The sequence below is a fragment of the Polyangium sp. 6x1 genome (assembly GCF_029946515.1).
Lineage (GTDB): Bacteria > Myxococcota_A > Polyangia > Polyangiales > Polyangiaceae > Polyangium.
In genome coordinates, this window is record NZ_JARZHH010000084.1 from 1 (window position 1) to 44,287 (window position 44,287).

The following is a 44,287-nucleotide window of genomic DNA, read 5'->3' on the forward strand; positions in this document are numbered from 1 at the left end:
CGACGCGCGCTCCACGAGCCCGCCGCCGGCCCCTCCCATCCCGCCGCCCGCGCCGCCCGTCCCGCCGGCGCCGCCCGCGCCGCCATTCCCGCCCGCGCCGGTCCCGCCGGCGCCGCCCGTATTCGACGACGACGGGTCATCCGAGCAGCCGGCCGCCGCGATCACGGCGGCCGCGCTTGCCAGAACGAGCGCAATCCACCGGCCCCTCCACCCGCGATGATTCATGAATTCCTCCAGGAAAAGCAAGCGACGTAGCGACTCGTACGAGTCCTATCGCCCAATGCCATTTCCTGTCAAGGAACACCGGCTCACCGGCGGGCAGAGCGGCCCGGCTCAGCTCCCGCCGAGGATGCCGTACAGCTCCTTCTTCGTCGCCTCGTCGTCCGCGCTCACGGCGACGAGCGTCGTCCCGACGAGCTGCGCCTCCTTCTCGGCGAGGGACTTTTCATAATGGATGGTCTCGATCACGAGCGTGCCTGCGTCCCCCGAGAGGAAACGGTGGTTGTACACGACGCCGCTCGGCGAGAGCCGGCCACCCGAGCGGCTGCCGAGCTCGGTCAGACCCCACTTCTTCACGGCATCGTCGAATTTGGAGTCATTGAAGAGGTCGTCGGTGGCCTTCTCCGGGGAGCAGATCGCGGCGACGTCCTTCGCGAACGGCGCGAGCGCCGGCGCGGGCTTCTTGTCCGACGTGGGCTCCCAGCCGAACCGGATCATCGCGCCTTTGCCCGTCGTGAGCTCGGGCTTCGGCGCGCCCTCCACGGCCTCGCCGAGCGCGTCGATCCAGACCTGGGCGGAGCGCTGGTCGTTCTCCTCGCCCTTCGTGATTTTGAGGTAATGCGAGGGCCAGTTCTGCTCCAGGTCCTCGTTCGACTCGATCTTCCAGCCCGCCTTCGTCAGGCGCTCTTCCAGGCCCTTCGACGAGACCGCCGTCCCCTTGCCGGCCGAGGCGCCGGCGTTCTTCGAATCAGCGGAAGCGCCCGCTGTCGAATCCGACTTGCTGCATCCGTAGCCAGCGGTGGTGAGAGCGAGCACGAGAAGAACGATGTTTTGCAGGCGCATGAATCCCTCGAAACAGGAATGACGAGAATCGGGTAAAATCGACGTGGCCGTCCCTACCAGGCACTTCGTCCCGATGTCAAGACGGACCTGCGAAAAACGTTTCGCAGCGAGCTACTTCTTTCGTTTCCGCTTCTCGCCGAGCACCGCGCGCTTCGTCGCGAGATAGGCCCCCGCGTCCGCCTTCTCGCCGTGGGCCCAGTTCTTCATGAGCGGGACGATCTCGTCGTCCCACGGATCCGCGAGACGCAGGCGCACGAAGTCCGCGTAGAGCGCCGAGAGCGAGGTCTCGAGGTCTTCGAGCAGCATCATGCGCTCGTAAAAGACCTCGTGTTTCTCGTCGTTCTTCTTGAGCTGCGTGGGCAACTTGAGGCCCGAGAGCGCCAGCGAATCGGCCTTGAGCGTCCAGGCATACTCGCGCTCCCCGTGCACGAGGCGCATCTTCGCCTCCTTCGGGAGCTTGCCCTGCCGGAGCGCCTCTTTCGCCTCCGGCGACGAGGCCGGAATCGCGCCCTTGAGACGGCTCTCTTCTTTCTCCAGGACGAGCGTGATCTGCGCCTCCAGCCACATCGAGACCGGATCGGCGCCCGTCGGGTGCAGGTTCGTCTCCTGCATTTCGCTCTCGAACCAGAGCCAGACCACGAATTCACGCCCCATGAAGCGGCGCCCTTCGATGAGATCCAGGAGCTCCATCAGCGCGCCTCCTCTTCCAATCGGGCAAGGATCGTCGGTTCGAGCCCGGCCATGGCCCGCGCCTCCTTGGCGTCGAGGCCAAGCCGATCGGCGGCCGTGCCCGGGCTCTCGGGCACGAGGTCGACCTTGAACGTGCGCTTGAAGAGGTCGTCGAGCAGGGCCGAGATGCGCTCGGATTGGCTGTACAGGTGGAGCACGTTCGTCCGCAGATTCCACACGACGTCGTAACTCTTGAGCGAGGGCACGAGCTGGCGCCGCAGCTTGCGCACGACCATCGTCTTCAACTCGGCCTTCGCCTGCCGGCCGAGGCGCTCGAGGCCCCTCTTCGCCAGGAGCGCCTGCTCGGCGTCGCGCAGGTGGGCCTTGAGCAGCGGACCGGGGATGACCCACCGATCGAGGCGCAAGCCGAGACAAACGTACTCGTTGTAGAAGACCTTTTCGTGATCGAGGTCCGTGACGAAGGGATCCTCGATGCTGGCCCAGCCCGCGCCCTCGTTCTTCTCGTCGTCGGGCGAGAGGGGCTGGAAAGCGTTGGCACGGATGCGCTTCAGCGTCGTTCCGGGAACATCGTCGGGAATGTCACCGGTGACGTAGAAGCGCGAGAACGTGAGGCTACCGCGGAGTGCACCCAAGGTCGGGCCCATCTACGAGCTTCGCCGCGCGGAGGCAAGAGGGTTCGACGAGAGGGCGCGAGGGCCCGGGAAAACGGGCCCTCCTCGGTGATCTCCTCCTCGAAGAACGATCGGCGCCTCGCGAAATGGATACCGAGAGCAAGCTCGATGGCCCGCACCAGCTAAGCCACGCCGAGCTGCTTGCACACCTCGACGAGCGCCACCTCCGCGCCCGCGGCGATGGACAGGATGCCCGGCTCGCTGATGCGCGGCGTGGGGTCGATGTTGAAGATGGGCACGCGGCGCCGGAGCGCGAGTTTCGTCACGAAATCGGTCACGCCAACCGAAAAGGACGTGCCCGCGAAGATCACGAGCCGCGCCTGCACCTGCGCGGCGACGCCCACGCGCCTCCACTGGTAATCGTGGTGGCCGGCGTACGCCTCGTCGAACCAGAGGACGTGCATCCGCAGAAACGAGCCACACGAGGGGCAACGAGGCACGTTCGCTTCCACGGGGTTTGCCCGGAACGCCGCGAGATCGACCTCGCTCGCCTTGATGGATCCCTCGGGCGCGCCGAGGTCGCAGCCGACCTGCGAACATCGATACCGATCACTCGTCCCGTGGACCTTGATCATGCGCTGCGACCCGGCCTGCTCATGCAGGGTGTCGACGTTCTGCGTGACGAGGAGGAACTCGCCGCCCCTCTCGAGCTGGAATCGCTCGAGCGCCGCGATGGCGTGATGCCCCGGGTTCGGCTTCGCCCCTTCGAGCTTGTCGAATCGCGAGAGATACCATTTCCAGGAGCCCGCCGGGTCCTCGCGGAAAAACTCGTGGGTGCCGAGCTCGGTGACGTCGCGCTTCCAGACGGCGTCGGGATCGCTGCCGCGGAATGTGGGGATCCCGCTGGCATGGCTGACGCCGGCCCCGGTGACGATCAAGATCTGTTCGGGGTGCGTGGACCGCACGGCGTCCGTGAGCGCGGCGAGAGCGTCCTGCATGAGACGCACGGTAGCACGAACGGCAGGCGTGATGAACGGCGAGAGAACGGAGCGACCCCCCCGGGGGCGGTTTCAGGCCTTGGCCGTGCCGCGCGCCGAGAGCTCCCGCCGGAGCTTCGGCAGCTCTTTCTTTCCGATCTTGGTGCGGATGATGTCGGCGATGCGACCGCGCTCGTCGTCCTCCGGGAACGTGAGCAGATCCATCGGCAATACGTCCAGCCCTTGCGCGATGCGCACGAGCGTCTCGACCGTGATCGCCGCGAGCCCGTGCTCGATGCTGGAGAGGTGCCCCTTCGACAGTTGCCCGACGTCGGCAACGTGCTGGAGGGACAGACCCCGTTCGAGGCGAAGCGCGCGGATGCGCGCGCCGACCTTGGCTGCGGCAGGAGAAGGTATGGTTCGTCTGGGCATGATGTTACGATGCCACAACCTTGCTCCTGCGACAAACGAAAGTTTGGCGGCGGGTAGAGAGGATCACGCGCGGCGCAGGCCCCCGCGCGCCCCGGTCCGCGCCCGCGCAGGTCAGCGCCTCGGCGTCTCTCGGGCCGACCCGGGGCCGACCAGGTGATGGGGACGTCGGTGATCGGAATGCGCCGAGCGCGATCTCGTGCACGGGGCGCTCGCGACGCGAGCACGTGACGAAAGACGAGGCCGCGCTCCTGGATGCACAGCCGATCGAGCAGGAGCTCCCGCGCGGACGCGACGTCGGGATCGTCCGGGGCGACGTGGAATGCGGCGTCGCAGACGGCCCGGGCCTTTTCGAGCCCCCCTTCCGTCTGCCCTGGCGCATGCACCACGTGCCGCGAGGAGATCCCCATGATGCACGCCGCACGAAAGCTCGATCCGCGTGACCTCGGCCGATTGCACGCCCGCCCCACGCCCGGCCCCCGCGACGACGCCCAGCGAGGCGACAGGCCGCTCGGGCTCGGCGACAAACGCGACGGGATCCTCTTCATTCCGTCGAGCTACGACCCTGCCCGCCCGGCCCCGCTGATGCTCTGCCTGCACGGCGCGGGCGGCGCGGCCCGTCATCGCATCGATCGCATTCGCCCGGAGGCCGAGCGCGACGGCGTCCTCCTCGTCGCGCCCGATTCGATGAGATCGACCTGGGATCTGCTCCGCGGCGGATACGGCGCCGACGTCGCCCGCATCGATCGCGCGCTCGATGCCGTCTTCCATTGCCTCGCCGTGGACCCGGCGCGCGTCGCGATCGAGGGGTTCTCCGACGGGGCCTCGTATGCCCTCTCCCTCGGCCTCATGAATGGCGATCTCTTCCGGTTCGTCTTCGCGTTCTCCCCGGGATTCATGCGGCCGCTCACGCGCGTGGGCGCGCCCGAGATCTTCATCAGCCACGGCGTCGCCGACCCGGTCCTGCCCATTCGATGCAGCCGGAACCTCGTCCCCTCCCTCGAATCCGCGGGTTATACCTTGACGTACCGCGAGTTCGACGGGGGCCACGACGTCCCGCAGGGCATGCTCCGGGAGGCGATGGATATCCTCCAAAGTGCGACGACGTGATCAGTGCCGCCGGCGGTTCGTCTCGAACCCGCCGACCATGATGGCGTGGTCGAGCGGCTCGGAGCGGCCGAACGTCTCCTCGCGCGCCTTGTCCGCGCAAGGGCCGCAAAGCAGCACCTTGCCCACGTCGACCGCTTCGTACAGACGAACCTCCGCGAGCGCCGCGCAGGCATAACAAGCGCCCACGCCGCGGACCGACCCGCTGCGCCGGGAGGCGAGCGCGGGGAGAGAATGGCGCGCGGCGGGCGCGCGAGGCCGCACGACGGGGGCGCGCTCGGGCATCGGCGCGACGCGAGCTTTCCCGTTCGGGCCGACCTTCACGATCTTCCGCGTCTTGCCTTCTCCGGCGGCGATCGGGGGCGCGTGCCGCTTCATCCGTTCCTCGAAACGGATATACAGAAGGCCCCGGGGCCTGTCCAGACCGGACGCCCCGGGGCCCTCGTGCACGGCATCAACGATTGGAGGAGGCCTCGGGCGACGCCTTCCGCCGCCGGACCACGCGCCTCCGCCGCGCGAACGTCGCCGCGGCGAGCACGAGCGATCCGAGGAGCAACGAAGACGACGCGCCGCCACTTCCAGCCGTGAGCGCACAGCCGTCGCCGCCGTCGCTCACGTCGCCGCCGCACTGCGACTCGCCCCAGACGGCGTCCTTCTTCGCGAGGGAATCCGAGCAGGCAGACCCCTCTCCGCTGGTGGTCGTCGTCGCGAGCATTGCGTTGATCGCGTCCTGCTTCGAGATCTTGGGCACGTCGAGCGAGCAGATGCTCTCGACCGTTCCATCCGCGCCGAGCCGCGCCGACCAGGTGCTATCACCCGTGTCGCTGAGCGTGACGAGCACCGCGGTACCGGTGGAACCTGCGTTGTAGACGTCGAGCGTGTCGCCCACCATCGCGACGGAGGCATCGCCGTGGAGGGCGTCGACCTTCACGGTGGTCTTTCCATCCGACGCGACCGCCGTCACAGTCCCCTCGGCCACGGCGACGGTCTTGTAGCCGCTATTCGGACAGAAGCATGCGTCGGCCTTCGTGATGAAGCAATACTCCGGCTGGATCCGGGCCGCCTCGGCCACGCTCAGCCCGGCGCGATCGAGCCAGGCGCGGAGGGTGATGTCCCCTTCGATCTCGCGGATGAACGCATTGTTTGCCGTCCTTGCCACGCGCGCGACGAGATCGACCTCGCCCGTCGACTCGATGAGGTGCGCCATCGCGCAGCGTGTGCCGAACGCGTCCACGAAATAGGGCATGCGGATGCCGGGGAAATCCAGGTTCCGCGGAAAACGCCCGGTGCGAGCGTACCGCTGGAGCTCGGCAATGAGGCCCGCGCGCGCCGCGCATTGTTCGGGGGACAAGTGGCTCGTGTCGCGCGCGCGGAGCTCGGCGAGGACCCCGCGGAAATGGGCGACGAGGCGCGCCTTCTCCCTGGCGAGCGGGGAGCGCCCGTGGCGCAGTGTGGCACGCCGGCGGGCCGCGGGGGACGAGCGACGAGACTTGGAGGTCAAAGCAAGGGTCATTCTAGGCTCCTTCGGGGCGCCCATCCGCGCCCCGGCGATCCCCGCCTATAGCAGGAGTCATGCCGTCGCAAAAAGCGCGTTCAACGCAATCGCGAGCCAGCCGGCGAGCAGCAAGAGGCCTCCGAGGGGCGTGACCGCGCCGAGCCCACGACGGCCGGTCAGCGTCATGGCGTAAAGGCTGCCCGAGAATAGAAAAATGCCGCCGAGGAAGAACCAGGGCGCGAGCGCGCTGCCTTCCTTCGTGGGTGTCGGGTGAAGCGCCGTGAGGCCTATCGCAATGGCGTGGAGGAGGTGATATTGGGATCCGGTTTGCCACCAGGTGAGGCGCTGCTCGGCGTCCGGGAACTGCGTGACCCATTTCTTGAGCCCGTGCGCCCCGAACGCGCCGAGCGCGACCCCGAGGAAGCCGAGGACGCCGGCGAGCAGGAGGGAGAAACGTTCCATGCGTGGAGCGTGACGCGTGCGCGGCCATCGCGCACGAACCGGACGCGACGAACATGCCTGGGACGGAGCGCGGTCGCGGTATGTTGCCCCGGCCGATGAAACGCCGCGCCGCCCTCCCCTTCGCCCTCGCCTTCGCGCTCTCCGCCTGCTCGTCCACGCTGTGGATGAGCGCTCCGCCGTGCCTCCGTGGGCCCGTCCCCGAGGTCGGCCGGCCCGTCCCCGACGAGATGTTCGCGTTGATGCGGCGCGAGCGGGATCGAGCCGAGCGCGCCTCGCCGCTCGTCCGAGCCCATATCCTCGAAACGATCCCCCGGCTTTTCCCCGACGTGAGTGATCTCCTGCTCGCGCCGCCTTGCGACGAAGAGCTCGAAGCGGAGAGCGCGGCGGCGTTCGACGAAAAACCCCTCCCCTTCTCACGCTTGCTCGTCGCGCGCATTCGCACCGTGCACGACGCGGAGATCCTCATGGCGCTCGCCAAGCGGGACGAGGCGAGCATCACCGAGTACCAGCTCAGCCCGGACGAACCCGGGCCGCGCCCGCCGAAATCCTTCGTTCGGTATCTCGCGCTCGCCAGCATTCCCGTGTACTGGGTGGTCACCAATGTCCCGGAGGGCCGGCGGCTCTTGCTCGATCGGGTGCGCACGAGCAAGGACGCGCGCGAGCAGCTCCTTTTGCATGGCGCTACCTCCTCCGTTTATTCCTGGATGTTCTGGGGACATCCCGAGCGCGCAGAGGGCGAGGAGGGGCCGGCGCTCCTCCGCGCCTCGCTGCCCGAAATCAAGCGGAGGCTCGAAGGCCCGGCGGACGCGGCTTCGCTGGAGCTCGTGCTCCTGCAAATCAACGATCTAGGCGCCTACGGTGTGCGGTTTGGCCTGGAGCGAGAGGCGCGGGCGCTCGTGAACGAGATCCTCGCGGCGAAAGGCGAGGTGCCGCTGACGCGAGGCATTCCGGGCGCGGCGCGGGACCTCGCGGAGGTGGCGCGCGCGGCGCTCTTCGATCTCGATACCCCCCAGAAATCGACGAGCGCGCCGGACCTCCCGCGGCCGCGCCGGGAACAAATCGATGTCCAGGCGGAATTGCGCTACGTCGAGCCCGCGGGCAGAAAGGTCCCGGAGGCCGCCGCGCTCGCCCGCGTGCGCGAGCTCGACGCGGAGCTCGAAAAGCTGCGCTTCAACGCGCCACGCTGCTACGTCCTCAACGAACTCGGCCATTGGATGCCGCCCGCCGAGGCGTCGCGGCGCTTCGACGCGTTCATCGCGCCGATCTTCGAGGGGGAGCGCATTCGCCTCGACACCGAGTCCGTTTGCCGCATGGATGTCGCACTGGGACTCAATGGCGTGGACGAGGCGCGGCGCGTAAAGCTCCTCGAAAAGCTTCTCACGGCGAAGCCCGAGCAAGTCGGCCCGCGTGATCGGAGCCGCGACGAACATCATCCGGCGATTGCCTACCCTGCGGACGAGCAGCCCTTGTGGTCGGTCGCGGCGAGCGCCCTCCTGGTTCATCCGGAGTGGATCGAGCGACACGCCGAGGTGCGCACCTGGCTCGAACAGCAGGCCCTCGCGCCGATTCCGAGCGATTCCGCGACGGCGCAGGTGTGGACGTATTTCCAGCCCTCGTTCGAGCGTGTGATCACGTTCCACGCCTCGGGCGCGCCCGGCGCGTCGATGGAAACGGCGCGCGCGATTTTGCGCGGCTACATGCAGCCCCTCGACCCGACGATGCAGAAGCTAATCGCGTACATCTACTTCGGCGAGGTGTCGAGGGCCCGAATGCGCGCGCTCGGCGACTACGGCAAGCTCGTCGGGCTCGTCCCGGAGGTCACGGCGTACCTCGAAGAACGAAAAACGGATCGCACCGCGACCGTCGCGCTCCACATGCTGAACCTCTAGCGGCGCGCGACGAACGACGGTAGCATCCCGTCGCATGACCGACCACGCCAAGTATAACATCGATCTCGACGTGAAATTCCAGCACCTCGAGCGCATCGACGTCCCATCCGTCGTCGCCGCGTGCACCGAGACATGGCAGAACCGGACGCTCACGCAGGTCAATGGCAGCGTGGTGCGGCTTGGCGTGATCGAGGGTGATTTCCACTGGCACAAGCACGAGGACGACGACGAGTTCTTTTTTGTTCTCGAAGGCAAGCTGCTCATCGATCTGGAAGATCGGACGATCGAGCTCGGGCCGCAGCAGGGCGTGACGATCACGAAGGGCGTGATGCATCGGCCGAGGGCCCCGGGCAGGACCGTGATGCTGATGGTCGAGACGTCGGCCATTCAGCCGACGGGCGATCCGTGAAGGCACCGTCGACGGCGGCGAGGGATCCGCGCCCGAGGCCTGCGCGTACGTGGGGCGTGATGCGACGTCTTTTGCTTCCTGCGCTCGTGCTCGTCCTCGGCTGCGGCGCTTCGCCCAAGGCGGCCGAGGTCGCCCCGCGTGGGCTCGTGCGCGCGGGGACACCGGACGCGGTGAACCTCGCGCTCGCGCGGGCGCAAGAAAAGAAGCAGCTCTTCCCCTGGCAGCCCTTTTCGCCGGAGACCTTCGCGCGCGCCCGCGCCGAGCGGAAATTCATTCTCCTCGACGGCGCCGCCTCGTGGTGCCACTGGTGCCACGTGATGGACGAGACGACGTACCACGACGAACGCGTGGGTCGGCTCCTGAAGGACAAATTCGTCGCCATTCGAGTCGACATCGACGAGCGCCCGGACATCGGCGAACGATATGCCGACTGGGGCTGGCCCGCGACGATCCTGCTCTCGCCCGACGCCGAGGAGCTCGGAAAATACCGCGGGTACCTGCCGGCGGACGAGCTCTTGCCCATCCTCGAAGCGATCGCCCAGACGGACACGTCGGGCGGCGAGAAAGCGCCGGATCCCGCGCGGATCGTCCCCGCGCCCGAGGCACTGCCGTGGATCGCCGCGCGAGCGTCGATCGACATGGACCGTTATTTCGACCGGGAAGAGGGGAGCTGGGGCGACTTCCAGAAATCTCCGCTCGGCGCGAATGTACTCTTCGAGCTCAGGCGCGCGGCGCACGGGGACGATCTCGCGCGCAGGCGCGCCGTGTTCACCTTGGAAAAACAGCGCGCGATCCTCGATCCGATCTGGGGCGGCATCTACCAGTATTCCGCGGGCTCGACCTGGACCGAGCCCCATTACGAGAAATTGATGCCCTACCAGGCGGCGAACCTCGAAGCCTACGCCGCCGCGCACAAGGCCACGGGCCGCAAGGATTTGCTTGAGGACGCCCGCGGGATCGCGCGGTACCTCTCGACGTTCCTGTCGAACGCGGAGGGCGCGTTCCTCGTGAGCCAGGACGCGGACGTGGGCGCGCACGAGGAGGGAAAACCGTTCATCGACGGGGACGTGTATTATCGTCTCGACGACGCGGGCCGGCGCAAGCTCGGGATTCCGCGCATCGACGACCATGTGTATGCCTACGAGAATGGGCTCGCCATCGCGGCGATGTGCACCCTGTTCGAGGCGTCGGGCGACAAGGACGCGCTCGCAAAGGCGGAGCGGGCCGCGGCCGTCTTGACGGCGAGCCACGTGGGGCGAGACGGCGCGGTCGAGCACGACGCGAAGACGCGTTCGCCCGTCCATTACCTCGCGGACGCCGCCGGGTTCGGCCGGGCGCTCGTGCGGCTCTTCGAGGTCACGCAAAACGCGGCCTACCGCGACGCGGCGCTCCGGATTGCGGAAGCCATGGAGAAGACGCTGCTCGACGAGGCGACGGGGGCGTATTTCGCGCACACGAACGATCCTTCCGCGGTGGGGGTGTTCGCGCGGCGCGAGCGGCCGTTCGCGAGCAATGCGCTCGCCGCGCGGTTCCTCGCAGGGCTCGGGCGGATCACGGGGGATCAAGCGGTTGTCGCGCGGGCGAAAAGGACCCTCGTGGCCATCGCGAGCCCCCGCGGCGTGGCGGAGCAGGGCCGGATGATTGGAGACTTTTTGCTCGCGCTCGACGAGGCGGGCGTGTTCCCGTGGCCGGGCGCGCGTTGAAGGAATCGCGGGGCGAGGCGGCGCCCCTCGTGGGTCTTGCAGGGAAGCGCGGGCTCGTGAAACACGGAGCCGCCGCTCTGTGGCAGGAGGACGCGTGAAACGCTCGATCCCATCCCTATCCGTCGTTCTGATGCTCGGCGCCCTTGGCTGCGCGAGCGCTCCTCCACCCCCGCAGGCCGCGTCCTCGCCGTCGCCCGCGAACGCGACGGATACGCAGAAGGACCCGCCCGCCGAAGCGAAGGCCGCCGAGTCGGCTTCTCCGCTGCCCGAGGCCAAGCCGAAGGTCTTCGGGTTTCGCGATTTCCTCTCCATTGCAGGCGTGCGCGCCGGGGCCACGCTGGACGACGTCGAGGCGGCCTGGGGCAAGGGAGAGCGCAGGGGCGACAAGCTCCGGTACGAGGACGGGCCCACGGTGTCGGTCATGCCCTCGGGAGGCTTGATGATCGACATCCACGTGGGCGCGGAGGGCTGGGTGAAGCGGCACGCAAACGGGCCGCTGTCCATCTGGGGAAAAACCTGCGAGGAAGCCGCCGCAGCGCTCGATTTCACCGACGTCGTGGGCGCGTACACGACCTGCAAGCATTACGAGAAAGACCTGTTCCTCGACGTGACCCTGATGTGCAGCCAGGGCCGCGTGGGCACGGTCGCCGTCGTGTGGTACCCGTTCGACCCGAACGACGCCGTCAATCCACTACCGCCGGATCATTGCAACTGACGCACGCGAAGGGGTCGTCGGCAGGACGATCCGGAATCGTGCAATCGATTCAGGGGACGAGCAGGAGCTTGCCGACGACCTTGCCGGCGCGCGAACGGACGTGCGCCTCTTCCGCCTCGGCGAGCGGGAATTTCGCCTCGATGATGGCCTCGATCTCGCCTTTCGCGAGGGCCGCGACGAGGGGCTCGAGGCTTCCGCGCGTGGGTTTGCCGAGGAGCGTCTTCGTCCGACGTGAGAACACGAGCGCAGGGTAATCGGCAGGACGAACGACCACGAGGCCGAGCAAGCCCGTCGAATGCAAGAGCTTGCGGCACGCGGACGACGGGTACACCGCCGAGCCCATGGCGTTGAGCACGAGATCGAAGGGGCCGAGGCGCGCGGCGGCCTCGATCGGGTCGCCCGCATTGTAATCGATGGCCGTCGCGCCGAGCCGCGTGACGAGCGGCACGTTCCGCGCCGAGCACACGGCGGTCACGGTCGCCCCGTACGAGCGGGCGAGCTGCAAAGCAAAGAGGCCGACCCCACCCGAGCCACCGAGCACGAGCACGCGCGCGCCGGGCTTCGACGGGATACCGGCCTCCTCGAGCCATCGCCACGCCGTCACGCCGGCGACCGGGAGGCACGCGGCGGCGTCGAAGGCGACCGACGCGGGCAGCTCGGCGCATTGATCGGCGCGCACGATGACCTCGTCGGCATAACTGCCGCGCTGGTTGCGGGAAAAGTCGGTGCCGCCGACGACGCGGTCGCCGAGCTTCGGCGTCTCGACGGCGCTCCCGACCTCGACGACCTCGCCGGCGAAATCAATCCCGACGACGAGCGGCCCGGAGGGGCCGATGATCCGCTGCGCCGTGCCGAGCGGGCCGCCCTCGCGCATCTTCCAATCGACAGGGTTGACGCCGATGGCGCGGACGCGGACGCGCAGCTCGTCCGGGCGGAGCGGGCGTGACGGCAGCTCGAGGAGGCGCAGGGGTTCGCGGGACGAACGGGACGTCGCGACGATCATGGGCAGGCCCCCGCTCAATCCTTGCTCGTCCCGAGGGACCCGCTCGCGCGGCCCGAGGCGTCGATCGAATAACAGAAGGTATTTTTCGAAGTGGAGAACGGCAAGCGGGTGACCGCGCCGCTGCAGGTCGAGGCGCCCTTTTTCCCCTCGAAGCTCCATTCGAACAGGCCGAGCGGCTTCACCTGGAGATCGGTGTAGCCCTCCTCCACGAGGGAGGCGCGCACGCTCGAAAAACCCATGCCCCAGTAGAGCGGGACGACCAAGATCGCGCCGACGACGATGAGGAGTGTCTTCCTGCGTTTGGCCGCGGCCGCTTGCTGGAGCGCGGCGATCTCGGGGTCATTCTGCAGCGAGGCGTCCATGGCCCCGCGTACCACATCGACTGCGCGCAAGCTAGCCCGGAGGATTTCGAGAGTTCATTTCGCCGGGCTCGGCGCTCCGGGTCGGGCGGGGCAACGCGGCGGCCCGGCGCGCGGCGCCGCCGTCCTCGGTGAGCTTTCGAATCGCGAAGCCGAGGCCGTCGCGCAAGGTCGCCAGCGTGCGCACGCGCGACAGGTCGAGGCCGAGGGAGACCATGGTCTGCGCGACGTTCGGGCGAATCCCCGTGATGATCCCCTCCGCCCCGAGGAGGCGAACGGCGGTGATGATATTGAGCATGTGGCCCGCCGTGGCCGTGTCGACGACGTCGACGCCCGTCAAATCGAGGATCGCGAAGCGCGCCTGCGTGCGCGAGACCTCGGCGAGGAGATCGTCCGTGACCCGCGCGGCGCGCCGGCTGTCGACGACGCCCACCATCGGGAGCGTGAGGACGTGGTCCCAGACCTGGATGATCGGCGTCTCCAGGTTGAAGATGACGTCCTGCTGCCGTTGAATGACGGCGAGCTTCGCCTCGAGCTCCACTTTGGCCTGATGCGCTTCGGTGATGTTCAGGCTCAGGCCGAGGGCCCCCGTGGTCTCCTTGCCGTCATCGCCGAACGGCATGACCCAGTTGTCCCAGAAGACACCATTCAGCTGCGAGCGCTCGTTCCCCGCGATGCCCTGGAGAGCGCGCTCGACGAGGCGATCCCCCGGGGATATCTCGAAGATGCTCGATCCGAGGAGCGAGCCGCGTTTGAACCCGGCCGCCGCGCAGCCGTGGCCGTCGTGAAACGTGAAGTTGCCTTTCGCGTCGGTCACCCAGACGACCACGTCGAGGTGGTCGAGCAAGCTCTCGAGGATCCGCGCCATGCGAAGCCTCTCCTTCTCGGCGGCGAGCCGCTCCTCCTCGGCGCGCAGCCTTTGCTCGCGCTCGGTCTCGTAGCGCCTTCGCTCCCCGAGGTCGCGGCAGACGACCACGCCGCCGCAGATGTCCCCGTCGGCGTCGCGGATGACGCGCGCCAGGCATTCGACGTGCCTGCCCGCCGGCAGCTTCTCGCTCCGCACGAAGATCTCGACGGGTTCGACGTCCTCGCCCTGCAATGCGCGAGCGAGCGGCAATTGCTTCGCCGGAAACGGGGTCACGCCGTCCAGCAGAAAGATGCCATATCGGGTGGACCACTCCTCGGGGACGGCTTCGCTCGACTTCTCCCCGAACATCACCGTCGCGGCGGCGTTGAAATGAAGAAGGCGGCCCTCATGGTCGCAAATCACGACGCCATCGGCCAGGCTATGCAGCGCCGCCCGGAGGAGCCTCATTTCGCCGTCCTGGTCGGAAGGGTTCGCCTCGTGGTGGTGTCCATTCGTCGCGGCAGGCCCCGAATCGGTCAACCGCGCTTCGAGCTCGGCGACCCGCGCGCGCAACTCGGCGCACTCCTGTTCATAGGAAATCAACGGCACGCTGTCCTCCCCCCGGCGGTCCCACACGAAATGCCGTGGAACCGAATGTCGTCCACGCTACCTAGAAATCCGTCGCGGCGTCAACGGATTGGCGCGTCGAATACGTGCCAGGCCCGACATTCATGCGTCGCCCGCAAGTCGGGAGGAGCCTGATTCGAGATACCTGCGGCGACGGGTGAGATTCGAGGAGAACGCGATTCAGACGGCCTTGGCGCTGCGGATCGGCCGGGGGAGCGACCCGGCTCGGTGCACGGCGCCGGAGGCTCCGGAGAGCTCTCGAATGGCGAGCGAGAGGCCGTCGCGCAGGGTCGCGAGCGTACGCACGCGCGACAGGTCGAGGCCGAGGGAAATCATGGTCTGCGCGATGTTCGGGCGAATCCCCGTGATGATCCCTTCCGCGCCGAGGAGGCGAACAGCGGAGATGATATTGAGCATGTGGCCCGCCGTGGCCGTGTCGACGACGTCGACGCCCGTCAAATCGAGGATCGCGAAGCGCGCCTGCGTGCGCGAGACCTCGGCGAGGAGGCTGTCCGTGACGCGCGCGGCGCGCCGGCTGTCGACGACGCCCACCATCGGGAGCGTGAGGACACGGTCCCAGACCTGGATGATCGGCGTCTCCAGATTGAAGATGACCTCCTGCTGACGTTGAATGAGGGCGAGCTTCGCCTCGAGCTCCATCTTGGCCTGGTGCGCCTCGGTGACGTTCAGGCTCAGCCCGATGACCCCTGCGGGCGCCCCGTCCTCGCTCACCGGAATGGCCCAATGCTCCCACGTGAGCCCGTGGAGGTCGTTGCGGTCATGCCCGGCGACGCCCGCCGACAGCGCGCGTTGGATGAGCAGGTCGTCGGGGTAGACGTCGTGGGCACTCTTGCCGACGAGCGCGCCGCGAAAAAGCCCTGCCGACTCGGCGCCGCGGCCGTCGTGGAACGTGAAGACGCCTTTGTCGTCGGTCGCCCAGACGACGATGTCGAGATGGTCGAGCAGGCACTTCAGGATCCGCGCCATGCGGAGCCGCTCCTTCTCGGCGGCGAGCCGCTCCTCCTCGGCGCGGAGCCGTCGCTCGCGCTCGGCCTCGTAACGCCTTCGTTCGCCGAGGTCGCGGCACACGACGACGGCGCCGCAGATGCTGCCGTCGGCGTCGCGAATGGCGCGCGCGGAGCATTCCACGTACGTGCCGGCCGGCAGGCTCTCCCTTCGCACGAAGAGCTCGATTCCGTCGACGACCTCCCCCCGAAGCGCGCGGTGCGAGGGCAGGTCGTCCGCGGGGACGAGCGTCACGCCATCGGGAAGAAAGAGGCCGTATCGCGTCGACAGATGCTCGGAGGGGACGTCGCTCGACCGCTCGCCGAAGATCGTCGTCGCGGCGGCGTTGAAGTGGATGGTCCGGCCGTCGCGGTTGCAAATCACGACCGCGTCGGCCAGGTTATGCAGCGCCGCCCGGAGAAGCCGCGCCTCGGCATCTTGCTCGGGGGGGGTCGTCTCACGACGATGCCCATTCGTCACGACCTGCGGTCGTGTAGCAAGGCGCGCCTCGAGCTCCGCGACCCGCGCGCGGAGCGCCGCGCACTCGTTCTCGATCGGAAGATACACGCGTCCCTCCCCCTCCTGTCCATGTGGACTCGGAGCGGCAATCCAATCACCTTACGCGACGATGCTTGCACGTCAATCGATTGGCGCGCCGAGCACAGAATCGTCGGAACGGCCCGCCGCGCGATTCCCGATCGAGCCGAAGTCACGGACCGGTCCCCCTGCCGGCTCGTCCCCCCGCCTGTCCGCCGACTTCGAGACGACGACGTGGGCCACGTTACACCAGTGTCCCTGCCTCCGGGTGTGAATCGTCACGTTCGGTATCGATGGGCTTGGACGCGGGCGACGGTTTCAGGCATGAGCACGCCATGTCCGTACCGGTTCTGCCGAAACGCGCGCGTGTCGTCGTCGTCGGTGGCGGCGTCATTGGCTGCTCCGTCGCCTACCACCTGGCCCACATGGGCTGGAAGGACGTGGTCCTGCTCGAACGGGACCGCCTCACCTCGGGCACGACCTGGCACGCCGCCGGGCTCATCGTCACGTTCGGCTCGACGTCGGAGACGTCGACCGAGATGCGCAAGTACACGCGTGATCTCTACACCCGCCTCGAAGCGGAGACGGGCCTCGGCACCGGGTTCAAGCCGGTCGGGTTCATCGAGGTCGCGGCGGATCCGGACCGGCTCGAGGAGTACCGGCGCGTCTCGGCGTTCAACCGCCACTGCGGCGTCGACGTGCACGAGATCTCGCCCTCGCAGGTGAAGGAGCTCTTCCCGCTCGCGCGAACCGACGACATCCTCGCCGGTTTCTACGTGAAGGAGGACGGCCAGGCGAACCCGGTCGACATCACGATGGCGCTCGCGAAGGGCGCCAAGATGCAAGGCGCGACGATCCTCGAAAACGTGCCCTGCACCGGCGTGCTCACGAAGCGCGGCGCGGTCGCGGGCGTGCAGACGCCGTTCGGCGACATCGAGGCGGAGTACGTGGTGAACTGCGCGGGCATGTGGGCCCGTCAGCTCGGCGCGAAATCGGGCGTCAACATCCCGCTGCAATCGGCCGAGCATTATTACCTCATCACGGCCAAGATCCCCGATCTGCCGAAATCGATGCCCGTGCTCGAAGATCCGGGCTCGTACGGGTATTACCGCGAGGAGGTCGGCGGCCTGATGGTGGGGCTCTTCGAGCCCGTCTGCGCGCCGTGGAAGATCGAGGGCGTGCCGGACGATTTCTCCTTCGGCGAGATCACGCCGGACTGGGACCGGATGGGCCCGTACGTCGAGAGGGCGATGCGGCGCGTGCCGGTCACGCTGGAGGTCGGCGTCCGCAAATTCTTCTGCGGCCCGGAGAGCTTCACGCCCGACCTCGCGCCCGTCGTCGGCGAGGCGCCGGAGGTCAAGAATTACTTCGTCGCCGCGGGCCTCAATTCGATCGGCATCCTCACGGGCGGCGGGCTCGGGCGCGTGCTCGCGCACTGGATCATCAACGGTCGGCCCGACGTGGATGTCACGGGGATGAACATCGACCGGCTGCACACGTACCAGGCGAACCCCGAATACCGCCGCACGCGCACGGTGGAGTCGCTCGGGATGGTCTATCAATGCCATTACCCGACGCGCTCGATGCAGACGGCGCGCGGCGCGAAGACGTCGGCCATTCACGAGAGGCTCGCGGCCCAGGGCGCCTATTTCAAGGACGTGAGCGGCTGGGAAGGCGCGGACTGGTATGCGCCGCCCGGCGTCGCGCCGAAGGTGGAGCGGCTCTCGTGGGGCCGGCAGAACTGGTTCCCGTATTGGGAAGCCGAGCACCGCGCCTGCCGCGAGGGCGTGATCCTCATGGACATGTCGTTCATGGCGAAGTTCCTGGTGCAGGGCCGGGACGCGGGGAAGCTGCTCGATTACATCTCCGCGAACAGCGTCAATGGCGCGCCGGGCGTCATCACGTACACGCAATGGCTGAACGCCGGCGGCACGATCGAGGCGGACCTCACGGTCACGAAGCTCGACGACGAACAATACTGGGTCGTCGCCTCGGATACGGCGCACAGGCACGCGCTCACCTGGATGCGGCGGCATACGACGCCGGACATGCACGCGTTCGTGACGGACGTGACCTCGGGGTATGCGCAGATCAACATCCAGGGGCCGCGGTCGCGCGAGCTCATGCAGCTCGTGACCTCGGCGGACATGTCCAATGAAGCGTTCCCGTTCCGCGCCGCGCGCGAAATCGACATCGGGTTCGCCCGCGCGCTCTGCGTGCGTATCACGTACCTGGGCGAGCTCGGCTATGAGCTCTACATCCCCACGGAGCAGGCCACGCACGTCTACGATCGCCTCGTCGAGGCAGGCAAACGCGTGGACTTGAAGCACGCCGGGCTCAAGGCGCTGGCGAGCCTCCGTATGGAAAAGGGCTACCGCGATTACGGTCACGACATCGACAACACCGATTCGGTGCTGGAGGCGGGGCTCGGCTTCGCGGTCGATCTGAAGAAGCCGGACTTCCTCGGGCGCGAGGCGGTGCTCGCGAAAAAGGCCGCCGGGCCGCTCAAGCGCCGGATCGTGCAGGTGCTCGTGAAGGATCCGGAGCCGCTCATGTTCCACGCGGAGGTCGTGCGTCGCAATGGCAAGCCCATCGGCTACGTGCGCGCGGCTTCGTACGGACACACCGTGGGCGGCGCCGTCGGCCTCGTCATGGTGGAGGCCGGTGAGCCCATCGACGCGAAATACCTCGAAATGGCCACGTGGGAGGTCGAGATCGCCGGCAAGCAGGTTCCGGCCGTCGCCTCGCTCAAGCCGCTCTACGATCCCGAGGCGAAGCGCGTAAAGATGTGAGCGCGCCAAGCATCGCGGTTGACAGCGCTCCGCCGTTTGTCTCTCCTAGGGCGCCATGGCCGCGATCGAAACACTCGCAGAGGGCATCAGCACGGTCGACGAGCTGCTCGCCGAGAGCATCCTGGAGCCGGATCCCGAGCGCGAAGACTGGGGCCGCGCGCGCCCACGCGTCACGTTCGTCCGCGACGCGGTGGAGCGCGACGTGCTCTCGCAGCTCGACGACGCGCTCTTCGCCGCCGACGAGCAGCTCGCCCCGCGCATCAAGGGCCGCGTGGCCGCCCTGCTCGGCGACGTCGCAGGGCTGAAAGCGGCGAGCGGCGATCTGGACGGGGCGCGGCGCCTGCTCGGCAAGGCCGCCCCTCTCGCGCAAGCGCCCGAGATGCGGGCCGAGCTCGAGGCGGCCGCGGAGGAGCTCCCGGTCTTCGCCAGGCTCACGCACGCGCGGTGGCTCCAGCGGGCCGGCCAGTTCAAGCGGGCCGATCGCGCTCTCGCGCAGGCCCGCCGCCAGGTGAAGAGCCGCGGGCTGCGTGATGCCCTCCGCGAGGCGGAGAACGCGCCGCGGCCGCTCGAACGCGCGCCGACGCTCTTCACGCTGAACGGCATCGGCTTTCGGCTCTACGGCGAGCGCGACGTCTGGCCCGACGGCTCGTACGTCGCGACGTATTTCTTCTGCTTCGTGTTCATCCCCGTCGTGCCGGTCGCGGCCTATCGCGTCCGCCAGGTGGACTCGACGAGTTATCAGTTCCTCGCGAAGCAACCGCTCGGGCCGATCGCGAAGGTTTGGCGCGGCCTCGCCCTGCTCGGGACGCTCGGCGCGGTGGCCTCGGTGGCCATTTCGAGTTACCTCGACTCGCCCGCGCGCAAGGCGTCCGTCGCGCTCGCGGACGCGCGCGCGGCCGAGGCGAAGGGGGATCCCGAGGGCGCGCTCTCGCAGTATCGGCTCGTGCTCGGGACCTATCCCGGCGAGGTCGACGTGGACGAGGTGGCCGCGTCGATCGTGCGCCTCGTGACCGCGGAAGGCGTGCACGAGCCGGCGACGGTGGCGTCGCTCGAAGCGATCAGCCGGGTGATGAACGCCTTTTACGAGTTGCCGGCCGACGCGCGGGACGGCAAGGCGGCGACCTTGCTGGCGGAGCGGCTCTCGGCGTTCGCCGATCAGATCGGCGAGGATACGCCGGAGAAAGCGGCCGCTGCGCTCACCGTGCTCGACATGGCCGCGCGCGTCGTCGAAGGTCGCGCGGAGGCGCAGGCGATCACGGCGCGGCGCGCGCGCCTCCGGAAAAACCTCGCCGACGGAATGGCGGAGAGCCGGCCGCTCGGCGCGCTGCGCCATTACGTGGCGCTCGGCGACGCGGCGTCGCTCGAGGCGGGGAAGAAGATCATGGACCGCTTCGGCCCTGCGCCGTCGCTCTGGATCGAGGCCGAGGCCGAGGCCGAGGCGTGGGCCGCGCAGGCCTCCAAGCAAGGCCAGGCGGACGCCGCGTCCGACGTGAGGAAGCGCCTCGAAGAAGCGCGGAAGAAGCTCGCGGAGGACCGGGCGATCCTCGAAGCGAACGACGAAGTGGCGCTCGTGGTGGCGATCGCGCAGCGGCGGGGGCACCAGGAGCTCGCCGTGGGGTTTGCCTCGGCGCAAAGGAGCCGCGGCGATACGAAGGCTGCATTGAAGCTGCTCGGCGGGCTCGGTTCGCCCGGCATGCTCACGGCGCTGGCGCAACAAGCGCTCGCCGATGTGCACGCCGAGGCGGGGGACCTCGACAAGGCCGACGCGATCCTCACGGCCCTCGTGAACGAGCGCCTGCCCGATTTCCAGGAGGCGCAGCGCGCGTTTCGCGCGGCGAGCTTGAAGGTCGAGAACCGCATCGAAGGCGAGCTCCGCACCGGAAAGGTGCCGAGCGCTCTGCTCTCCAAGCTCCAGGGCGCGACGGAGGCGCAGGAGAGAGAGCTCGTCCAGGCCTACATCTCCGAGCAATTCCGCAATGACCCCACGCTCGCCTCCTTGCAGGCCGAGTTCTTGCGGCACGAGGCGGTGATTCCGGCGTCGATCTCGCTCGGCATGGTCAAGCTCCGGCGGGCCTCGACGACGACGGGCGACGCGCAGCGGACGCTGCTCGTGGAGGCGGAGCGCGCGTTCCTCGCGCTCGGCGGCGAGGCGGCGGGGGATCCGACGTATCACCTCGGCCTCGGGCAGGTATACCATCGGCTCGGCAAGGCCAAGGAGGGCGACGCGGAGCTCGAAGGGGTCCTCCAGAAAAAGGTCCCCACGCTGTCGATGGGCGTGGCGAACGCCTACCGCGAGCTCGGCCTGGAGCCCAAAGCGCGGGAGGTCGTCGAGGCCGTGTACAACGACAGCAGCGTGGAGCAGGAGAAACGCTACCAGGCGGCCTCGCTCCGCGCGAACCTCTCGACGGGCCTCGAAGACCGCGAGAAATGGCTCGGCCTCGCCGATCCGAGCTCGCCGTACGTCAAGACGCAGCTCCTCCAGGTGAAGGGCGTGCGCGCGGTTTCGCAGGGCAACCTCGCGGAGGCGGATCGGGCCTTCGCCGAGGAGGCGGCGTTCCACGAGAAGGACGCCGCGCGGAACGCGTCCTCGGCGAACAACGCGGCCGTCGCGCATGGGGGGCGTTATCAGGCGACGGGCGACGTCGCCCACCTGCGCGCGTCGGTGAAGGGGTTCGAGACCGCGGCGCGGCTCGACGGCGACAGCGCGATCGTGCTCGGTCACCTGGCGGGCGCGCTGGATCACCTGGCGATCGTGACCGTGCTCGATCGATGGGTGGACACGCGGGCCTTGCGGCTCGAGCGCACCGAGGCGTGGAGGCTCGCGGGGGCGATGCTCGACGGGCCGCTCCGCGCGGAGCTGCTCGCGGCGCTGGAGAAGGAGCCGAACGAGCGGCGCGCGCTCGAGGTGTCGCGGAGAGAGCAGATCCTCGCGCCGCAGAAGGCCTCGGCCTATCGGCGCGAGGTCGAGTGGCTCACCCTGCGCGCGGATGGCAAGGGGCTCGGCGAGCTCTCGGCGCGGCTCCAGGCGATGCCGCCGTTCGACGCGCAAAACACCGCGGCGGCGCAGGCGCCGTGGCTCCAGGGAAAGCTCGACGCGGAGCTCGACAGCTCGACGAAGCGCGAGGCCGAGGTCTGGCGCGGCCGCATCGTGGAGCTCGAAAAGCAACAGAAGGCGCCCACGACGGCGGCCGCGTGGCTCACGCTCGCGGAGCTCTACCGCATGCGGATCATGGTCGACGACTCCACGGAGAACCTCGACGCGATGGCGAAGGCCTACCGGCGCGCGCACGAGCTCTGGCCGGAGGGCATCCCCGCGCGGCAGCTCAGCAATGGCCTCACCGCGGTGGTGTTCGGCAAGGCGCTCGGCCTCTCGCCGAGCCTCGCGAAGGCGTGGGCGGCCGACCGCCGGCAGGTCTCGCCGCTGCGGATCGCCTACCGCGCGAGCATCGGGCCCGACGGGGCGGAGGTGCTCGCGGCGCTGCGAAAGCAGCCCGAGCTCGCCGAGGTGGTGGCGCTGCGGCGGGGCAAGACCAACGGCCGGCCGGGGCTCACGGACTGGATCCTCGCGCGCCTCGCGGGGGACGCGGAGCTCGAGAAGGAGGCCGAGGCGGTCTTCGATTCGGACGTGATGCGCCACGCGGTGGACATCGACGCTCGCATGCGACCCGGGCAACCGGAGGAGCAGATCGAGCTGGATTTGATGCGGTCGCGCGGGAAGACGCCCTAGCGGCTCCACCGCGCCGGGCTCTACTTGACAGACCAGTCCAGAAAGCGTACAAGCAGAGGTGCGAGCATGGCGCGCCCCAAGGAGTTCGACCGCGACGAGGTGTTGAAGCGGGCCATGGCCGTCTTCTGGGAGAAGGGCTACGAGGCGACCTCGACGGAGGATCTGCTGCGCGCGATGGGCATCGGGCGCCAGAGCATGTACGACACGTTCGGCGACAAACGTCGGCTCTACCTCGAAGCGCTCCAGCATTATCAGGCGGAGCAAGGTGCGGGGCTCATCGAGCGCCTTCAGGCCGGGGAATCGCCGCTCCGGGCGATCGAACAGGTCTTGATGGCCGTCGCCGCCGAGACCCCCGCCGAACGGGCGCGGGGCTGCTTGTACGTGAGCTCCATCGTGGAGCTCGCGCAGAAGGATCCGGAGGTCGCGTCGCTGACGAAATCCGGCACGATCCTCTGCGAGACCGCATTCGAGCGGATCGTGCGGGAAGCGAAGCGCAAGGGCGAGATCGAGCCGTGCGTCGACGAGCGAAAAGCCGGTCGCTTCCTGCTCGCCACGGTGCAAGGCCTGCGCGTCATGGCGAAAGCCGGGTCCACGCCCGAGACCCTGCGCGACATCGCTGCCGTCGCCCTCACCTCGCTGAAGCCTCGTTAGCTCAGCTCGCGCGCGGGCGCGCGAAGGAGCGCCCCCGCGTGTTCGTTTGCTTGATTCTGGACCGATCAGTCAACCAAGGAGTCAACCCATGTCTCTCGATCGATACTATCTGCTGGGCCGCTCGGGGCTTCGCGTCAGCCGCCTTTCCCTCGGGACCATGACGTTCGGCACCGACGGGCCGTGGGGCGCGTGGGGCTCGACCGAAGAAGCCGCGCGCGCCGTCTTCGACCGGTACCTCGACGCAGGCGGTAACTTCCTCGATACCGCAGACCTCTACACGCGGGGGACCAGCGAGACCCTGCTCGGGAAATTCATCGCCGAGCGCGGCGCGCGGGATCGGGTCGTTTTGACCACCAAGTACACGTACGGCCTCGACCCGGGCAACCCCAACGCCGCCGGCAACGGCCGCAAGAACATGATACGCGCCGTGGAGGCGTCGCTCCGGCGGCTCGGGACCGATTACATTGATCTTTACCTCTTGCACACGTGGGACCGCATTACGCCCGCCGAGGAGGTGGTGCGCGCCTTCGACGACCTCGTGCGCGCCGGGAAGATCCGGTATGCGGGCCTGTCCGACGTGCCCGCCTGGTATGCCGCGCGCGCGCAGACGTTCGCCGAGGCACACGCGCTCTCGCCGTTCGTCAACCTGCAGCTCCAGTATTCGCTCGTGGAGCGGCACATCGAGCACGAATTCGTGCCGCTCGCGCAGACGCTCGGCATGGGCATCACCGCATGGAGCCCGCTCGGCGGGGGTCTGCTCTCCGGAAAATACCGGCCGAGCGAGGGCCACGGCGACGGCGAAGGGCGGCTCACGAAGGGCGACGCCGGCAGCCAGCTCGGGCTGTTCACGGAGCAAAACTTCCGCATCGTGGCGGCCGTCGAGAAGACGTCAAAGGAGCTCGGCCGCAGCATGGCGCAGGTGGCCTTGAACTGGGCGGCGACGCAGCCGGGCATCGGCTCCGTGATCCTCGGCGCGACCAAGCTCGCGCAGCTCGAGGACAACCTCGCCGCGCTCGACTTCGAGATCCCGGCCGAGCTGCGCCGAGAGCTCGATCAGGCGACCGCGCAGCCGCCGCCGTTCCCTTATAAAATGTTCGGAGACGCCTACCAGAAGCAGCTCCACGGCGGGGCCGCCGTGGGCGACAAACCGGTCGGGTATGCGCCGCCGGTGTGGACGGGAAATACCGCGCTCGGGGGCTGAGCGCGGCGAGGCGAGCCGCCCGTCAGTCGTCGTCCTTCGAAGGCGAGAACGGCATGACGGGCGCGGATTCCTCGATCTCGCGCCGAGGCGGGTTCTTGACGGAGAGCGGGCTGTCGATGAGGACGGCTCGACGCGGGCGCGGCGCGCTGACCTGCGCTTTGCAAAGCTCCTCGACGACGCGGCCGCGCAGCGCGTCGTTCACGTCCTTGTTCCTGCCGGGCGGCACGCGGGCGCTGATACGCAGGACGATCGAGCCCTCGTTGAGCTCCTCCACGCCGACCTCCACCTGCGGCGCGGTGCCCGTCTGCTGCTCGACCTCCTTTTCGGCGATCTTCGTGAGGAGATCACGCACGCGCTGCACGTTCTCCTCATACGGCACGTGCACGTCGACCACGGCATTCACGTAGGTTCGCGAATGGTTCGCGACCTTGCGCACCTCGCCGTTCGGGATCGAATGAAGCACGCCGAGCTCGTCGCGGATCTTCGTGATACGAACGCCGATCTCCTCCACGCGCCCCTGGATGCCGCCGATCTCCACGAGATCCCCGACGAGCAGCAGGTTCTCGAAGAGGATGAAGAAGCCGGCCACGATATCGCCGACGAACGTCTGCGCGCCGAAGCCGATGGCCACACCGATGACGCCGGCGCCGGCGAGCAGCGGGGTCGGATCGATGGACGCCTCACGCAGCCCCATCACGAGCGCCGAGAAGTAAATCGCATACCGCACGAAGCCCATGGCCACGGGGACCAGGGTCTTTCGTTGCTGGAGCGTCTGCGGATTCTCCTCCGCCACCTTCCCGAGGAAGAGGTCGTTGATGAGGAGCACGCAGATCTCGACGAGGACCCGGCTCGCATAAAAGATCGCGATGATCCGGAGGCCGACCCGCCCCGCCGTCGAGAGCCACGTGTCGGGCGTGAGCGCGTCCGCGACCCACGTCGCCGCCGTGAGGTACACGCAATAATCGACGACGCGCCTCGTGATCCCGAGCAGGTGCGAGAGGTTTCCGAGGTACCGGAGCGGGCTTTCGAGGCGGGCGAGCCTCGTCGAGTTGTCGAAGATGACGTCGAGAAGGAGGTATCCGATCCCCGTCGCGAGGCGGCTCACGTAAAACGCGCCCAGCGAATAGCTGGCGAGCAAGACGGTGCGCTGCGTTCCCTCCGCGAGCGCGAGCTTCTCGGTGATGAGGACCGCGGCGGCGCCGAGGACGACCACGCGGACCGCCTTGCGCAGGCGTATCGTGACCTCGGCGAGGGGCTCGCGTCGTTTTTCCAGCCATTCCGAGCGCGAGACCGCCTGGCCGAGCACGTCGGCGAGCCCCCGGGCGAGGGCGTCGACGAAGAGGGCGCCGACGCCGATGCCGAGGGTGGTGAGCAAGCGTGTCTTGACGAGCGCGGGATCGTCGCCGGCGAGGCCGCGGAGCGCGGTCTTCGCCACGTCGAGGGCCCAGATGCCTCGATACGTGGCGAACGCCGCGCCGCCCATGAGCACGGCCCCGACGAGCGCGACCCAGACGAGCGAGCGGCGACGAACGCGGCGCCGGAACGCCTTGCGGTCGTCCGCCGTGACGTGCTCCAGCGCTGGTGAGCGCAAGACGAAGGCGTAGCCTCGATGGATCAAGGTGACCACCAGCTCCGAGAGGAGCAGGAGCACCACGATCGCGATGCACAGGGCGACGAGGTTGTGGAGGAGCAGGTCGAGGTGCAGGGTCATCGAGGCCGCTGAGACTACCGCCCGATCTGGACGTTCTCAAGGACGCCGAGCGCGTCCGGCACCAGCACCGCGGCCGAGTAATAGGTACTCACGAGGTACGAGGCAATGGCCTTCGGGTCGGTGTCCATCTTGCGGACCGAGACACCGGGCTCGATTTCATCGGGGAGGCCCGTGTGGTGGAGGCCGATGACGCCCTGATGCTCCTGCCCCGTGCGCATGACGAGAATGGAGCTCGTGTCGTCGTTGTGGATCGGGATCTTGTCGCAGGGCAAGATCGGGACGCCGCGCCACGCCGTGACCTTCGTGCCGGAGAGCTCGACGTTGGTCGGGTAGACGCCGCGGCGATTGCACTCACGGTGGAACGCGGCGATCGTGCGCGGGTGCGCCAGGAAGAACTGCGACTTTCGGCGCCGGCAGAGGATCTCGTCCATGTCGTCCGGCGTCGGGGGGCCGCTCCGGGTATGGAGGCGCTGCTTCAGGTCGGCGTTGTGCAAGAGGCCGAAATCGCGGTTGTTGATGAGCTCGTACTCCTGCCGCTCGCGCAGGGCCTCGACGGTCAGGCGGAGCTGTTCCTGGAGCTGATCCATCGGATCGTTGAAGAGATCCGAGACGCGCGTGTGGAGCCGGAGGATCGTCTGCGCGACGCTGAGCTCGTATTCGCGCGGCGCGGTCTCGTAATCGACGAATGCGCCCGGCAGCGTGGCCTCGCCCTTGTGACCGGCCGAGAGCGCGATCGCCGCCTGTCCGAGCTTGTCCTGCGGCTTCTTGAGCCGCTCCTTGAGCGCCTCGACGTGCGCGTGGAGCGCCGGCGAGCGCGTGATCAGCTCCTCGAAGACGCGCTGCGGGAGCTCGAGCACGATGCACGGCGTGACGGCCCGGACCGAATACGTCCAGACGTCGTCCGACGCGAGGACGGATTGATCGCCGAAATGGTCGCCGTCCGCGAGGACGTCGAGGATCGTCTCGTCGCCGTACTTGCCGGCGCCGAGCTTCTGGGCCTTTCCGTGCGCGAGCAGGAAGATCGTCTCCGCGGGCTTTCCGCGCTCGGCGATGAGCGCGCCGGCCTTGTACTCGCGCTGGACGAACCGGCTCGCCAGGGTATTGAGCACGTCATCGTCCGCGAAGCCCTGCAAGAGAGGCAGGTCGCAGAGCTCCTGCGGGATCACCTGCACCTTCGCCCCGATGTTGCCGAAGCTCAGCCGGCCGTCGCCGACGGCATAACTCAGGCGGCGGTTCACGCGATACGTGCCGCCCTTGACCTCGACCCAGGGCAGGACCCGCAAGATCCACCGGGGCGTGATCCCCTGCATCTGCGGATGCGACTTGGTCGTCGTCGCGAGCTTCCGCGCCCCCAGCGTCCCGAGGCTCGAACGATCCCCCTCGTTGCCGATCCCAGGTTTTTCCGCGTTTGCCATGACGTACCTTTCCTTCTACGCGCTTCGGAGAGCAGAGCGCTCCGCGTATCCCCCGCGCTTGCACGGGGCACACGCGGAGCGCCTACCGCCCGCGGCTCATTCGTGGGCGCGACCGATCTCGACGCTCTCGAGGACGCCGAGCGCGTCGGGGACCAGGACGGCCGCCGAGTAATAGAGGCTGACGAGGTACGAGATGATGGCCTTCTCGTTGATCCCCATGAAGCGCACGTTGAGGCTCGGCTCGACCTCGTCCGGAATGCCGGCGTGGTGCAGGCCGATGACGCCCTGGTTCTTCTCGCCCGCGCGCATGAGCAGGATCGAGGTCGTCCGCGTGTCCGAGACCGGGATCTTGTTGCAGGGGAAGATCGGCACGCCGCGCCACGCGGGGACGTGATTGCCGTTCACCTCGACGCTCTGCGGATAGATGCCGAGGCGGCTGCACTCCTGGCCGAACGCCGCAATGGCGCGCGGGTGCGCCAGGAAGAACGACGGCTCGCGCCAGACCGTGGCGAGGAGCTCATCCATGTCGTCCGGCGTCGGGGCGCCGTTCCGCGTGTGGATGCGCTGCTTCAGGTCGGCGTTGTGCAGGAGGCCGAACTCGCGGTTGTTGATGAGCTCGTTCTCCTGGGTCTCCTTCAGGGCCTCGATGGTCAGGCGGAGCTGCTGCTCGGTCTGGTTCATCGGCTCGTTGAAGAGATCCGCGACGCGCGTGTGGATCTGGAGCACGGTCTGCGCCACGCTGAGCTCGTACTCACGGGGCGAGGTCTCGTAATCGACGAACGTGCCGGGGAGGACGTGCTCGCCGGAGTGGCCCGCCGCGATTTCAATCGCCGCCTCGCCCGTGTTGTCCTGCTTCTTCGCGGAGAGCGCCTTGAAGTTGTCGAGGTGCTTCTTCAGCGACGGGTACTGCGCGACGAGCTCCTCGAAGGCGTTCTGCTGGAGCGTCAGCACCGTGACCGCCGTGACGGCCTTGGCCGTGAACGTCCAGTAGTCCTGCGTCTCCAGGAGCGCCTGGTAGCTGTAATGGTCGCCGTCCGCGAGGACCGCGAGCACCGTCTCGTCGCCGTACTTGCCCGTGCCGATCTTGTTGATCTTGCCGTGCGCAATGAGGGCGATGTGATCGGCCTCCTTGCCGCGCTCGGTGATCACCTCGCCGGACTTGTATTCACGCTGCACGAAGCGGTTCGCGAGCGCGGTGAGGACCTCGATGTCCTCGTAGCCGCGGAGGAGCGGCAGCTCGCAGAGCTCCTGCGGGATGACCTGGATCTTCGCGCCGGTGTTCGTGAACGTCACGCGCCCGTCGCCCACCGCGTAGCTCAGGCGGCGGTTCACGCGGTACACGCCATTGACGTGCACCCACGGCAGGAGCTTGAGCAGCCACCGCGACGAGATGCCCTGCATCTGCGGCGCCGACTTCGTCGTCGTCGCGAGTTGCCTCGCGGCCGCCGTCGCGAGGCTGGTCTGCTGCTGATCGATCGAACCCAACTTCCCTGAGATAGACATGAGTCCCTCTTTCCCGGCCGGTTAGGACCGCCCGAGCTTCACCGGCACGGAACGCGCCGTACCCATCGAAAGATCCGCCTTCGCAGCAGGAGCCACGGCGCCGGCCTTTCCGGTGCCGAAGAAACTGCTGATACGCGCCGCAGAGGCGCCAAACCCACGCGCGCCCTCGATCGCCCGCTCGATCGGGTGGCGCTCGAGCTCCGTGTCCACGTACCGGCTCGTGCCGACGTGCCATTGGAGGACACCCGCCATGTACAATCGCTGCTTCTCGACGTACCCCAGCACGGCTTCGCGGGCCGCCTTGTCGAGGTCGTATTCGTCGAGGATGCGGGGCAGCTCGGTCGCGGCGATGCGCTCGAACTCCACGATGCGCGCCGTGATCATGTCATTGACGACCTGCTTCGCCTGCAGCGGATCGCATTCGAGGAACCGCTCGACGACGAGCACGAAGTTATTGAGCTCGCCCTCGAACTCGATCTCCTTGCGGTACGAATAGAGATCGTTGATCCACCCGCCGACGTCGGCCGTGGTGTTGTCGAGGCTCCGCATCGCCCGCGTGCGGAAGACCTCGGCCGGGACGGCGTCGCAGAGCGTGAGCTTGGAGAGGCCCATCGTGAGATCGGCGCCGAACGTCTTGCGGCGCATCTCGACGTAATCGACCGGATCCGGGATCCGGTTCTGGGTCTGGTTCAAGAGCTCCCAGAGCCAGCTCTGCGTCATGGTCTCGATGCTGCTGCGGAGCGTCTGCCGCGCCTTCATCGACATCGGCGTCGCGGTGCGAATCCAGAGGTCGAGCAGGCTGCTCTCCAGCGGGTTCTCGGGCACCGGGGCCCCCGCCAAGTCGAGGGGCATGAACATCGAGAGCCGGACCGTGAACCGCTTCGCGCCCGCAAAGTCCCGCGTCGCGCCGAAGACGCGCGGGAAATAATCGTCGCCGTACGTCCCCCACGTCAGCCAGCCCGAGCTGAGATCGAGCTCCTGGGGGGACGCGTCCGGGTGAATGCCCGCGGCGCAAAGGGGAAAATCGAAGCCGTTGAGCTCGCGCTCATTCCAGAGCCCGGAGCCGAAGACGCCCGGCACCACCTCGAGCATCCCGAATTTGCGGGCCCACTCGACGGTGTTCCGGCGCGACGCGGGCAGATGCGGGCTCAAGCGGAGCTTGAACGGCATGTGAATCTTCGGGAGCGGCATCCTGCCCACGGGCCGGAACGGCGTGTGGGTGAGCGTCTTGATCCGCTGCAAGCCGAGCGCGCCGGGCGTGAGCCGGATCCGGAGCGCCCCGGTGCCGAGCCCCGTCGGCCCGCCGAGGAAATCAGGCACGGACGCGGATTTGTCCGCGTGCTCGTTCATGTAGCGGCTCGACCGCATGTGCCATTCGTGGCCGCCCGATTGCCAGTCCTGCAGGCCCTTCACGTATTTCGCGACGTCGAGGGCTTCTGCCGGCGTAAGCCCGTACTCCGCGCAGAGCGCCGGCACCTCGACGAGCGCCGTGTTCTCGAATTGATGGAGCCGCGACGTCAGGATCTCGTTCGTCAGATCGGCCGCTTTTTGCGTGGGGACGCCGAGGAATTTCTCGAGGACGAGCACGCAGTTGGCATTCTCGCCCTCTTCCTCGACCTCCCGCTGGTACGAGAACAGGTCATTGCGCAGGTGGACGCCGTCCGAGAACGTGTCGCGCAGGACCTCGAGGGGGCGCGTCGCGGCGACGGAGGCCGGGACCTCGGCGCCCACGGCGATCTCGACGAGGCCCGCGGACCAGGGCGCGCCGCCGACCTTGCGGCGCATCTCGACGTATTCGACCGGGTTCGCGACGCGGTTCTCCTGGATATTGGCGAGCTCCCACATGCACTCGAGCAGCAGGTTCTTCGTCGCTTCGAGGAAACGCTCGCGCCAGTTCACCGAGGTGAGCGGCACGGTCCGCGCCCAGAGGTCCGCGAGCGCGCGCTCGACGACGTTCGTCGGCTCCGGCGGCGCCGCCGTGGGCACGACGGGCATGAAGAGCGGCAGGCGATCGAGGTACGCCTTCGCGCCGCGCATGTCCTTGGTGCGCTTGTAGATTTCGAGGAAATGGTCGTCGAAGTAGAACACCCAGACATACCAATCCGTGATCAGATCGAGCTCGGATGCGGGCGCGTCAGGGTGGGTGTACGCGCAGAGCAGCGCGTAGTCGTGCGCGTCGAGGTCGCTCTCGGTCCAGATGGGCTTTCCCTGCGGGTTCTCCTCCAGGATACCCATCTCGTAGGACCAGGCCTTCGTATGCACGCGCGCACCTTCGAGGTGCGGATTGATGCGCGCCGGATACGGCATGTAGAAGTCGGGCAGCGTGAAAGGTTGCATGTTCGCTGACTTCTCTCGCACGTCGTCGATAGCGGCGACGCGGGCGACCTGATTGTCTTTGGCGGTATGTATTCCGGACGCAATGCGGTCCGTCACACGCGGACGTGCGACGACGCCTGTAGGGCCCGTCCATACAGACCGTTCGGGATCTTCCGGACGGGGCGGATCTAGCTAGCGGCTTCGACCAAGTAAATTGAAATGTGACCGTGCGGGACATTTTTCTGACGGGCCCCTTGGCCAGAGCCGACAGACGGCAAAATTTCGATTGAATTTCGCTTGGTTCCCAGCGATCACGTTTGTCTGCGGATATTTTTCAACTGTAGCTAATCGTACAGCATTCAAACCGACGCAGACACCCTCGCACATCAACCTTCATCACCAAGATGGATTACACATCCACCACGCGGTAACACGCGGTACGTTATTGCGGCTTGTACAGTTTTTGGTCTCTGCGACCGAAGGATCCAGGCTCGCGTTCAGCGCCGCAGTGTCAGCGCGAAGGCCGGCGCTCGTCGCGCCTTCGTGGCCTGCTCGAATGCGAATGCCATCCCGAGGAGCTCTCCCTCGGAATAGGCGCGCCCCATGAACACGAAGCCGAGCGGGAGGCCGTGGCTTTCGCCCATCGGCACCGTGATGCTCGGCGTGCCGGCGACCGCCGCGACCCCATAACTCGCGCTGACGAAATGATCCCCGAGCACAGGATCGGTGATCCAGGCCGGGGCCATGCTCGGCGCGACGACGGCGTCGAGCCGATGGCCGTCGAGGACCACGAGCAGGCCCTCTTTCCCGGCGAGGCGCCGCGCGGCCTCGCGCGCTTCGAGATACGCCGCGTCGGTGAGCGGCCCCTTGGCCTGCGCCTTCTCGAAGAGCTCCTGGCCGAAGAACGGCATCGTCGTGTCGGCGTGGGCCTCGTTCCACGCAATGAGGGCCTCGAGGGACGCGCGCGGCGCGCCACTCCGGCGCAGGTACGCATTCAGGCCGTCCTTGAATTCGTACAACATGAGCGTGAGCTCGGGCTCGTTCCAGCGGTCGTACGTGGCCATCTCGACGTCGATCACCTCGGCGCCCCGGGCCCGCAACGTCGCGATCGACGCCTCCGCGGCCGCGTCCACGTCGGGATGGTATCCCATGGCCTGGCGGAGCACGCCGAGCCGTTTGCCCCGGAGCGCGTCCGGCTTCAAGAAGGTCGTGTAATCGCTCGGAAGCCGGGCTTCCTTCGGCGCGGCCGGATCCGAGGGATCGACGGCCGCGAGGACGCCGAGCAAAAGCGCCGCGTCGGTGACGGTCCGCGCCATCGGCCCCGCGGTGTCCTGCGATATCGAGATCGGAATGATCCCGCCGCGGCTGATCAATCCCACCGTGGGTTTCAGCCCCACGAGGCCATGGACGGCCGAAGGGCAAAGAATGCTGCCGTCGGTCTCGGTGCCGATCCCGATCGCGCCGAGGCTCGCGGCGATGGCCGCGCCGGCGCCCGAGCTCGAACCACACGGATTGCGATCGAGCGCGTACGGGTTTTTCGTCTGGCCCCCGCGCGAGCTCCACCCGGAGGTCGAGCGCGTCGATCGGAAATTCGCCCATTCGCTGAGGTTGGTTTTTCCGAGGATGACGGCGCCCGCGGCGCGAAGGCGCACGACGAGAAAGGCGTCCTCTTTCGGCCGATGGTCGGCGAGCGCGAGCGACCCGGCCGAATTCACCATCCCGGCGACGTCGATGTTGTCCTTGATGAGGACGGGAATGCCGTGCAGAGGCCCGCGAAGCTTGCCAGCTCTCCGCTCGGCGTCGAGCGCCTCGGCGTCCGCGAGCGCGCGCGGATTCAGCTCGATGACCGCGTCGAGCCGGGGGCCGGCGTCGTCGATTTGCGCGATTCGATCGAGATAGGCCTGGGTGAGCTCCCGCGCGGTGAGCGTGCCTCGGGCCATGCGATCCCGCGCGTCGGCTGCGCTGAGCTCGACGACGTCGAGGGCGCTCGCGGCGCCGCCGCGGGGAATGGTCGATGGGCCTCCAGGCCGGGCGCGGCCTTGGACCAGGCCTCCGTCACATGCGCCGACGCATGCCGCGCCGAGCAGCACCACGAGCCCCATCCATGGCGCGTTTTTCATGACCACAGGTCAGGAGAGGCTGCCACGATGTGGCCCCGAAAAACAAGTAGGTTACTCGCTTCCCTCCTCCGCGAGCATCCGCTCCACCTCCTTCACCGCCGCGCCGCGTTCCCTCGCGAGCAGCGGATTCTCGCGCAGCGCGGATTCGAACGAGGCCTTGGCCTCCCGCGCCGCTTGCGTCCTTCCCTTTTTGCCTCGCGCGGCGGCGCGGGCGCGCAGGAGATGGAGTGCGCCCTTCGACGCGAGCGCCGTGGCCATCGTCGGATGGATCGCGAGCGCCTTGTCGGCCATCACGAGCCCTTTGACCAGGTCGTTTTCGGCATTTTTCTTTCGCCCGAGCAGCCAGCCGGCGCGCAGCTCGTGGAGCTCGGCCAGCGCCTCGTAGACGTGCGGATTGGCGCGCTCCTTGTCGAGGACGGGCGCGAGCGGGGCGAAAGCGGCGTCGAACATCGCCGGATCGGCTTTTCCCTTCGCGAGGGCCCAGCGCAGGGCGAGGATCTCGGCGCGCGCCTGGTCGACGCGATAGTCCACGTCCCACGGCGACGCCTGCGCGCTCTTGCGGAACGAGGAGCGCGCCGCCTCGATCGCCGAGGTCGGGTCGTCTCCTCGGCGCAGGAGGTGGAGCGCCCGCGTCGTCGCGAGGAACCCGCGAATCTCGTCATTCGTGGAGGCGGGCGCGACCCGCTCTTTTTCCTGGAGGAACGCCTCGGCGCGCGAAAGCGCGCCGCTCGGATCCTCGCCCGCGTCGCAGGCATACGAGGCTTCGAGCCAGAGCACCCAGGCGGAGACGAGCGCCGTGTCGAGCTTGTTGTCTTCTTTCACCGACGCGGCGGCCTCGAGCGCGCTCGTCACGGAGGCCGCGGGCGAGCGGCCCTTTTCGACGAGGTACTTCCCCGCCCAGAAATGGGCGAGCGCCTTGTGGGCGGCCGGAAACGTGAAACCCGGGTTCTGCGTGATGGCTTCACCGCAGCGGGAAACCGCGCGCTCGACCGTTCGGCCGGGATCGACGCCTCGCCATGTCTCGCCCCTGGCGCGCTCCATGTACACCGCGCAGCTCTCGTTGTAGGGCCACAGGAAGCCCGGATCGAGCCGGATGGCCTCCTCGTAGGCCGCGATGGCGCGATCCGTCGCGGTCCGGGCGTCGAGCCCTCGATTCATGTGGTGCCGGACCTCCATCCAGGAGGCCGCGCCGGCCACGTAATGCGCCATCGGGTCGCTCACCTGGGTGCGCGCGGCCTCCTCGGCCCGCTGGATCGCTTCGCGGATGCTCGTCTCGGGGTCGTTCCGCTCCGTGCCGTTCACGACCTGCCAAGCATACGCTTGATAGACGAGCGACATCCTCACGCGCGCCGAGCCACGTTGCGGATCTGCCACGAGCGCCTTCTCGCAGGCCCGCCGAGCTGCCTCGAAGCTCGGACGCAAGCGGTCGGGTTGCGTGTCCGACGCGAACAGGATCTGCGTCCAGAGCTCGCATTCGGCCTCGTGCACCGCCGGATCGCTCCGCGCGATGGACGCGGCCTCCGCGTACGCCGCCGCCGCCGGCTCGAAGGACCGCATCATCTTGTCGTCATCGAACGCGGCGTCGCGCCCGAAGCGCTTGCCTTCTGCGAAATGCGCGTCCCCTTCGAGCTTCTTCGCCTCGTGCAGCCAGGGCGATTGCGCGAACGCCTCGCGCGCCTTCGCCAGCGCGACGTCGTTTTGCCCCTCGTGCAGCGCGACGAGCCCCTCGACGTACGCCGGTGACGAGAGCCTCGCCCCGAGCGCCGCGCGCAGGTGGGCGAGCGCCGGAGCCTTGTATTCGGCGTCGATCGCCGCGAGCCGCTCTTTCTTGCGCCCCTCGTTCTGGATTCGCTTCGTCTCCTCGAGCGCCTGGCGGTAGAGCTCCACGAGCGCGAGGCCCATGGCATAACGGAGCTCCGGCGGCGCATACCCCACGGCCTCGGCGCGGCGCAGATGGGCGAGCGCCTCGCCGGACTCTTGCAGCGCGAGGAAACCTCGACCGAGCGCGTAATGCCCCGGCCCCTCCCCCGCCCGCCCGAGGGTCGCCATGCGCGCCTCGATGTCGCGCAATTGCCGCCGCACGATGGCACGCTCCCGCTCGATGTCGTGCAGCGGCAGGCCATAAGCCCGCGAGAGGAAGAGCTCCATCTCCTTCACGTCCTCGCCGAGCTCGCGCGCGAGGGCCGTCTGCTCGGCCAGCGCTTGCCGCTCCCGCACCCAGAGCGTCCCGAACACCGAAATCACGACGAGGAGCGACGCCGCGGCCGCCACGCGCAGCTTGTGCCTCCGCGCGGCCTTGACGAGGACATACCCGAACGAGGCCCGGCGCGCGAGCACCGGGACGCCGTCGAGGAACCGCTGCAAATCCTCGCCGAGCGCGAGCGCCGATTCGTACCTGCGCCCCTGCTCCTTTTCGAGGCATTTCATCACGATGGCCTCGAGGTCCTCCGGCACGTCCGGGCGCAGCTTTCGGAGCGCCGGGGGATCGTCGGAGAGGACCTGCCGCATGATCACGAGCGCGTTGTCCCCGGTGAACGGAGGGCGGTCCGCGAGCAGGTCATACAGCGTCGCGCCCAGCGCATACACGTCGGTCCGTCGATCGAGCGCCTCGACGTGGTTCGCCGCTTGCTCGGGCGCCATGTACGCGGGCGTCCCGGCGAACGAGGTGGTCGCCTGGATCGATTTGCCGACCTCACGGGCAATCCCGAAATCCATCAAATAGGGCTTGTAGGCCCCGTCCTCGCCCTGCTCGACCATGATGTTCGCGGGCTTCACATCGCGATGGATGATCCCGAGCCGGTGCGCCTCGTGCAGCGCCAGGGCCACCTGCCGGACGGCGCGCACCTTTTGCTCGCGGGTCATCCGATCGCCGACGCGATCGAGCGGCTCGCCCACGATGTATTGCATCACGATATACGGGCGGTCGCCGTCGGCCCCGACCTCGTGGACCTTGCACGCGTGCTCGTGCTCGATCCGCGCCTGCGCCCGCGCCTCGCGCAAAAGCGTCCGGTTCGTCTCCGGGTCCGCCTGGTGCAGAAACTTGATCGCCACGTCGCGGCCGAGGTGCCGATCCCTGGCGCGATAGACGGCGCCCATTCCGCCGGCGCCGAGGAAATGGAACTCCCCGAAGCGCGAGAGAAGCGCCTGCGGAATGCTCTGCGGCGGCGCGCTCGAAGGCGTCACGTCCTGTTGCAAGGTTTCTGAAACTGTAACAGGCGCTACAGGACGCACATCGACACCATGACCCATCGGTGGGGGGCACGCCATGGGACCAAGGTCCCATGGTGCTGCATTTGCAAGAAGCCTACCTTGTGTTCGGCTCTGGTAAGCCAGACCGCCGACACTCGGGGACCTGCCGCGAGTTCGATGATAGAGAGGCTGTCTACGCAGCCAGAGCCGAGCGGAAAGCGAGAGAGATCATGTTGTCGTTTCGCATGCTTACAGTTCTTGGGATGGCCTTCACACTCGCCGGCTGCGTCGGTGCCGCGGAGGCGCCCGAAGATCTCGCCGAAGCCCCGGAGCTCGCGCCGCAAGGAGGGCCCAGCACGGGCATGGGGGGCATGAACGGCCTGACCCCCGCCGCGTATCACGCGAACGTCACCGCGCTGCTCGCGTCGCTGAGCGTCGCCGCGGCGAACCCCCTGAACCCCTCGGCCGTAAACCCCGCGATCGAGGCGACGGGTCTGCTCGCCACCGCGGACGGGCGAGACGTGTTCGAGTACGTCACGCGATGCGCGCTTCCCGCGGGGAAACAGCTCACGAGCGGAGGGCGCGTCTACACGGGCGGCGGGATCCTCGCCACGACCGGATCGTGGGTCACGGGAGGCCTCACGACGGCGCAAAAGGAGGACGCGCTCACATGCATGGTGACGCACCTCAATACGGCGGGCGCGCACGTCCCGATCTTCCTCTCGGGCCCCAGCATCGCCGGAACCCAGAGCCCGGCGGCGGGCGACTTCACCATCGAGGAAGCGGTCTGGCAGGTGGATCTCCAGGGCCCGGGGGAAACCCCGGTCTACTACGCCTGGCCCCGCGCGGACCTGCTCAACACCTGCGGGCTCTTGACGAGCGTGTCCTGGATATCGCGCATTTGCGGCACGGCCCTCAACACCTGCGGCGTGCAGATTCGTTACGATCGTGCGACGGCTTGCACGGGCGCGGACGGGCTCTTCACCTGCAACGGCGCGCCGGCCATCCAGACCACGCTCGAAGAGAGCGGCCTCTGCATCCTGCACCTCAACCTCCTCGGCATTGGCCTGCTGTAGCTTCGGCTGATGCCTGCATGCCTCGACGTCCGAGGACACAAGCCCTCACGTGAGGTATATCGAGCGCGCTTCCCGGTAACGCCGCGCTCCATGTATTCTCCGCACACGTGAGCCGCCTCGCACTTCCCGCGCTACTCGCCCTCCTCGTCGCGGCCCCGAGCCGCCCGTCCTCCGCCGCCGACGCAAGCACGCTCGGCGCCCCCACCATTCGCGTCTTCGGCGTCGACCAGGGCCTCCCCCATAGCGTCGTCAATGCCATCACCTTGGACCGCGCCGGCCACATGTGGATCGGTACGCAGGGCGGCGCTGCCTACCACGACGGCCAGCGCATGACGCCCTTGCTCATCCCGACGGGAGGCTCGCCGAGCTGGGTCCAGGCGATTGCCGACGCAGAGGACGGCTCCGTCTGGTTCGGCATGGTCGACGGCGCCGTCTTCCGGTTCGCCGACGGGGTTTTCCAGAGATTCGGGGCCGCCGAAGGCCTGAGCGGGCGTCCGATCCGTTCCATGCTCGGATCACGCCGCGGGCCCGCGGTCTGGGTGGGCACGACCGATGGGCTTCATCGGTTCGACGGCGGGCGTTTCCACCGTGTCGAGCTCGGGCCGGGCTTCGAGCACCCGGACATCCACTCCCTCCGCGAAGGGACATTGCCGTCCGGCGAACCGACGCTCTGGGTCGGCACCGGAGGGCTCGTTCATTGCGAGGAGGGACGCTGCGCGCGCTTTGAGACGAACGGCGCGGCGGCGAACGTAAAAGCTGTCTATTCGTTCTTGCAAACCACCGACGGGAAGGGCCGGAGCGAGCTCTGGGCGGGCTCGAATACGGGCCTCTTCCGATATACAGACGGCCGGTGGGAAAGCGTGGCGCCGGAATCCTCGCCCGTGTCTCGTTTGCCGATCCGCGCGCTCGTCGAGACGGTGGATGGTTCGGGAGAACGTACGATCTGGGCCGGCACCTACGGCGGCGGCCTCGCCCGCTTCGCGAAGGGGGAATGGGCGACGCTGACGACGACGAGCTCCCATCTGCCCGACAATTACGTCCTCGCAGTCGCGGCGACCGGCCGTACGCTCTGGGCCGGCGCAGGCGGGCTCGCGCAGCTCCGGCACGACGCGTGGGCGGCCTTCACCCCGCGCAATTCGCCGCTCTCCGGCATGGTCGTGGGGCCCGCCGAGGTGCAAGGCGCAGGGGGTGACCGCGAAATCTGGTTTGGCGCGGACAACAAGGTGCTCCGGCTCTCGGAGCAGGGGATGTCTCCGGTCCTTCCGCCTGATGTGTCGGACAAGCTCGGAACGATGATCACGACCCTTCTGCCCTCTCGACGGGAGCCCGGGGTGGTCTGGATCGGGGGCGACCGCCACGGGTTCCACCGCTGGGAGGACGGCCGGCTGACGACGTACGACGACAGCCGCGCGCCGATCCTGCGGGGCGTCGTGTACGACCTGAAAGAGTCGATCGACGGGCGTGGCCTCTGGGTGGCCGCGGCCGGCGCCGGGCGCCTCGACGACGACGGGACGTGGCAGGTCTTTCAGGCGGAGAGCTCTCCCCTCCTCTCCAACCAGGTGCACGCCATTCTGGAGACCACGCGCCCGGGAGGCGGGACGAGCACGTGGTTTGCCACGTCGAAGGGCCTCTCGCGCCTCGAAAATGGCGTGTGGAAGAACTATTCCACGGCAAACGCGCCGCTCGGCTCCGATTATCTGATGACGCTCGCCGAGCTGCGCGACGCGCGCGGGGCGCGCGTGCTCTGGATCGGCACCATGGGTGCCGGCGTCGCGCGGTATGACCTCGACGCCGAGGTTTGGCTCGACCGGCTCGACACGAAGAGCCGTCCAGCGCTGCCGGGCGACGACATCGCGCAGGTGCGCGCCGACGGCCGAGGGCGCACGTATCTCTTCACGGTGCGCGGCGTCGCGCGCCTCACGCCCCGCGCGCCCACGCCGGACGACCCGGCGGAGTTTTCCCTGTACACCTTCACGATGGACGACGGGCTGCCGAGCAACGATTGCCAGCAGAACAGCTCGCTCGTCGACAGCCGCGGCCGCATCTGGGTCAGCACGGCGGGCGGCGCGGCCGTCTTCGATCCGGCGGGCGAAATCGAGGACGTCACGCCGAAGCCCCTCGTCCTCTCCGCGGTCCGCGCGGCGGGCAGGGCGCTCGCGCCGGACACGTCGCTCCCCTGGAATCAGAACAATCTCGCCTTCGATTTCTCGCTCCTCTCTTTTTTTCGCGTGCCTGACACGCGATACCGCATGCAACTCCTCGGCTTCGACCCTTCGCCGAGCGATTGGACCGTGGACACGAAGGCGCGTTACACGAACCTCTCCGCGGGGGCGTACACCTTCCAGGCCTGGGGCCGCGATTATGCCGGCAACGTGGCGGGGCCCGTTTCGATCGCGTTCGAGGTCAAACCCGCGCCGTGGCGGACGTGGTGGGCTTACCTCGGGTATGTGCTGACGGCCTCGGCGCTCGTGTACGGAGGCGTTCGGGTGCGGCTCCAGGCGCTCGCGCGGCGCAACGAGGAGCTCGAAACGCAAGTGGAGGAGCGGACGGCCGAGCTGAAAGCAGCGAAGGAGGCCGCCGACGCGGCGAACCGCGCGAAATCGAGCTTCCTCGCCAGCATGAGCCACGAGCTGCGTACGCCGCTCAATGGCATCCTCGGATATGCGCAGCTCCTCGCCCGGTCCCCGCGCCTGTCGCGGGAGGATCTCGCGGGGCTCGGCGTCGTCGAGCGGTCAGGGGAGCACCTGCTCGGGCTCATCGACGATGTCCTCGACCTCGCCCGGATCGAAGCCGGCAAGTTGGAGCTCGCCCCGGCCGAAGTCCACCTCCCGGCGCTGCTCCAGAGCGTCGCCGATCTCTGCCGGGTGCGCGCGGAGCAGAAGGGGCTCGCGTTTCATTACGTGCCGGCCGCGGGCGGGCCCGCGTTCGTCGAAGTCGACGAGAAACGATTGACGCAGGTCCTCCTGAACTTGCTCGGCAATGCGATCAAGTTCACCCGCGAGGGGCGCGTCGCGCTCCGCGTCGAAAGAGAGGGCGAGGAATTCGTCTTTCGCGTGGAGGATACGGGCCCGGGGATCACGCCCGCCGATCTCGCGCGGATCTTCGAGCCCTTCGAACAGGCCGGCGACCGGGGGGCGCGCGCGCAGGGCGCCGGGCTCGGGCTCTCCATCAGCCGCAAGATCGTGGAGCAAATGGGCGGCCGGCTCGACGTGGAGAGCACGCCCGGCGCGGGCAGCACGTTCGCGGTCACGCTCCGCCTCCCCGTCGTCGCGGAGAGCTTTTCGGCGAACGACGCGCGTCCCGCCGAGGAGATCACCGGCTACGAGGGCCCGCGGCGGGTCGTGCTCGTCGTCGACGACAACGAGGGCAATCGCGCGTTCTTGCGGGATGCCCTCGGCCCGCTCGGGTTCGAGGTCCTCGAAGCCGAGGACGGCGCGCGGGCTTTCGCGGCGATCGAGGCCCGACAGCCTGATCTCGTCCTCCTGGACCTCGCCCTGCCGGACGTCTCGGGCGACGAAATCGCGCGCCGGTTGCGGCTTCGCCCCGCGCTCGTGACATTGCCCCTCGTCGCCTCCTCGGCGAGCGTGGACGCGGCGCAACGAGAGCGCGCGCGGGACGCGGGCTGTGACGACTTCCTGCCGAAACCCGTGCGTCTGCCGGCGCTCTTCGAGGTGCTCGCGCGGCGCCTCGGTATCGTCTGGATTCGGACCTCGCGCGTCTCGACAGCTCCCGAGGCCTCACCCCGGATCGAGCCGCCGGCGGAGGCGCTCGCGCGCCTGCTCGATCTCGCCGAGCGCGGGCGAATCCCGGAGGTCTTGCAGGAGCTCGCAGCCCTCGAAGCCGAGGACACGCGTCTCTCCGCGTGGGCAGCCGAGGTGCGGGCGCTGGCGGAGGGCTTCCAGCTCCGCGAGCTCTGCGCGGCGCTCGCGCCCCGCGGCTAGACGCCATGTAGGACTTTGGTCCCATGGCCCTGCCGGTGCGGCCCTGGTATCCCGTTTGGCACCGAGGACGACGCGCGCGCCGCCCGCCCTCGGGGGGAGTTTCAGGAGCTTTGGGCCCGATCCACGAGGCGCACGAGGTCAGCGACCGATTCCACGGCGAGTTTTTCCATGACCCGCCCCCGGTGCACTTTGATCGTCTTCTCCGCCGTGCCGAGCTCTGCCGCGATTTGCTTGTTCAAGAGCCCTCGCGCGACGAGCAGACACACCTCACGCTCGCGCGGGGTGAGCGACGCGAACCGAGCGCGCGCGGCGTCCTTCTCCGCCCGCACCACGCGCGCCTCCGCGTCCCGCGCGAGCGCCCGCTCCACGGCCGCGAGCAGATCGGTATCGTCGCAGGGTTTGGAGAGGAAATCGATCGCGCCGCCCTTCATGGCGCGCACCGAGCTCGGCACGTCACCATGCCCCGTCAGGAAGACCAGGGGGAGCTCGAAGCCTCGACGCGCGAGCTCCTCCTGCAGATCGAGGCCGCCGATCTCGGGCATGCGCAGGTCCACGACCACGCACCCCGGCCGATCCGCGGGCGCGTGGTCGAGAAACACGCGGGGAGAGGCGTGCGCCTCGACCGCGTACCCCGCCGAGCGCAGGAGCCGCTCCAGGCTGCGCAGCACGGAGGGGTCGTCATCCACGACGAATACGGTGCGCTCCGTTGGTGTCATCGCTTCCCGTCCGTGAAACCATGAACCTGCATCGCTGGCATTCCTCCCCCAGATCCGTGAGCATGTCAACGATGCGAGCGTCCCTCGTCCTGCTCGTCGACGACGACCCCCAAAGCCTCAAGCTGCTCTCCGACGCGCTCGCGGCCGAGCCCTTCGCCCTCGCCGTGGCGCTCGACGGGGAGATGGCGCTGCGGCAAATCCGGCGCGAAGCGCCCGATCTCGTGCTGCTCGACGCGATGATGCCCGGCATGGATGGTTTCGAGGTCTGCCGGCGCTTGCAGGCGGATCCGGCCACGCGCGACATCCCCATCATCTTCATGACCTCGCTCGCGGATACGACGAGCCGGGTCCGCGGGCTGGAGCTCGGCGCGGTCGACTACGTGACGAAACCCTTCGTGCGCGCCGAGCTCGCGGCCCGGGTGCGCGCGCAGATCGCCGTGCGCATCGGGGCGCGGGCGCTCGTGGAGAAAAACGCAGAGCTCGAACGCACCGCCGCGGAGCTCGCCCGCGCGAAGGATACGCTCGAAGCCGAGGTCGTGCGGCGGACCGACGAGCTCATGGCCACGAACCAGCGGCTCACGCACATGAACCGCGTGGCGGCGATGAGCGAGCTCGCGAGCTCGATCGCGCACGAGCTGAACCAGCCGCTCGCCGCAATCCTGAGCAACGCGCAGGCGGCGCGGCGCCTGCTTCAGAGGGAATCGCCGGACGTGGCCGAAGCGCTCTCGGCGCTCTCCGACATCGTGGACGACGACCGGCGCGCAGCGACGATCATCCAGCGGATGCGGGCGATGCTGAAGAAAGGCGCGCGGCGCACGGACGGGCAGGATCTGAACGAGCTGGCGAGCGAGGTGGCGCGGCTCGTGGGCAATGACGCGCTCCTCCGGAGCGTGGCGCTGCGGCTGGATCTCGCGCCGCGGCTGCCCCGGGTGGACGGCGACGGCATTCAGCTCCAGCAGGTGGTGCTGAACCTGGTGGTCAATGCGCTCGACGCGGTCGCGGATCGCCCGGCCGGCGCGCGCCTCGTGGTCGTGCGGACGCGGGGCAATGGGAAGGATCGGGTGGTGCTGTCGGTGGAGGATTCGGGCAAGGGAATCGCGCCGGCGGATATGGAGCGGGTGTTCGAGGCGTTTTATACGACGAAGACAGAGGGGCTCGGCGTGGGGCTTTCGATCAGTCGGTCCATTGTGGAAGCGCACGGGGGGAGGTTGTGGGCGGAGAACAATGCCGGGGAAGGGGCGACGTTCTTTTGTGCGCTGCCGGTGGGGGAAGAGGGGACGAGCGGGGGGTGAGGGGCGGGGGCGGAGGCGGGAGCGGGAGCGGGGGCGGCTGCGGGAGCGGCTGCGGGAGCGGCTGCGGGGGCGGGCGCGGGAGCGGCAGCGGGAGCGGCAACAGGAATCTGTTTGTGTACCGTTCTTGAGGAAGGCGGGGGCAGGTCGAGCGTCAGGTGGGCGGTGGACCTTGCCAGGTGTGGCGACCGCCATGGCGGAGGGTGGCGGCCGCCAGGGAAGATCGGGGAAGTGCTCGGTCATCGGCGTCCCTTTCGTTTGGCATGGCGCGCGCGATGGGGACGCGCGTGGGGCCTTCCGGTTCGCTTTCTGCACTGCATGGCGACGGCGACCGCTACGAGCGGCATCGACCTGAGGAGACGGTTCTCTACCGAGTCGTGCGTTCGTATTGGGACTCGTTTCGGGAGCGCGTGGAGCCGATTGGGAGTTTGCCGCGATTCGTCGTGCGCGAGGTCGAGGAGTATCTGCGCTGCGGGATTCTCGAATACGGCTTCATGCGCGTGGAATGCTGCGGCTGAACGTGCATGCGCATACGCTCGTGCTGGATGGTGTGTACGTGCGGCACGCGGGTATGGATGGAGAATGCTGTCGTTTCTGCGGCTGTCAGCGCCGACGGAGGGTGAGGTCCAGAATGTCGCCGAGCGGACCGCAAAGCGGGTGGCGGCGATATTGAAGAACCGGGGCCGCTCGATCGAAGGCCTATCTGGCGGTGA

Annotated in this window: 32 protein-coding genes and 1 pseudogene; 13 read left to right on the plus strand and 20 right to left on the minus strand. The window is 68.3% G+C overall.

The window, feature by feature from the left end; genetic code table 11:
* The 6 genes and pseudogenes from QHF85_RS43275 to QHF85_RS43300 form a co-directional block, all read right to left on the minus strand.
* Positions 1–225: pseudogene (locus QHF85_RS43275) on the minus strand (hypothetical protein); the annotation flags it as partial.
* Between the two features lie 108 nt (positions 226–333).
* Positions 334–1,062, minus strand: a complete 729-nt coding sequence (locus tag QHF85_RS43280; protein ID WP_281333340.1) for a hypothetical protein — start codon at positions 1,060–1,062, stop codon at positions 334–336.
* 111 nt (positions 1,063–1,173) lie between these two features.
* Entirely contained in the window at positions 1,174–1,752 is a 579-nt protein-coding gene (locus QHF85_RS43285; RefSeq protein ID WP_281333341.1) for a hypothetical protein, read from the minus strand.
* Positions 1,752–2,384, minus strand: a complete 633-nt coding sequence (locus tag QHF85_RS43290) for a hypothetical protein (RefSeq protein WP_281333342.1) — start codon at positions 2,382–2,384, stop codon at positions 1,752–1,754. Before QHF85_RS43290 ends, QHF85_RS43285 begins: the two co-directional genes overlap by 1 nt.
* 161 nt (positions 2,385–2,545) lie before the next feature.
* On the minus strand, positions 2,546–3,361 hold the full coding sequence (locus QHF85_RS43295; RefSeq protein WP_281333343.1) for a Sir2 family NAD-dependent protein deacetylase: 816 nt from the start codon (positions 3,359–3,361) through the stop codon (positions 2,546–2,548).
* A gap of 72 nt (positions 3,362–3,433) precedes the next feature.
* On the minus strand, positions 3,434–3,772 hold the full coding sequence (locus QHF85_RS43300) for a helix-turn-helix transcriptional regulator (protein WP_281333344.1): 339 nt from the start codon (positions 3,770–3,772) through the stop codon (positions 3,434–3,436).
* Between the two features lie 405 nt (positions 3,773–4,177).
* Between QHF85_RS43300 and QHF85_RS43305 the strand changes: the two genes are divergently transcribed.
* A complete protein-coding gene (locus QHF85_RS43305; protein ID WP_281333345.1) occupies positions 4,178–4,879 on the plus strand; it encodes a phospholipase in 702 nt (233 codons plus the stop codon).
* On the opposite strand, the gene QHF85_RS43310 is transcribed toward QHF85_RS43305, so the two are convergent.
* From QHF85_RS43310 to QHF85_RS43320, 3 genes are all read right to left on the minus strand, one after another.
* Entirely contained in the window at positions 4,880–5,254 is a 375-nt protein-coding gene (locus QHF85_RS43310) for a hypothetical protein (protein ID WP_281333346.1), read from the minus strand.
* A gap of 76 nt (positions 5,255–5,330) precedes the next feature.
* Positions 5,331–6,389, minus strand: coding sequence for a hypothetical protein (locus QHF85_RS43315; protein ID WP_281333347.1), 1,059 nt, complete (start codon positions 6,387–6,389; stop codon positions 5,331–5,333).
* 57 nt (positions 6,390–6,446) lie between these two features.
* Positions 6,447–6,833, minus strand: a complete 387-nt coding sequence (locus QHF85_RS43320; protein WP_281333348.1) for a DUF423 domain-containing protein — start codon at positions 6,831–6,833, stop codon at positions 6,447–6,449.
* Positions 6,834–6,928: 95 nt separating this feature from the next.
* Between QHF85_RS43320 and QHF85_RS43325 the strand changes: the two genes are divergently transcribed.
* From QHF85_RS43325 to QHF85_RS43340, 4 genes are all read left to right on the plus strand, one after another.
* Entirely contained in the window at positions 6,929–8,722 is a 1,794-nt protein-coding gene (locus tag QHF85_RS43325) for a hypothetical protein (protein ID WP_281333349.1), read from the plus strand.
* A 34-nt stretch (positions 8,723–8,756) separates the two neighbouring features.
* Positions 8,757–9,131, plus strand: coding sequence for a cupin domain-containing protein (locus QHF85_RS43330; RefSeq protein WP_281333350.1), 375 nt, complete (start codon positions 8,757–8,759; stop codon positions 9,129–9,131).
* Between the two features lie 59 nt (positions 9,132–9,190).
* Entirely contained in the window at positions 9,191–10,834 is a 1,644-nt protein-coding gene (locus QHF85_RS43335) for a DUF255 domain-containing protein (protein ID WP_281333351.1), read from the plus strand.
* A 130-nt stretch (positions 10,835–10,964) separates the two neighbouring features.
* The gene (locus tag QHF85_RS43340; RefSeq protein WP_281333352.1) at positions 10,965–11,549 is read left to right on the plus strand and encodes a hypothetical protein; all 585 of its coding nucleotides are present in this window, start codon (positions 10,965–10,967) and stop codon (positions 11,547–11,549) included.
* A 49-nt stretch (positions 11,550–11,598) separates the two neighbouring features.
* On the opposite strand, the gene QHF85_RS43345 is transcribed toward QHF85_RS43340, so the two are convergent.
* The 4 genes from QHF85_RS43345 to QHF85_RS43360 all read right to left on the minus strand — a co-directional run bounded on the left by QHF85_RS43345 (position 11,599) and on the right by QHF85_RS43360 (position 15,957).
* Complete coding sequence (locus QHF85_RS43345) at positions 11,599–12,552, minus strand: NAD(P)-dependent alcohol dehydrogenase (protein WP_281333353.1); 954 nt, start codon at positions 12,550–12,552, stop codon at positions 11,599–11,601.
* Between the two features lie 14 nt (positions 12,553–12,566).
* Complete coding sequence (locus tag QHF85_RS43350; RefSeq protein ID WP_281333354.1) at positions 12,567–12,914, minus strand: hypothetical protein; 348 nt, start codon at positions 12,912–12,914, stop codon at positions 12,567–12,569.
* Positions 12,915–12,945: 31 nt separating this feature from the next.
* A complete protein-coding gene (locus QHF85_RS43355) occupies positions 12,946–14,367 on the minus strand; it encodes a PAS domain-containing protein (RefSeq protein ID WP_281333355.1) in 1,422 nt (473 codons plus the stop codon).
* 198 nt (positions 14,368–14,565) lie between these two features.
* A complete protein-coding gene (locus QHF85_RS43360) occupies positions 14,566–15,957 on the minus strand; it encodes a PAS domain-containing protein (protein WP_281333356.1) in 1,392 nt (463 codons plus the stop codon).
* A gap of 305 nt (positions 15,958–16,262) precedes the next feature.
* Here QHF85_RS43360 and QHF85_RS43365 point away from each other — a divergent pair, with 305 nt between their 5' ends.
* From QHF85_RS43365 to QHF85_RS43380, 4 genes are all read left to right on the plus strand, one after another.
* Positions 16,263–18,719: an FAD-dependent oxidoreductase gene (locus QHF85_RS43365; protein WP_281333357.1), complete on the plus strand. Its 2,457-nt coding sequence runs from the start codon at positions 16,263–16,265 to the stop codon at positions 18,717–18,719.
* Positions 18,720–18,774: 55 nt separating this feature from the next.
* Positions 18,775–22,446: a hypothetical protein gene (locus tag QHF85_RS43370; protein WP_281333358.1), complete on the plus strand. Its 3,672-nt coding sequence runs from the start codon at positions 18,775–18,777 to the stop codon at positions 22,444–22,446.
* A 66-nt stretch (positions 22,447–22,512) separates the two neighbouring features.
* Positions 22,513–23,097: a TetR/AcrR family transcriptional regulator gene (locus QHF85_RS43375; protein WP_281333359.1), complete on the plus strand. Its 585-nt coding sequence runs from the start codon at positions 22,513–22,515 to the stop codon at positions 23,095–23,097.
* Between the two features lie 88 nt (positions 23,098–23,185).
* Positions 23,186–24,298 (plus strand): aldo/keto reductase, encoded by a 1,113-nt coding sequence (locus QHF85_RS43380; RefSeq protein WP_281333360.1) that lies wholly within the window; start codon positions 23,186–23,188, stop codon positions 24,296–24,298.
* Positions 24,299–24,320: 22 nt separating this feature from the next.
* Here QHF85_RS43380 and QHF85_RS43385 read toward each other — a convergent pair whose 3' ends face one another.
* The 6 genes from QHF85_RS43385 to QHF85_RS43410 all read right to left on the minus strand — a co-directional run bounded on the left by QHF85_RS43385 (position 24,321) and on the right by QHF85_RS43410 (position 36,546).
* Positions 24,321–26,009, minus strand: a complete 1,689-nt coding sequence (locus tag QHF85_RS43385; RefSeq protein WP_281333361.1) for a mechanosensitive ion channel family protein — start codon at positions 26,007–26,009, stop codon at positions 24,321–24,323.
* Positions 26,010–26,023: 14 nt separating this feature from the next.
* Positions 26,024–27,424: a family 2B encapsulin nanocompartment shell protein gene (locus tag QHF85_RS43390; RefSeq protein ID WP_281333362.1), complete on the minus strand. Its 1,401-nt coding sequence runs from the start codon at positions 27,422–27,424 to the stop codon at positions 26,024–26,026.
* Between the two features lie 96 nt (positions 27,425–27,520).
* Positions 27,521–28,927, minus strand: coding sequence for a family 2B encapsulin nanocompartment shell protein (locus QHF85_RS43395; RefSeq protein ID WP_281333363.1), 1,407 nt, complete (start codon positions 28,925–28,927; stop codon positions 27,521–27,523).
* A 21-nt stretch (positions 28,928–28,948) separates the two neighbouring features.
* Complete coding sequence (locus QHF85_RS43400; protein ID WP_281333364.1) at positions 28,949–31,264, minus strand: family 2 encapsulin nanocompartment cargo protein terpene cyclase; 2,316 nt, start codon at positions 31,262–31,264, stop codon at positions 28,949–28,951.
* Between the two features lie 476 nt (positions 31,265–31,740).
* Positions 31,741–33,363: an amidase gene (locus tag QHF85_RS43405; RefSeq protein WP_281333365.1), complete on the minus strand. Its 1,623-nt coding sequence runs from the start codon at positions 33,361–33,363 to the stop codon at positions 31,741–31,743.
* 51 nt (positions 33,364–33,414) lie between these two features.
* Positions 33,415–36,546, minus strand: coding sequence for a serine/threonine-protein kinase (locus tag QHF85_RS43410; protein ID WP_281333366.1), 3,132 nt, complete (start codon positions 36,544–36,546; stop codon positions 33,415–33,417).
* Between the two features lie 269 nt (positions 36,547–36,815).
* Between QHF85_RS43410 and QHF85_RS43415 the strand changes: the two genes are divergently transcribed.
* A complete protein-coding gene (locus QHF85_RS43415; protein ID WP_281333367.1) occupies positions 36,816–37,628 on the plus strand; it encodes a hypothetical protein in 813 nt (270 codons plus the stop codon).
* Between the two features lie 107 nt (positions 37,629–37,735).
* Positions 37,736–41,569: a hybrid sensor histidine kinase/response regulator gene (locus QHF85_RS43420; RefSeq protein WP_281333368.1), complete on the plus strand. Its 3,834-nt coding sequence runs from the start codon at positions 37,736–37,738 to the stop codon at positions 41,567–41,569.
* A gap of 101 nt (positions 41,570–41,670) precedes the next feature.
* On the opposite strand, the gene QHF85_RS43425 is transcribed toward QHF85_RS43420, so the two are convergent.
* A complete protein-coding gene (locus tag QHF85_RS43425; RefSeq protein WP_281333369.1) occupies positions 41,671–42,285 on the minus strand; it encodes a response regulator in 615 nt (204 codons plus the stop codon).
* 71 nt (positions 42,286–42,356) lie between these two features.
* On the opposite strand from QHF85_RS43425, the gene QHF85_RS43430 reads away from it, so the two are divergent.
* Positions 42,357–43,577 (plus strand): response regulator, encoded by a 1,221-nt coding sequence (locus QHF85_RS43430; RefSeq protein WP_281333370.1) that lies wholly within the window; start codon positions 42,357–42,359, stop codon positions 43,575–43,577.
* Between the two features lie 260 nt (positions 43,578–43,837).
* A complete protein-coding gene (locus tag QHF85_RS43435) occupies positions 43,838–44,092 on the plus strand; it encodes a hypothetical protein (RefSeq protein WP_281333371.1) in 255 nt (84 codons plus the stop codon).
* Positions 44,093–44,287 lie beyond the last annotated feature (195 nt).

What these genes read in the sequence shown, in the direction of transcription:
- QHF85_RS43415 (WP_281333367.1), top strand. Translation starts at nt 36,816, where the DNA reads ATGGCCTTCACACTCGCCGGCTGCGTCGGTGCCGCGGAGGCGCCCGAA.
- QHF85_RS43425 (WP_281333369.1), bottom strand. Translation starts at nt 42,285, where the DNA reads ATGACACCAACGGAGCGCACCGTATTCGTCGTGGATGACGACCCCTCC.
- QHF85_RS43305 (WP_281333345.1), top strand. Translation starts at nt 4,178, where the DNA reads ATGATGCACGCCGCACGAAAGCTCGATCCGCGTGACCTCGGCCGATTG.
- QHF85_RS43285 (WP_281333341.1), bottom strand. Translation starts at nt 1,752, where the DNA reads ATGGAGCTCCTGGATCTCATCGAAGGGCGCCGCTTCATGGGGCGTGAA.
- QHF85_RS43385 (WP_281333361.1), bottom strand. Translation starts at nt 26,009, where the DNA reads ATGACCCTGCACCTCGACCTGCTCCTCCACAACCTCGTCGCCCTGTGC.
- QHF85_RS43350 (WP_281333354.1), bottom strand. Translation starts at nt 12,914, where the DNA reads ATGGACGCCTCGCTGCAGAATGACCCCGAGATCGCCGCGCTCCAGCAA.
- QHF85_RS43310 (WP_281333346.1), bottom strand. Translation starts at nt 5,254, where the DNA reads ATGAAGCGGCACGCGCCCCCGATCGCCGCCGGAGAAGGCAAGACGCGG.
- QHF85_RS43340 (WP_281333352.1), top strand. Translation starts at nt 10,965, where the DNA reads ATGCTCGGCGCCCTTGGCTGCGCGAGCGCTCCTCCACCCCCGCAGGCC.
- QHF85_RS43390 (WP_281333362.1), bottom strand. Translation starts at nt 27,424, where the DNA reads ATGGCAAACGCGGAAAAACCTGGGATCGGCAACGAGGGGGATCGTTCG.
- QHF85_RS43365 (WP_281333357.1), top strand. Translation starts at nt 16,263, where the DNA reads ATGTCCGTACCGGTTCTGCCGAAACGCGCGCGTGTCGTCGTCGTCGGT.
- QHF85_RS43370 (WP_281333358.1), top strand. Translation starts at nt 18,775, where the DNA reads ATGGCCGCGATCGAAACACTCGCAGAGGGCATCAGCACGGTCGACGAG.
- QHF85_RS43325 (WP_281333349.1), top strand. Translation starts at nt 6,929, where the DNA reads ATGAAACGCCGCGCCGCCCTCCCCTTCGCCCTCGCCTTCGCGCTCTCC.
- QHF85_RS43330 (WP_281333350.1), top strand. Translation starts at nt 8,757, where the DNA reads ATGACCGACCACGCCAAGTATAACATCGATCTCGACGTGAAATTCCAG.
- QHF85_RS43315 (WP_281333347.1), bottom strand. Translation starts at nt 6,389, where the DNA reads ATGACCCTTGCTTTGACCTCCAAGTCTCGTCGCTCGTCCCCCGCGGCC.
- QHF85_RS43405 (WP_281333365.1), bottom strand. Translation starts at nt 33,363, where the DNA reads ATGAAAAACGCGCCATGGATGGGGCTCGTGGTGCTGCTCGGCGCGGCA.
- QHF85_RS43395 (WP_281333363.1), bottom strand. Translation starts at nt 28,927, where the DNA reads ATGTCTATCTCAGGGAAGTTGGGTTCGATCGATCAGCAGCAGACCAGC.
- QHF85_RS43430 (WP_281333370.1), top strand. Translation starts at nt 42,357, where the DNA reads ATGCGAGCGTCCCTCGTCCTGCTCGTCGACGACGACCCCCAAAGCCTC.
- QHF85_RS43400 (WP_281333364.1), bottom strand. Translation starts at nt 31,264, where the DNA reads ATGCAACCTTTCACGCTGCCCGACTTCTACATGCCGTATCCGGCGCGC.
- QHF85_RS43295 (WP_281333343.1), bottom strand. Translation starts at nt 3,361, where the DNA reads ATGCAGGACGCTCTCGCCGCGCTCACGGACGCCGTGCGGTCCACGCAC.
- QHF85_RS43435 (WP_281333371.1), top strand. Translation starts at nt 43,838, where the DNA reads ATGGCGCGCGCGATGGGGACGCGCGTGGGGCCTTCCGGTTCGCTTTCT.
- QHF85_RS43375 (WP_281333359.1), top strand. Translation starts at nt 22,513, where the DNA reads ATGGCGCGCCCCAAGGAGTTCGACCGCGACGAGGTGTTGAAGCGGGCC.
- QHF85_RS43335 (WP_281333351.1), top strand. Translation starts at nt 9,191, where the DNA reads ATGCGACGTCTTTTGCTTCCTGCGCTCGTGCTCGTCCTCGGCTGCGGC.
- QHF85_RS43280 (WP_281333340.1), bottom strand. Translation starts at nt 1,062, where the DNA reads ATGCGCCTGCAAAACATCGTTCTTCTCGTGCTCGCTCTCACCACCGCT.
- QHF85_RS43345 (WP_281333353.1), bottom strand. Translation starts at nt 12,552, where the DNA reads ATGATCGTCGCGACGTCCCGTTCGTCCCGCGAACCCCTGCGCCTCCTC.
- QHF85_RS43320 (WP_281333348.1), bottom strand. Translation starts at nt 6,833, where the DNA reads ATGGAACGTTTCTCCCTCCTGCTCGCCGGCGTCCTCGGCTTCCTCGGG.
- QHF85_RS43300 (WP_281333344.1), bottom strand. Translation starts at nt 3,772, where the DNA reads ATGCCCAGACGAACCATACCTTCTCCTGCCGCAGCCAAGGTCGGCGCG.
- QHF85_RS43380 (WP_281333360.1), top strand. Translation starts at nt 23,186, where the DNA reads ATGTCTCTCGATCGATACTATCTGCTGGGCCGCTCGGGGCTTCGCGTC.